The organism is uncultured Phascolarctobacterium sp., from assembly GCF_934190775.1.
In the GTDB taxonomy this organism is placed as follows: Bacteria; Bacillota; Negativicutes; order Acidaminococcales; family Acidaminococcaceae; genus Phascolarctobacterium_A.
The window spans coordinates 1-56315 of sequence record NZ_CAKPTG010000008.1 but is presented as its reverse complement, the minus strand read 5'-3'; the positions used below and the strand labels follow the sequence as shown (position 1 = coordinate 56315).

Below are 56315 nucleotides of genomic sequence, written 5' to 3'. Positions count from 1 at the left end.
ACGCTTATGATTCTTTTTATGCTTCTTCGATTGCTGCGGCAATGGCTGCAACAGCCTTGTCTTTAAGGCCGGTTGCTTCGATGCAAGGCTTGAAGGTTGCGTTTTTGCAAACTTTAGTCATAGCCTTTTCGCTGCTGCCCTTGCCGCTGCTGCCGTAGGTGCAGACAGGGATAACCGTTTTGTCGCTCAGATCGTTTTCCCCCAGGAAGGTGAGGATGATATTGGGGCAGGTGAACCACCAGATAGGGAACATCACAACAATGGTGTCATAGTCCTGCAGGTTCTGCGGCTTAGCCTTAATCGCAGGACGGGCGTTCTGCAGGTTTTCGATTTTAGCCTGGCCTACGCAGATAAGATAAGAGGAGGAATATTCTTTTACCGGCTCGATGGCGAAAAGGTCGGCACCGGTGTGCTTAGCGGTGTCTTCAGCCAGCTTTTTGGTGATGCCTGTGCGTGTAAAATAGGCGATGAGAGTTTTCTTCATAATGGGAACCTCGCTTTCATATAGTAATATTATAACACAATTTTGGACAAAGGCTGAATTTTCTTTACAGTTTTACTCTTAGCTTGTATATTTAGCTGATTTCATGTATAATAGAGTTAGTTTTTTCAAATGGAGGGATATCGATGAAAAAATACTTTCTGCCTATAGGCAAACGACAGGAAGAGGTACTGCTCCCCGAGGAGCGCGTTATATATGATATACACGGCAATGAATCCAGCGTCTGCGAGGACGTTGTTGCCGCTACTACCGAAGCAATCCGTAACCCGATCGGTACCAAGCCTCTGCGCGAAATTGTGCATGCAGGCGAAACTGTAACCATTGTCATCAGCGATATCACCCGTCTGTGCGGCACGTCCGAATTTCTGCCGGTTATTGTGGCCGAGCTGAACAGTGTGGGCGTAAAGGACGAGGACATCACTGTTATTGTTGCTACCGGTACCCACCGCGGTCATACACATGAAGAGGATATCACCGTTTGCGGCGAGGAGATGGTGCGCCGTCTGAAAATTGTTCAGCATGACTCCCGCAAGAGCGAGGATATGGTGCTGCTGGGCAAAACCTCCTTCGGCAACGATGTTGCTATCAGCAAATATGTTGCCAACGCTGACAGAGTTATTCTGACCGGTGCCGTAACACTGCATCCTTTTGCCGGCTTCGGCGGCGGACGCAAGGCTGTTATGCCGGGCGTAGCGGCATATGACAGCATTATGAAGAACCATTGCATGACTATGTCTCCGGTAGAAGGCGCAGGCTGCAACAAGTCCTGTGATGCAAGTCTGCTCGAGGGCAATCCTATTCATCAGGATATGTATGAATCCTGCAAGCTGCTGGAGCCGGATTTTCTGGTGAACACTGTGTTTACTCCGGACGGAGAAATTAGCGAGGTTGTTGCAGGCCATTGGTACGAGGCATGGCAGAAGGGCTGCAAGGATTTGCTGGCTATGGCAGGCGTACACATCAAACAGCTTGCTGATGTAGTAATTGCTTCCGCCGGCGGTTATCCCAAGGACCTTAATCTGTATCAGGCTACCAAGTGCCACATGAACGCACAGTTTGCGGTTAAGCACGGCGGCATCATGATTTTCACTTTGGACTGCCCGGATATTAAGGAGCCTGCTATTTTTACGGACTGCTTCAGCCGTAACGATATGGAGCAGTTTGAAAAGGATATTCGTGCCAATTTCACTATTCCGGCCTTTGTTGCCTTCAAGGCGCGCTGCATTGTCAACGATGTAACCGCTTATCTGGTAACACGTCCGGAGAACTTCGATTTTGTCCGCAAGACCGGTCATATTCCCTGCGCATCCTTGCAGGAGGCCTGGGATCTGGCTCAGGAAAAACTTGCAGAGCAGGGCAAAAAGGATTACAATATTACCATTATGGGCCATGCTTCGGCTACGCTGCCTATTTTGGACAAATAAAATATTAAAGAAAAATTTGGGGGGAACTTAATTATGAAAACAAGAAAAGTTGGTATTATCGGTTTAGGTCACGTTGGTGCTCACGTTGCGTACAGCCTGGCTATTCAGGGCATTGCTGCCGAGCTGGTACTGGTGGACCCGAAAGAATCCAAGCTGGCTGCCGAGGTACAGGACCTGCGCGACGCAATTCTGTATTGCCCGCATGATGTAAAAATCAACGGCGGTACCTACGCTGACTTGGGCGACTGCGACGCTATCGTAAACTGCATCGGCGATATCGACCTGGTTGCCAGCGGTGACCGTTTGGACGAGCTTACCTTTACCGCAGCACAGGTTAAAGGTTATATCCACAAGGTTATGGCCAGCGGCTTCAACGGCTTCATTGTTAACATCACCAATCCTTGCGATGTTATCACCAACATCCTTTATCGCGAAAGCGGCCTGCCGAAAGGCCATGTAATCGGCACCGGTACCGGTCTGGATACCTCCCGTCTGGTATCTGCTTTATCCCTGCAGACCGGCATTTCTCCGCAATCCATCAGCGCTTACATGATTGGCGAGCACGGTGCTTCCCAAATGGCTGCATGGTCCTGCGTAAACTTCAACGGCATTCCCTTAAGCTCTCTGGAGCACGAGGATCCTAAATTCGCTTTTGACAAACCGGAGCTGCAAAAACGCGCTATCGGCGGCGGCTGGGTAACCTACAGCGGCAAGCACTGCACCGAATACGGCATCTGTTCTACCGCAGCACGTATGGTACGCTGCATTTTCAACGACGAGCAACGCATTATGCCTGCTTCCATGCTGCTTGACGGCGAATACGGCGAAAAGGATGTCTTTGTAGGCGTTCCTGTACTGCTGGGCAAAAACGGCGCAGAGCGTGTGCTGGAGCTGCCTCTGACTGCCGAGGAGCTGGCAAACTTCCACAAATGCTGCGACGATGTACGCAAGAACATCAAAACCGCAGAAGGCATTGCTGCTGCAGAATGTAAATAATTTTAACGTATGTCTTTGAAAGGGCAGGCCGACAACGCTGGGGGCGGTGTTAACGGCCTGCTTTTTTGCTGGTTATGCTACAAAGTTAACAAAAAAAGTGCCTTAGCAAAGATAATAGTTGAAAGTTTTGCAAATGAGTGGTAAAATATTTAGGTGATTCATAGCTATCATCAGTTTTATGGAAAGAGGGTAATATCATGACGCGTATCAATAGAGTTTTGGAGCATATGGCCAAGCTGCAGGTAGACAGTGTCATTATTAAGGATGTTACCACAATCCGTTATCTGACCGGCTTTACAGGAGATTCCAGTCTGCTGTATCTGGACAGACAACAGGGCGTGCTGATTACGGATGGCCGTTATACAGAGCAGGCCAGAAACGAAATGAAGTTCTTCAAGGTGTTGGAGTATACTCCGACAGGTGCGCACAGCATCTGGGCTGCCGCCGCAGATTTGGCAAAGAATGCCCAAGCGCAGGTAGTAGGCTTTGACGGAGCGTATTACAGCTATGATGATTATACTGTGCTGCACGAGCTTTTGGGCGAAACATATATGCAGAGCATTGATTTCAGCGATATCCGCATGATTAAGGATAAGAAAGAGCTGGACATCCTGCTGAAGGCTGCCAGCATTGCTGACGAAGCCTTTATCCATCTGCTGGAGGATATCAAGCCCGGCTGTACCGAGCGCAGTCTGGCAGGCCGCTTGGAATACTATATGCGTGCCTTGGGAAGCGAAAAGACTTCCTTTGATACGATTGTAGCTTCCGGCGTACGCAGTGCTTTGCCGCATGGCATGGCATCCGACAAGGTTATCGAGGTCGGTGATTTTATTACATTTGACTTCGGCGCCGTCTATAAGGGATATCATTCCGATATGACGCGTACATTAGTAGTTGGCCTGGCAAATTCCTGGCAGCAGGAAATTTATACTATAGTTGAAGAAGCACAGCGCAAGGGCCTGAAGGCTGCCGAAGCAGGCATGACCGGCAGAGAGCTTGACGCTATCGTGCGTGACAGCATTACCGCCTGCGGCTACGGCGATTATTATGTGCATGGAACAGGTCACGGTGTAGGCCTGGAAATCCACGAAATGCCTATGATCAACAAGCGTGGCGCTACGGTGCTGCAGACAGGCATGATCTTCACTATTGAACCCGGTATATACATTCCCGGTAAAGGCGGGGTACGTATAGAAGATACTGTTGTTTTGACAGAGGATGGGGCAAGAGCCTTGAACGGTGTCAAAAAGCAGCTTATTGAAATTGTCTAATATTTAAATTTATAGGAGGGCTTCCAATGATTTCCACAAACGAATTTAAAACCAACGTAACTGTTACCATCGATGGCGACGCTTGGCAGGTTGTTGAATTCCAACACGTAAAACCTGGTAAGGGTGCTGCTTTCGTACGTGCAAAAATGCGTAACCTGTGCACCGGTGCTGTAGTTGAGCGTACCTTCAACGCAGGCGAGCGTCTGCCGAAGGCTCACATCGACCGTCGCGAAATGCAATATCTGTATGAATCCGACGGCATGTATGTATTCATGGACAATGAAACCTACGAACAAACCGAGCTGAGCAAAGAAACTCTGGGCAGCGCACTGAACTTCCTGAAAGAGAACATGGATGTTAAAATCATGATTTATGACAACCGTGTACTGGGCGTTGACCTGCCGAACACTGTAGAACTGACCGTAGTTGAAACCGAACCCGGCATCAAAGGCGATACCGCTACCGGCGGCAGCAAGAATGCTACCATGGATACCGGCTATGTTGTTAAGGTTCCTCTGTTCATCAACGAGGGCGACGTTCTGGCTATCGATACCAGAACCGGCGACTACATTTCCCGCGCTTAATTTTAATTAAGAATTACGCAGCAGCTGCTGCAGGCTTGTTCTGTTACTTATGGTGACGGAACCTGCCTGCGGCAGCTTTTTTGGTTCTATAATAAGTGTTGGGGTCTTGACCTAATCAAGGACAAGGTTTCTGGCACTTATTTTTTTGTTTGAATTGTGACGTTAAAAGCGTTACAATTATCTTGGGAGGCGATAATAATGGAAAAAACTGCAACTTTAAATTTACGCGTTAATCCTGATGTTAAGGAAAAGGCTGAAGAAGTATTAAGCAAACTTGGCGTACCAATGTCGACTGCTATAACGATGTACTTGAATCAGATTGTTCTTACGGGCGGAATACCGTTTTCTGTTACGCTGCCTAAAGCACCTGTGGCAGTTAATGCTGATATGATGACTAATGCGCAGCTACATGACAAGTTGGCAAAGGGTTATGCTGATATAGAAGCTGGCAGAGTTTATAAAGCTGCGGAAACGTTTGCTGGCAAGAATTAGATAATATGTTATAATATAGTGTCAAGAAAAATTATGGAGACGTAAGCACAATGAATTATACAGAGAGCCTGGCGTATTTAGACAGCCGGGCAAGTTTGCTATTAAATTAGGTATGGAGCGCATTGAAGGTCTTTTGCGCTAGCTGGGCAATCCTAAGCAAAAAATCAAAACCGTACATGTTACGGGTGCGCATGGTCTGCTGGCGTTTCTTGTTGTCTGGTGGGGAATTTTCCTGCCTGCCGCCTGGAGGCTTGCTTATCACGGTCGCAGCCTTTGGCTGAAGGCGATGGGACGCGGCTATGTGCTGGCGACGGTGGGCATTATCGTCGGCGGCCTGACTGACCACGTGTATTTTAATACGCAGATGGGCTTGTGCTTCTGGACGCTGGGCGGACTGACGATGCTATGCAAAAAGCTGAATGAAGAATATGATTAAAGAATTTAGAGGAGAAAGATGAGTTTTTTAAGAGCGCATGGAGAAAAAGAGAAACAGGAAAGAGTGCAGCAGATAATAGATGCCACGATAAAACTGTATGATGAGATTGGCTATGATAAGATTACTTTTAGTAAAATTGCCTTAAATCTCAATTTCAGCAGAATAAATTTATATAATTACTTTTCTTGTAAAGAGGATATTTTTTTACTGATTCTCATGCAGGAAATCAGGCAGATGGTGGCAGATGCAGAGGTAAGCTTTACAGCTCCTATTGATGATCTGGATGCTTTTTGTCAAAAATGGGCGGCTATGCTGCTAAGGCATGAGCGCCTGCTGTCTATTTTTTCTATTACGAATACGATAATTTTAGCAGGAGCGAGCGATGAACAGCATAAGGAATTTAGGCAGCAAATGCATGTTGATTATTGTCGCTTGGCGGCTGTAGCAAGGGTTGCTTTACCACAGCTTGATGCAGAGCAAGCCATTCTCTTTATAAATTTAGAGAACAGCTTTGCTTTGGTACTCTATCCTGCAAGTTGTGAATATAAAAAAGCTAATAACATAACTATTTTCTATGAAATTGGCTATGGTACAAGAGAATTTATACCGCAGTTTGTTGCCTATCTCAAGGTTGTTTTGGCAGGTCTTTTGACTTGAAAGATTTTATAGCAGCATTCTTCAGCTGCTATATTTTTTTGGCAAAAATCTAAATTACACCTTGAAATTTAGAATCGCAAGTGCTATAATGTTAGTGCAATAAAAGTTCTAATAGCATAGATTGTTATTTTTATATCTATCTTAGAATGAATGTTTGAAAGGAGTATGTGTATGAAGTTAACTTGGAAAAATTTTTCAGCAACGGCTCTTGCTGCTGTTATGGCGTTGTCTTTAGCTGGTTGCGGAGGCAGTAAGTCTGATGATGCTAAGGCGTCTGGTAATAAGGTTTTAAAATTTGGTGTGGTAAACTTTGCCGATAATCTTGAGCCTACGAACCATGCTGTTGGCTGGGCGCTGACGCGTTATGGCTTAGGCGAGACTTTGATTAAATTTGATGAAAAAATGAATGTGAAGCCTTGGATTGCCGAAAGCTGGTCGGTTGCCGACGACAAGCTTACCTGGACCTTCAAAATTAATGATAAAGCAAAATTTTCGAATGGTAACAAGGTTACTGCTGAAGCCTGCATGTCTTCCATTCAAAGAACTATTGATAAATCTTTAGAAGCAAAAACCTGGGCGCAGATTGCTTCTATGAAGGCAGAAGGACAGAATCTGATTATTAAAACCACGAAGCCGACTCCTGGTCTGCCTGGAGTTTTAGGTGATCCTTATTTTGTTATCGTTGATACGAGCGTTAAGGATAGAGACATTTTGCGCATGGGACCTATCTGCACAGGTCCATATATAGTGGAATCTTTCAACCAGAATAAGGCTGTCATGAAGGCTAATCCTAATTACTGGGATGGCAAGGTACCCTATGATACTGTGGAGATTCCTTCTGTTAATGATCCCAATACCAGGGCTATGGCGCTGCAAAAGGGAGAGATAGATGTTGCTGTTAATGTAGCTTATGGTGATATGCCGCTCTTTAGAGATAAAAAAGGTTATCATGTAAGTGAAATGGCGTCTATTCGTGATTGCTTGGCTAGAATGAATGTTAATGAGGGCAGGCCTTTAGCAGATCTGCGTGTAAGACAAGCTCTGTTATCTGCACTGGACCGCCCTACTTACTGCAAGACTTTGCTGCATAATACCTTTGTTCCTGGTGGGCCTGCTATGCCGCCGACTTTGGATTTTGGTTATAATGAACTAAAAGATCCGAACACTTATAATGTTGAGCGTGCAAAACAGTTGCTTGCTGAGGCTGGTTGGAAAGATAGTGATGGAGATGGTTTTGTAGATAAGGATGGCAAAAACTTAGAGCTTGAGTATGTTATCTATACCAGCCGTGCCGAATTGCCTATTTTTGCAGAGGCAACTCAGGCTGATGCGAAGAAGGTTGGTATTAAAATCAATATTAAGGCTGTAGACTATAATGTGCTTGATAGCATTGGTACAAGTGGCAAATATGATTTGCTTATTTCTAATATTTTGTCTGAGCAGGCTGGCTCACCCATAAACTTTATGAATATGTATTGGCGTACTAATGTGAATGGTTCCAATCCACAAAATGGCTCTGGCTATAGTAATGCTAAATATGATGCCTTGGGTGATCAATATATTAGTGAATTTGATGAAAGCAAGCGCCGCCAGTATATCATTGATATGCAAAAGATTTTGCTCGATGATGCGGCAACGATTATCTATGGACATCCGCAGACTAATATTGTAAGCTCTAGCAAGGTTGCTAATGCCAACATTCAGGCTTGCGATTTCTATTGGCTCACGAAAGACTGGCAGCCTGCAAATTAATATGAAGTGCAGATTTTTAGGAAGCAACAGGCTATGTTCTCCATGTCGATTTTATGATAGTGAAAAGAACTGCACCAATTAAGCGCATTACTAAGGGTGAATATCTTGATGCAGATGCTTCCTGGCGATGGTATGCCTTTGTGTCGCGTGAGGACAAAGTGCATAAGGGGCAGAAGCTGGGCAAAATCCGCGATTTGTTTGGCAACGTGTTGCATGAGTATTATGCTAAATTAGACGGCGTAGTGCTCATGGTAGTGGCGACATTAGATATAAAAAAAGAAAATCCAATTCTAGCCTATGGCGATTAATTTTTCTACGGAAAGCACGCTGCTGCTTTCCGTATTTTTGTAATATCATTTACAAAAATCTTGGTACTTTCTTTTCCCACGAGAAATATAACAATTTTTGTTGACAACTGAGTATGTATGTTGTATCATTTTGCACATAACTTAATAACGGGCGAGAAGAGTAAATGTACGAGCCTGGCGAAGAGAGCCTTCATTCTGGTGCGAGAGGGAGCAGGTGGTGACATTGAAGATGGTCTTGGAGCCGATGGGCTGAGATGCATGCATTTAGGCCGTCCGGGTGCACCCGTTACAGTGCTGGAGTATTAAAGGGTAAACAATCCCTGCGTACTTGATGAGGTCCGTGTGGTGACATATGGATGAATTAGGGTGGTATCACGAAGCAACGCTTTCGTCCCTGTATTTTTACAGGAACGGAAGCTTTTTTGTATATTTGCATGCGTGTATTGTGCACTGAATTTGTTCAGAATTTACAAAAATAACAAGTGTACTTTTCAAGAGAACAGTGGTATAATATTAAAAGAACTTTGTATGAAGAAAGGGGACACTAGTATGTCTGAAAAATCCACATTCTATTTGGTTCGCGAAGAAATTCTTCCGGAAGCAATTAAAAAAACTATAAAGGTTAAAGAAATCCTCAAACGCGGCGAAATCAAAACTATCAACGAAGCAGTTGAAAAAATGGGTCTGAGCCGCAGTGCTTATTACAAATACAAGGATTTCGTTTTTCCGTTCTATGAAGCAAGCAAGGAAAAAATCATTACTCTGTCCTTACTGCTGGAGCACAAATCCGGCGTGCTGTCCAAGGTTTTGAATACTGTTGCCGACGATTCCGGCAGCATCATGACCATCAACCAGGGCATTCCTTTGCAGGGCGTTGCCAACACCACTATTTCTATCGAAACCAAGCATCTGACGGTAGATCTGGAGGCTTTGCTGGACAAGCTGCGCATGATTGACGGCGTAAAACGTCTGGAAGTTTTAGGTCAGGTATAACCGATTACTTATTTAGGTATTGGAGGGGTACTAAATGAAGGATTTTGTAAATGTTGGTCTGTTGGGCGCCGGCACTGTCGGTGGCGGCGTGCTGAAGGTTTTAGAGAAAAATGCTGAGAAAATAGCCAAAGAGGTAGGCAAGCCTGTAAGAATTACCAAGGTGCTTGACCGCCATGTAGACCGCTTGAAACAGGAATACGGTGATAAATATATTTTCACCGATAACGCCGATGAGGTGCTTGAGGATAAGGATATTGATATCATCGTTGAGCTGCTGGGCCGCGAGCATCCTGCCAAGGAATTTATCGCCAGAGCCTTTGCCAACGGCAAGCATGTTGTTACTGCCAACAAGGACGTTCTGGCTAAATTCGGCTCCGAGCTGTTCCCACTGGCACATGAGCACAACTGTGACTTTATGTTTGAAGCCAGCGTTTGCGGCGGTATTCCTATCATCGGACCTTTGAAAACCAGTATGGCAGCCAATCAGATTACCTCTATCATGGGTATCGTGAACGGCACCACCAACTATATGCTGTCCAAGATGGCTAACGAACACCTTGATTACGATGAGGTGCTGAAAGAAGCGCAGGCCAAGGGCTATGCAGAGTCCGATCCTACTGCCGATGTAGGCGGTCTGGATGCTGCGCGTAAAATCGTTATTCTGGCATCTATTGCCTTCAATACACGCTTCAATCTGGACGATGTACAGGTTGAAGGCATTGAAAGCATTGAGGCCTGCGATATCAAATATGCAACTAATCTGGGTTACGCAGTAAAGCTTCTGGCAATCGCCAAGAACGATCCGGAAAACGGTGTAAGCCTGCGTGTTAACCCGACGATGATTCCGCTTTCCCATCCGCTGGCAGGCGTAAACGGCGTTTATAACGCTGTATTCGTCAACGGTGACGCTATCGGTGAGGCCATGTTCCTGGGCCTCGGTGCAGGCCGTCTGCCGACTGCAAGCTCTGTCTGCGGCGATATTATTGATGTTGCCCGCAATATGCAGCATCAGTCTACCGGACGCATCAGCTGCACCTGCTTTGAGGAAAAACGCCTCTGCCCGCCTGATAAGATGTCCGCACCGGCATATATCCGCCTGCAGGTAGCAGATAAACCGGGCGCACTCGCAGCCATCGCTGCGGCCTTCGGCGCACAGAACGTGAGCCTGCGCAATGTTGTACAGACTAATGATGTTAAGAGCAACAAGGCGGAAATTGTTGTAATTACTCACAGTGTTTCGGAGGCTAATCTGCAGATGGCGCTGCAAATTTTGCGCGTACTGCCGGTAGTAGAAGCAATCAGCTGTGTGATTCGTGTAGAAGACAGCCATTTGGCATAAAGAGGCGGCAGCATGAAAAAAGTATTTATTCAGGTTCCCGCAACCTCAGCTAACTGCGGCCCCGGCTTTGATACCCTCGGCCTGGCCTGCAATCTGTATAACGAAGTAAGCTATGAAATAACCGATAAGAAGGGCTTCCAGCTGGAGGTAGAAGGCGAGGGCGCAGATTATCTGAAGCCGTTTGGCCGTAATTTGGCTTTCGCCAGCTTTCTGCGCGTGTGGAACGCCGTAACCGACGGCCAGCGCATCGGTCTGAAGGTGAAGATGCTCAACCGCATTCCTATGTCCCGCGGTCTGGGCAGCAGCTCCAGTGCGATTGTTGCCGGTCTGTTCGCAGCTAACGCTTTGTGTGATGACCATTATACAAAGGACGAGCTTCTCGGTATCGCTACGGAAATCGAAGGCCATCCCGATAATGTGGCGCCGGCGCTGTACGGCGGCTTCACCATCAGCTATATGGAGCAGGAGAAGGCACATTCCCTGCGTCTGTTGCCTGCCAAGCCATTGAAGTTCATCGCCGTCGTTCCCGACAGCAAGCTGCCAACGTCGCTTGCACGTCAGGCTATTCCCAAGACTGTACCGCACAAGGACGCAGTATATAACACCTCCAGAGCTTCGCTTTTGGTCGGTGCGCTGCTGAGCGGCAATTATGAGTATCTGGGCATGGCGCTGGAGGACAAGCTGCATCAGCCGTACCGTGCGCATCTGATTCCTGGCTTGCCAGATGTTTTTGCGGCTGCCAAAGAGGCAAGCGCATATAACGCTATTATCAGCGGTGCAGGCTCTACGGTGATGGCCTACGCTTCGCCTGAGGCAGACTGTGAGCGCATTGCCAAGGCTATGGTAGACGTGTTTGCGGCCAATAATGAGCATGCCTGCTACCATATTCTGGACCTGGATACAGACGGGGTAAAAAAAGTTTAAAATAATTTATAAAATAGTGTTGACAAAATCCAAATAAACCTGTATAATACTCCTTGTGATTCGGGGCGTGGCTCAGCTTGGTAGAGCGCTTCCTTGGGGTGGAAGAGGTCGTGGGTTCGAATCCCGCCGCTCCGACCAATGTCGGACTTATAGCCTTTACGTTTTAACGTAAAGGCTTTTTTCATGTTTAAAAGGAAGTTGGGACACGCGGGAAAATATTATTACGTCCCAAACAACCCTCATTTTAAAGAAAAATTGTTAGGGAAAAACAATCTGATATGTTATAATATAGAACGTGTAAATATATTTTACGCAGCTGTCGGGTAGCAGAGCTGAAATCAAACTGCCGCTGACGGCATAATAAAGCAATTTGAACAGTAATTGACAGCAAAAGCTGCAAAACATCAGGCCGAAGGCTCACAGCTTGGGAATATAGCTTCCCGACAGCCACGGCATTACTGATTACTGTTATAGCAGAGCGCCTTGCATTCGAAGTAAGGGCTTTTTCATATTATATTGGGAGGTTTTGACCGATGATTCGTACATTGGAATTCGTCTGCAGTGAATGCGGCGAACATTTTGTGCCCGGAGAAAAATTGTATTATCGTGATAATTACATGAACAACAGCATTCGCGATACCAAATTTATCTGCCCAGACTGCATTGCCCGCTGGCAGCAGAAATGGCAGATTAAAACAGCCAGTTTTCATGAGGTTGACTATGTGCTGACAGTTGATCTGGAGCTGGAGGACGGCACAGTCTACAATAACATGGACTGCACGCCGATAGATGAAACCGAAACCGTTGTCCTGGGCGAGGACGTGCCGGTGGAGGCACAGCAAGAGCTGTATAAAATCTATGCAGCCTGGGATAAGGAGCGCAAGGCGCATATCCTTAAGGACTGCACCTTCAAGGATGAATTCATGCGTACTTCCTTCACCTGCGAAACCTACAGCGGTGAACGCTATGAGAACGTTGCCTTCCGTGTAACCATGCGCGGTGAGCTGCAGACGGAAATCCCTGTTCCCGACTACATCAAAATGCAGATTCTTGATGCCTACAAGCTGTACGAGGAGCAGAACGCCGATTATCCGGCAGTAGACGAGCTGGTTTCCGATGAGGACGAAATTGCCAGGATTACCAAAAATTTAAAGAAATAGGAGAGCATATACATAATGACAGAATTGATGGATAAAATTAAGAAACGCCGTACCTTCGCTATTATTTCTCACCCTGACGCAGGTAAAACAACCCTTACCGAAAAGCTGCTGCTTTACGGCGGAGCTATTCACCTGGCAGGCTCTGTAAAGGCTAGAAAGAGCAATAAGCACGCTGTATCCGATTGGATGGAGATTGAAAAGCAGCGTGGTATTTCCGTTACTTCTTCCGTACTGCAATTTGATTACGACGGCTTCCGCGTAAACATTCTGGATACCCCCGGTCACCAGGATTTCTCCGAGGATACCTACCGTACTTTGATGGCTGCTGACAGCGCTGTCATGCTGATTGACGCTGCTAAAGGCGTAGAGCCGCAGACCAAAAAGCTGTTCTGGGTTTGCCACCGCCGCCGTCTGCCTATCTTTACCTTTATCAACAAGCTGGACCGCTACGGCCGTAATCCCTTCGACCTGATGGACGAGCTGGAAAAGGTGCTGAATATCCGCGCATATCCGATTAACTGGCCTATCGGTATCGACGGCCATTATAAGGGCGTATACAATCGTCTGGAAAACACTATCGAGCTGTTTGAGGACGACACCAGCCACGGTGCCAACAAGCTGAAATCTACTACCGGTTCTTTGGACGATCCCAAAATCAGAGAGCTGCTGGGCGATGACCTCTACGAAAACCTGTGCAACGACATCGAGCTGCTGGATATGGCAGGCGATGAGTTTGACATGGAAAAGGTTAACACCGGCGAGCTGACTCCGATGTTCTTCGGCAGTGCTATGACCAACTTCGGCGTACAGAGCTTCCTGGAAAAATTCCTGGAAATGTCTCCCATGCCACAGCCGAGAATGCTGCAGGATGGTACAATATTGTCACCGGAGAACGAAAAATTCTCTGCTTTTGTTTTTAAAATCCAGGCTAATATGAATCCTGCTCACCGTGACAGAATTTCCTTCATGCGTATTTGTTCCGGCGTCTTTGACAAGGGAATGAGCGTTTACCATAAGCAATCCGGTAAGATGGTTAAGCTGGCACAGCCGCAGCAGTTCCTGGCTCAGGAGCGCACAATAGTGGAAAAAGCATATCCAGGTGACATTATCGGCGTTTTTGATCCGGGTATCTTCGGTATCGGTGATTCCCTGAGCGACAGCAGCCTGAAGCTGCAATTTGAAGACTTCCCCGTATTCCCACCGGAAATTTTTGCCCGCGTACAGCCTAAGGACTCCCTCAAACGCAAGCAGTTTGAAAAGGGCATCATCCAGCTGTCGCAGGAGGGTGCTATTCAGGTATTCCGTCAGGAGGGCGTAGGTCTTGAAAGCTACATCGTCGGCGTAGTCGGTGTACTGCAGCTGGAGGTTCTGGAATACCGTCTGCTTAACGAGTACAGCTCTAAGCTGCTGATGAACCAGCTGCCGTACTCCGTTGCACGTTGGGTATATGCAGAGGATAAGAAGCTGATTGAGAACATTAAAGGCTTGGATAACGGAATGCTTGTTTATGATAAAAAGGACAGACCTGTTATTCTTGTAAATAACGAGTGGTCCCTGAATTGGATTCTGGAACGAAATCCTGGTATTCAGTTCCTGACGGTACCTGCTGATGTGGAGAAAATCTAAAGATAATTACAATTACAAATCAGGAAAAACGCTTTCACTTTTACAGAAAATAGTAGTACTTATTACGCTCGTAGTGGGTATTGCACTGTTGCCGACATCCTTGTTTACGACGCAGAAGGTGGCACGGGTAATTTATGACCGCGTCAGTATCAATGCCGTAAGCATCAACAACATTCTCTGTAACTCTCCGGAAATAAGGGAGAGCCTGGAGAAGCAGAACAAGAGGCCGGAGGATTCCGTAGACAGCTTTATGGCTGCCTTCGTTAACGATGTTGACCATTCGGATGAAGCGGGCGTAGCGATTTACGACAAGAACCGCCATCTGCGCGTGTTGTATAATCCCGGCAAGCTACCGGACTTCGAGCATAGCGCACGAAATCTGGTAGACAAATATGCTGGACGCAACAATATTTCCTATAAGGAAAACTATGCGATTCCCAATAAGGCCATAGGCTTTGTCAAAGATGACAATAAAAAAACCATCGGTTATGTTGTTACCGGTTATTCCGACGAAATTGTCAATAACTCAACAATCGATGCTGTTTTATTCTTGCTGTCTATGACGCTGCTTGGTCTGATTGTCGGCATCTGGGGCGCAATTTATCTGGCGCAGAGGATTAAACGTGTTCTTTTCGGCTATGAGCCGGAAGAAATCGCCAGAATGCTGCAGGAGCGCGATGTTATTCTTAACTCTGTACGTGAAGGTATTATCAATATCAACAGCAACGGCTGCATTACGCTTGTTAATTCCGAGGCCCAATTGCTTTTAAAGCAAGCAGGTATTGAAGGAGTTAATGAACTATTTGGAAAATCTGCAAAAGATGTCTTGAAACGTGTGCCGTGGGATGATATTATAAAAGAAGGTAAAACTTTAGTTGATGCCAGTGTCAAGATGGGCAATACCGTCTTTATTATTACTGCAGTACCGCTGCTGGATGGCAAGAACATTATCGGTGCCGTGATTACCTTCCGCAAAAAATCTGTAGTAGAAGAGATGGCTAACCAGCTGACAGGCTTCAAAAATTATGCTACTGCTTTAAGAGCGCAGACACATGAGTTTATGAACAAAATGCATGTGATTATGGGCCTGATAGATATGAAGGCCTATGACGAGCTGAAGAATTTTACGCAGGAAATTGCCTATAACAGACAATCTGAGGTTTCTTATGTAGTAACCCGCCTGAAGGATATAACTTTATCAGGCTTTATCCTCGGTAAAATAAGCCGTAGCCGTGAACTTGATATCGACTTTTCTTTGACAGAGGAAAGCGAGCTGCACAGCGAGCTGGATGTGCCTTCGGTACATGATATTGTACTGATTGCCGGCAATATTATCGAAAACGCCTTTGATGCGTTGAAAAATTTTGACGGTGAACGCATTGTAAATCTTTCCATTCTGGACTTTGACCGTGAGATTGTTATCGTCGTGGAGGATTCCGGACCCGGTATGAGTGACGAGATACGCGAGCGTATCTTCCAGCGTGGCTTCAGCAGCAAATGCGAAAGCGGTCATGGCTTTGGCTTATATCTGGTTAAGCAAAGCATCAATAACCTTAATGGCACCATTACCGTGGAGTCTGCTCCGGGTGAAGGCACTACCTTTACCGTAAGGCTTCCGACCAGGAAAGAGGGGGATTAAGATGATTAACGTGTTAGTTGTAGAAGATGACCCGATGGTTGCCCAATTGCATGAGCACTATCTTAGCCAGATCAAGGGGTTTCAGTTGTGTGATATCGCCGGTAACGGAGATACTGCACTGAAGCTGCTGCGTCAGAACAAATATGACTTAATCATTCTTGATGTCTTTATGCCTACTATGGATGGTTTGCAGCTTTTGGCTAAAATACGCGAGAGTGGTTATGATGTAGATGTCATCATCGTTTCGGCAGCAAACGATAAGGATAAAATTAAGCTGGCGCTGCGTTTGGGCGCTGTCGATTATATTATCAAGCCTTTTGAGTTTGAACGCTTTAACCTTGCGCTGAACAATTATCTGAAGCGTTATCAGATTGTTGAGGAGCAGGGCATCATTAAGCAGGCTGACCTTGACACTACTATTATGCGTCAGGAAAATCAGGTTGCGGTAACTCTGCCCAAGGGCCTTGATAAAAACACCTTAGGCACTGTTTGGGATTGCATTTGCAGTATTGACGGCATGTTTACTACCGAAGAAGTGGCAGGCATGGTGGGAATCTCCCGCGTTTCTATCCGTAAATATCTGGAGTTTTTGAAATCCCTGCACCTGCTGAAGCTGGATCTGCACCGCGGCAGCGTGGGCAGACCGGTATATAAGTATCTGTGCCTTGACAAGCAGAGCGATGTGCTGAAGGCATATATACAGTAAAGCAATTCGGGTGAACCCTCGGCAGCAAATGCCGCAGGGTTCACTTTTTCTTGTATACGGATTTGAAATAATTGTCAGAGTAGTGTACAATAGTAGTATTATTATGCAGAAAAGAGGGGGCAAAACATATGCAAGACCCGATTAAAATATTAGGCGTGCCTGTACATGCTATGACGATGCAGGAGGCAGTGAAAACGCTTGAAGAAAGAATGCTCGCCAAGGAGCAGACCTTCGTTGTTACCGCGAATGCCGAAATCATAATGATGTGCCAGGAGAACGCAGAATACAAGAAAATCATCTGCGAGGATGCGGAGCTGGTGCTGCCCGACGGCGCCGGTGCCGTGTGGGCAGGCAGGCACCTGGGCTACAAGGTGCCGGAGCGTGTAGCAGGCTTTGACCTGTACAACGAGCTGTTGGATTTATCGGCGGACAAGGGCTACAAGGCGTACTTCTTCGGCGGCAGCCCCGGCGTGGCTGAAGCTGCGAAGGCGAAGGCTGAGGAGCTTTATCCGGGAGTAAAGGTAGTTGGCTGCCATAACGGTTACTTTAAGGATGAGGATGTGCCGCAGATTATTGCGGATATCAACGCCAGCGGTGCAGACATGCTTTTCGTTGCTTTGGGCGCACCGAAGCAGGAGAAATGGCTTGTAGCACATCGCGCGGAGCTGAACGCAAAAATTCTGATGGGCATCGGCGGCAGCTTTGATGTGCTTGCTGGCAAAATGGAGCGCGCACCGAAATGGATGCAGGACGCTTCTTTGGAATGGGCGTTCCGCCTGTACAAGCAGCCCAGCCGTTTTATGCGCATGATGGCGCTGCCTAAGTTTGTAATCAAGGTAATGGCATCTAAGTTCTGATATAGACTGAAAAATACTGTGCTTGTCAAAAGTGCTAAGAATTTTACACTTATATAGACAAAAGCAGGTTGGTGTATTATAATAAAGTGATGGAAGTAGCATTCCATCACTTTTTATGTCTGCAAAAAAACAGACTGCACAGTCAGTTCAAGGTTGTTTGCTGATATGAAATTTTAGATTAAAAGAAATATTCGCAGGAAAGCGAGGCTTTATATGTTTATTGTAAAAGATGGTTATATTTATGTTGGTGTTTCTCTGTTGTTGGCTGCAATAGTATATTATATCTTCGGCGCTGTGTGGGCCGTAATCCCTGTAGTGCTGGCGTTATACTTTGCCTACTTCTTCCGCGATTTTCACCGCGTTACGCCTTATGATCCCAACATCCTGTATTCGCCTGCAGACGGTACGGTAATGGGCGTAGATGAAATTTTTGATGATGAATATCTCAACGAGCCTGCAATTAAGGTGACTATTTTCCTTTCTGTCTTCAACGTGCACACCAACCGTGCGCCGCTCGATGGCGAAATCAAATATCAGCGCTATACCTGCGGTCAGTTCGTACCTGCGTATGAGAAAAACGCTTCTTTTGAAAACGAGCGTCATGCTATCGGTATGGATAACGGCCGTATGCGCTTCCTAGTAATACAGATTGCCGGTCTGCTGGCACGCCGCATCGTTTCCTGGGTAACTGTAGGCTCCAAGCTCCAACAGGGCGAAACCTACGGCATGATTAAATTCGGCTCCAGCACGGAGCTGGTTGTGCCCAGAAATGTTGAAATCACCGTTAAGAAGGGTGATAAGGTTGTTGGCGGTATTACCGTAGTGGGGAGGGTTAAAGAACAATGAACTGGCGTCGTCTGATTCCGAACAGCATCAGCTCTGCGAGCCTTATTTTCGGTGTGCTGTCTATCTTTAAAACTATCGAGGGGGATTTCTTCCTTGCCCCCGTTTTCATCGTAATCGCTGTACTTTTTGACTCTATGGATGGCCGTGCTGCCCGCGCTCTCGGCGTTGGCGGCGGTGACTTTGGCAAGGAGATGGATTCTCTTTGTGATATGTGCTCCTTCGGCGTTGCGCCTGCCATCATGATTTATATGTATGGTCTGCAGGATTTGGGCCTTGCAGGTCAGGTTATCGCTGCACTCTTCGCTGTGGGCGGCTGCCTGCGTCTGGCACGCTTCAACTGCAACACCGGTGTTGTACATGGTTATTTCCAGGGCATGCCTATTCCGGCTGGTGCCTGCTTCTTGGCAACCTATGTTGTTTCCGGCTATCAATTCGCTCCGGCTGTGCTGGCAGCAGTTACTCTGGTAATTGCCTGCATCATGTACAGCGAGGTTAAGTTCCCGGATTTCAAGGGCAAGGGCAATCCTATGTACCGTCTGCCTGTAATTATTGCCGTAATCGTCGGTGCCGTAATGTTGTACGAGCGTCCCGGTGCGTGGCCGTTTGTAGCAATGTTCACCTATACGCTGGCAGGCATTGTAAACCATGTTTACCGTGCTCTTACAGGTAAGAACAAATAATTTGCCGTTAGGGGAGTAAAGGAGATTTTTGATGTATACAGCTTTTGATATAATCATGATACCTTTGCAGCTATTGATTATATTTTTTACGCTCTACTACTTTTTTGTTTCTTGGTTCGGCCTGTTCGGCAAGAAGAAGGAAGTTAAGATATATAATGAAAGCAAAACCTTTGCCTTGATTGCCTGTGCGCATAACGAGGAACGTGTTATTGCTCAATTAGTAGATAACCTGCGCCGTCTGAATTACAATGACGCTTTATATGATATCTATGTTGTTGCGGACAACTGCTCGGATAAAACTGCGGAGGTTGCACGCAAGGCCGGCGCGCTGGTGCATGAGCGCTTCAGCGAAACCGGTAAGGGCAAGGGCTTTGCTCTCGCATGGATGTTTGACAGACTGTTCAAGCTGGATAAGAAATATGATGCAGTTTGCGTTTTCGATGCCGATAACCTGGTGCATCCCAACTTCCTGCAGGAGATGAACAGCCGTCTGTGCAACGGCGAACGCATTATCCAAGGCTATATGGATGCAAAAAACCCGACTGATACCTGGGTAAGCGGCGTATTTGCAATTTCCTTCTGGATTGTTAACCATGTATGGAGCCTGGCAAAGTACAACATGGGCCTGTCCTGCTGTCTTGGTGGCACCGGCATGTGCTTTGATACCGAGGTGCTGAAGCGTTACGGTTGGCGTGCAACCTGCCTGACCGAGGATATGGAGTTCACCATTCAGGCGATGATGGAAGGCATTCCTACAACCTGGGCGCATGACGCAATCATTTACGATGAAAAGCCGCTGACCTTCAAGCAGACCTGGAACCAGCGTAAGCGTTGGTCACAGGGTCACTTTGATGTAGCGGACCGCTATCTCATTCCGATGATCAAAAAAGCAATCAAGACACGTAATATCGTCATGCTGGACTGCTCTGTGAACCTCATTCAGCCGTACTTCCTGATGATTTCCACGTTCTTCGTGCTTTGCAGCTATGTTTATAACTTCTATCCGTTCTACACCAATATCCTGTATACTATTATTCCGGTAGAGGTTTGGACCTTGGTTGGTATCGGCCAGTATATTTTCCCGGTAGCTGTACTGTGGAAAATCCGTGCTTCCTTCAAGTCCTGGATGTATCTGTTGCTGTATCCGCTGTTTATTTACAGCTGGATTCCTATTACAGCCCTTGGCTGGTGGCACCGCCATGATCATGAGTGGAGCCACACGCTGCACACCCGTGGCATCAGCTTCGACGATGTAATTATTCCTGAGGATGCAGTAAATGATGGTCCTAAGGAAGTAGTCTTTGCGAAAAAAGACGAAAAATAACGTTTATAAGCACTTCTGCGTAAGCGGGAGTGCTTTTTTAGTGCGCAAAGGCAGGTAAACATGATATAATAAATTTATTGTGCTTATGCAAATGTTATGAAGATGAGCAAAAAGAGCGGAGAGGATATGAAGATGCAGATTAAGGGAATACTTTTTGATTTTGACGGCACTATTGCCAATACCATAGATTTGATTATTGCCACCTTTGAGCACACCTGTCAGGAGGTGCTGGGCTTTACGCCGGAGCGCGAGAAGATTGTCGCTACCTTCGGCCTGCCGCTGCCGGAGGCGATGATTGCGCTTTCCGGTAAGCCGGAGCTGGTGGAAACAATGCGCGACGCTTACAGAGAATATAATAACGCACATCACGATGATATGATCCGTCCTATCCCCGGCGTGCAGGAAACGCTGGAGCAGCTGAAGGCACAGGGCATTAAGCTGGCGGTGGTCACCTCCAAAAAGCCGCCGATGCTGCGCCGCGGGCTTGACTGCCTGCAGCTGACGCAGTATTTTGATGCGACTGTTGCCTTGGGCGATACGAAGGAGAGCAAACCGCATCCTGCGCCGATGCTGGCGGCGTGTGCCAAGCTGGGAGTGAAGCCGGATGAGTGCCTGTGCGTCGGCGACAGTCCCTTCGATTTGCAGAGCGGACGTAGTGCGGGGGCGAAAACCGTTGCCGTGCGCTATACGGCCTTTGGTTGGGAGAAGCTGCTGGAGGAGGGCAGGCCGGATTTTGTGATTGCAAGGCCGCAGGAGTTGTTGGAGATTGTGGGGAAGATTTGTTAGTGTCCTAATAAAAATACTAATGAAGGTTCTAATGTCCTTTTAAATGAGTCGACAGTGCCGGATACTGAGCAAGTAGTGCCAGATACTAAGGATATAGTGCCGGATAATCTGCAAAAGTGCCGGATACTAGGCCGATAGTGCCAGATACTCAGAAAACAGTGCCGGATACTCCACACCCACTTCGCACTCTCACACCTGCTGAGAGTGCTTTTTCTTTGCTCTTTAAATTATGCCTTATTTATGGTATTATATAATAGAAAAAGTGTGGAGAATCTGCATAGATATTATGCGTAATAACATACTTTGGTAAACAGTTTTCATTATCACATTTACCCATAAAGGAGGCAAAGCATATGCGTAAAATTGCTATCATTGGCGGAACCGGTATTGATAATCCCGATACCCTGAAGGGATTTGAAAAAAAGATTATAGAAACACCGTTTGGTAAGGCATTGTGCAACATCGGCACAATGAGCGGTAATCAGGTGGTTTTCGTGAGCCGTCACGGCGTTGACCATTCCGTACCGCCCCACAAGGTAAACTATCGCGCCAACATCTGGGCGATGAAGAGCCTGGGAACGGAGGAGATTTTTGCTACTACCGCAGTTGGTTCCCTCAACCCGGAGATGAAGGCAGGTCACTTCGTAGTTTGCGACAACGTGCTGGACTTCACCAAGAGCCGCATCAACACCTTCTATGATTCACCTGAGCGTGGTGTAGCACACTGCGATTTTACCTATCCGTATTGCCCGACTCTGCGCGAGAAGGTTATCAAATGCCTTGAGAAAACGGATATTACCTTCCATAAGCACGGTGTTTATGTTTGCACCGAAGGCCCGCGCTTTGAAAGTGCTGCCGAAATCAAGATGTTCGCTATGCTGGGCGGTGACCTGGTTGGCATGACCAATATGCCTGAGTCTATTCTGGCGCGTGAGGCAGAGATGTGCTACACCAACTGCTCCATTGTTACCAATATGGCTGCCGGCATTTCCCCGACACCGCTTTCTCATAAAGAGGTTTGCGACGCAATGGCACTGAGCATTAAGAATATGGAAAAGCTGATTCTGTCCTTTATCGCTTATGAAGAGCCGACTGAGGCGAAATGCAACTGCCATCACGCTATGCAGGAGTTCGGCGGCTTTAAGCTGTAAGAGGTTGTTATGGTAGAAACTATGCGTTGGGAGCAGGGGAGCCTGGTGCTGTTGGACCAGACTCTGCTGCCGCAAAAGATAGAATGGATTACCTGCGTAGATTACAAGCGCGTGAAAGTGGCGATTGAACGCTTGGAGGTGCGCGGTGCTCCGGCAATCGGCGCTGCCGCTGCCTTCGCTATGGTGCTGGGTGCGCGCGAGGTTGAGAATAAGCCTGACTTTTTGGGTGCGCTGGATGTTGTGCGTGCGGATCTGATTACTGCGCGTCCGACGGCGGTCAACCTGGCGTGGGCGGCAAATCTGCAGTACGCGCTGGCTGTGCGCCTAAACGGCGGGGACAAGTCACCTGCGGCAATTATCAAGGCGCTGGAGGAGAAGGCCAAGCAGATTTATGCGGACGATATCACTATGAATAAGCGTATGGGCGAATACGGCGCTGCTGTGCTGCCTGACGCTGCCGTAGTGCTGACGCACTGCAACGCAGGCGCATTGGCAACCTGCGGTTGGGGCACGGCGCTGGGCGTTATCCGCAGTGCCTATGCGCAGGGCAAGCTGAAGATGGTTTATGCAGACGAAACGCGTCCGCTGCTGCAGGGTGCACGACTGACGGCGTTTGAGCTGTTTGAGGACGGCATTCCGGTGACGCTGATTACCGATAATATGGCAGCGTGGACCATGCGCACGCAAGGCGTTAACGCTGTTGTTGTCGGTGCCGACAGAATTGCGGCCAACGGCGATACGGCGAACAAAATCGGCACCTATGGCGTGGCACTGGCGGCGAAGGCACACGGGATTCCGTTTTATATCGCCGCGCCGACGAGCACCTTTGATTTTTCCATTGCCACAGGTGCGCAGATTCCTATTGAGGAGCGCAAGGCCGACGAGGTACGTCATTTCCGCAGCGAGCAGACTGCACCTGAGGGCGTAGCAGTGTTTAACCCTGCGTTTGACGTGACACCGGCAGAGCTTATTACCGGTATTATTACCGAGCATGGCGTACTTAAAGCGCCGTATACAGAAAGCATTATGAAATTGCAGGCTCTTTTACAAGATTAAAGAGCTTATTTTAAGGAGGATTTTCAGATTTATGCAAAGCATTATTAAAGACATCAAATTGGCACCGTTAGGTCATCAACGTATCGCGTGGGCAAAGGAATATATGCCCTTGCTGAACCATCTGAACGATGAATACAGCAAAACTAAGCCTTTCCAGGGCATCAACATGGTTGTAACCATTCACCTGGAAGCAAAAACTGCTTATCTGGCACTCGTGCTGAAGAACGCAGGCGCTAATGTTGTTGTTACCGGCAGCAACCCGCTTTCCACTCAGGACGAAATTGCCGCAGCACTGGTTGACAGCGGCGTAACTGTTTTCGCAACCCATGGCTGCACCAACGAAGAATATGATATGTATTTGCGCGAAGCTTTGAAGAGCGAACCGCAGCTGATTATTGATGACGGCGGCGATTTGGTTAATATGCTGCACGGCGAACGTCGTGACCTGATTCCTAACCTGATGGGCGGCAGCGAAGAAACCACCACCGGCGTACATCGTCTGAAGGCTTTGGCTGCGGCAGGTCATCTGGCATTCCCGATGATTGCCGTTAATGATGCTTACTGCAAGTATCTGTTTGATAACCGTTACGGTACCGGCCAATCCTCCTGGGATGGCATCATGCGTACCACCAACATGTCCGTAGCAGGCAGAACCGTTGTTGTTGCAGGCTATGGCTGGTGCGGTAAGGGCGTTGCAATGCGTGCCAAAGGCTTGGGCGCTAACGTTATCGTTACCGAGGTTGATCCTATTAAGGGTATTGAAGCAGTATTTGACGGCTTCCGCGTTATGCCGATGCAGGAGGCTGCTAAGCACGGCGATATCTTTGTAACCGTAACCGGCTGCAAGGACGTAATCACCAAACCGCATATGGAGGTTATGAAGAACGGCGCTGTTATGTGCAACGCAGGCCACTTCGACGTAGAAATCAACAAACATCATCTGGAGGAGCTTTCCGTAGTTGCTCCGTATGAAGTACGCAAAAATATTATGACCTACACCATGGCTGACGGACGTAAGCTGAACCTGCTGGGCGAAGGCCGTCTGGTTAACCTGGCATGCGGCGACGGTCACCCGATTGAAATCATGGACCTGTCCTTCGCTATGCAGTTCCTGGCTATGAAATACCTGCTCGACCATAAGGGAGCAATGGAAAACAAACTGTATGTACTGCCGGAAGAGCTGAACACCGAAATTGCTGCTCTGAAGCTGCAGGCTATGGGCGCAGGCATCGACACCCTGAGCGATGAGCAGAAGGCATATCTGGCTGCCGAATAATCATGGAAACGCAGTTATTTGCTAAAGAAAGTGCGTGTGCTGCCATTGTGGAAACAGGCCATGCGCTGATTGAAAAAAAGCTCGTTGCAGGCTCCTGGGGCAACATCAGCTGCCGCATTGACGCGCAGAATATTGCTATCACACCCTCCGGTCACGGTTATGAAACACTGACGCCTGAGGACGTTGTCATTATCAACCGTGATGGCGAAGTTGTCGAAGGCAAGCGCATTCCTTCTTCCGAACTGAAGGTGCATACCGCCATTTACAACGCCTATCCAGAGGCAGGTGCCGTAATCCATACGCACAGCATTTATGCCAGTGCGCTTGCGGCTATGCATCAGGGAGTGCCGGCGATTATCGAGGATATCGTGCAGATTATCGGCGGCAGGGTGGAGTGCGCTCAGTACGCTCTCTGCGGTACGCAGGAGCTGGCGGAGAACACCGTGCGTGCGCTGAACGGCAAAAAGGCTGTGCTGCTGGCCAACCATGGCGCTGTCTGCTGGGGCAAGAACCTGGCGGAGGCACTGCTTGCTGCCGAAATTCTGGAAAAAGCGGCGCAGATTGCCGTAATCTGTGCAGGCACCGGCAACAAGGTGTACGAGCTGAGCTGTGAGGACGTGGACGTGATGCATGATTTTTATGAAAAGCATTACTCCAAACGTCAGCAGGGCGAGGAGTAGAAAACAATAATATCACTGTCATCTGCCTCCCTAAGCATTAAACAGGGAGGCAGGACTTAATTTGTACCAAGGAAGTGAAATCTTTTGGCTAAGCTACTGATTAAAAATATCGAGCTTCTGCATACTCCGAACGGTGAAATGCAGAACATCGCCGTTGAAGATAATAAGATTGTCTATGTAGGCAAGGACGTGCCTGCAGACTTTGCTGCCGACGAAATCGTTGACGGCAAGGGCAAGCTGGCTACCGCCGGCATGGTTAACACTCACGGCCACGTTTCTATGACGCTGCTGCGCAGCTATGCCGATGATATGGCGCTCATGGACTGGCTGCAAAACAAAATCTGGCCGATTGAGGACAAGATGGATGCCAACGACATCTATTGGGGCGCAATGCTGGGCATCGTAGAAATGCTGAAGGGCGGTACTACCTGCTTTGCCGATATGTACGCCTTCATGGAGGATGTTGCGCGTGCCTGCGCTGAAACTGGTATCCGCGCTAACCTCAGCCGCGGTCTGATCGGCGTAGCGCCGGACAAGGATGTAAAGCTGGCAGAAAACACTGTGCTGGCGAAGAACTGGCAGGGCTATGACAACGGCCGTATCCGCATCACCTACGGTCCGCACGCTCCTTATACTTGTCCTGTTGATTATCTGGAAAAGGTCATTGCCGAGGCTGCTGCCAACAAGGCAGAAATCCAGATGCATCTGTGCGAAACTAAATTTGAGGTTGATACCGTTGTTAAAGAGCATGGCATGACGCCGATTCAGCTGATGGATAAGCTGGGCATGTTTGATCTGGGAACCATTGCTGCGCACTGCGTACACTTGACCGACGAGGATATGGATATCATGGCTGCCAAAAACGTGCGTGTAGCCCACAACCCGCAGAGCAACCTGAAGCTGGCAAGCGGTATCGCACCGGTAGCGGCAATGCTGAACAAGGGCATTTGCGTTGGCCTGGGCACGGACGGCGCATCCAGCAACAACAATCTGGATATGCTGGAGGAATGCCGCGCTGCCGCAATGCTGCATAAGGCAACCACCTTTGATCCTCTCGTTGTTCCTGCTAAAAAGGCGTGGGAGATGGCAACTGTTGACGGCGCCAAGACTTTGGGCTTTGCCGATACTGGACTTCTGGAAGCAGGTCAGCAGGCAGATATCGTACTGTGGGATATGCACAAGCCTTACTGGTATCCGCGTCACAATAAGCTGTCCCAGCTGGTTTATGCAGCAAGCAGCACTGACGCCGACACTGTTTTCGTAGCAGGCAAAAAGGTTGTGGAAGCAGGAAAACTGCTGACCTTTGACGAAGAAAAGATTTATGCGGAAGCTGAGGCTTGCACCAGAAAGCTCTTGAATGAATAGCAATTAGCAGCAAAAGGAGAAATGCAAGAAAATGGCTAAAATCATTACCAAAGCAAATTTAGCACCTGCAGTTTACGAGTTCGTCGTAGACGCGCCGCTGGTGGCACACAAATGCCATCCGGGACAGTTTGTAATCATCCGCACAGACGAATACAGCGAACGTATTCCTCTGACTATTGCGGATTTTGACCGTGAAAAAGGCTATATCACCTTAATCGTGCAGGCTGTGGGCAACACCACCAAGCATCTGTGCGACACCTTTAACGAGGGTGATGATATTCTCGACGTAGTAGGTCCTTTGGGACATCCTTCCGAGATGGGCAAGTTCGGTACTGTTGTAGTAGTTGGCGGCGGCATCGGCGTTGCGCCTGTTTATCCTATCGCACGTGCATATCACGAGCTGGGCAACAAGGTTATCTCCATCATCGGTGCACGCGACAAGGATCTGGTAATCTGGCAGGATAAAATGGCTGCTATCAGCGATGAGCTGATTTTGACCACAGATAACGGCAGTGCAGGCCGCAAGGGCTTTGTAACTGACCCGCTGCGTGAAATGCTGGAAGCAGGCGAGAAGATTGACCTGGTATTGGCCATCGGCCCTGTTATCATGATGAAAAACGTGGCAGCAACCACTAAACCCTTCGGCGTAAAAACTACGGCCAGCCTCAACACCATCATGGTAGACGGCACCGGCATGTGCGGCGGCTGCCGTGTAATGGTTGGCGGCGAGAACAAATTTGCCTGTGTAGACGGACCGGAGTTTGATGCTCACGAGGTAGATTTTGCAAACCTGGTAATGCGTCAGCAGATGTACAAGGACCAGGAAGCACTGGAATATAGCTGTGGAGGTCATTGCAAATGCGTGGAGGAATGAGAAATGCTATGCCGGAACAGCCGGCTGATGTGCGTAACAAAAACTTTCAGGAGGTAGCACTTGGCTACACTAAGGAAATGGCGGTAGACGAGGCACAGCGCTGCCTAAACTGCCCCAAACCGCGTTGTGTAGGCAGCTGCCCGGTTAATATTGATATTCCTAAGTTTATCCATGAGGTTGCACAGGAAAACTTTGCCGATGCTTATAAAATCCTTAAGCAAAAGAGCACCCTGCCTGCTGTCTGCGGCCGTGTCTGCCCGCAGGAAAACCAGTGCGAAGGCAAATGCGTGCTGGGCATTAAGGGCGAGCCTGTAGCTATCGGCCGCCTAGAGCGCTTTGTTGCCGACTATGCGCGTGAACATGGTTTGGATAACGATGTAGAAGCTCCAGCAGAACGCAAAGGCAAGAAGGTTGCCGTTGTAGGCAGCGGCCCCAGCGGTCTGACCTGCGCCGGCGATTTGGCAAAAATGGGCTATGATGTAACCATGTACGAAGCACTGCATGCTGCCGGCGGCGTGCTGATGTACGGCATTCCGCAGTTCCGTCTGCCAAAGGAAATCGTACAGCATGAAATCTCCGCACTGAAAAAGCTGGGCGTAAAGATTGTAGTTGACGCTGTTATCGGCCGCACCTTCACCATCAAGGAGCTGATGGAAGAGGAAGGCTTCAGCGCTGTTTATGTGGGTACCGGCGCCGGTCTGCCGCACTTTATGCATATTGACGGCGAAAACCTCAACGGCGTATATTCCGCCAACGAATTTTTGACGCGTGTAAACCTGATGAAGGCTTACGAATTCCCAAACTACGCTACACCTGTATACGTTGGTAAGAAGGCTGCTATCGTTGGCGCAGGCAACGTAGCAATGGACGCAGCGCGTACCGCGAAGCGCCTTGGCGCGGAGCAGGTATATATCGTGTACCGCCGCAGCGAGGAAGAAATGCCTGCGCGTAAGGAAGAAATCGGCCATGCTAAGGAAGAAGGCATTGAGCTGCGCCTGCTGAACAATCCGGTTGCAATCATGGGCGATGAAAAGGGCTGGGTTAACGGCCTGAAGTGCATTAAGATGGAGCTGGGCGAAGCGGATGCCAGCGGCCGTCGCTCTCCTGTAGCTATCGCAGGCAGCGAATATGTGCTCGACGTTGACATGGTAGTTATGGCTATCGGCCAGGGTCCTAACCCGCTGATTAAGCAGACTACCCCTGATCTGGAGATCAACAAGCGCGGTAACATCGTTGCCGACGAGGCAGGTGCTACCTCTATTCCGGGCGTGTTCGCCGGTGGCGACATCGTAACCGGTGCTGCAACCGTAATCAGCGCTATGGGCGCAGGCAAGAAGGCTGCAGCTGCTATTGACGAGTACCTGAGCAAGTAAACTGCTGAGAGCTTGTAAAAGTGTAATTTAACTTGTAACAAGCGTAATTTAATACGGACACGTTTAAAAGTCCTGTTGTGGATTGAGTAATTTAATCTGCAACAGGATTTTTTTATGCTTATATATTCTTTGAATTATGAAATATACTTTCAAAAGTGCAGGCGCTTTACACACTATTGAATATTATATTAAATTCATATAAAATCATAAGATATTATTTGACTTATATATACTTACCAGTATTGATTTTTTAATTGCGGTATGTGTATAATATAAATATAGAAGAGTAGTGAGAGAGCATTTTTTGACTGTAGGCAAGGACAAAAGAATGCTTCGCGAACGGAAAAACTATGCAGCAGCGTCGTTTACGCCGGCAAAGCGAATCTTATAACATCAACTGATAAGGTTCATAAAAATATTCATTAACATATCACAAAGGAGGTTGTAAGTTATGCGTTTTTTAGCAATGGTCTTATTATTACTGTTTAGTTGTTCAACAGGTTTTGCTTTTCAAAATGAACCGGATGGTTTTCAAGGACTTAAATTAAATTCGTCGTTTGAGGAAGTTAAATCAACGGAGCTTCTGTGTGATAAATATTACGCAGGAGACGAAAAAGAAGTAGACGCCTATGACCTTGATTTAGATTTAAGTAATGAATATAGTGTACGTTTAGATGAGTATTATTTTGATTTAGATGAACCAACACAAAGCTTACACGGAGTGCCTTTTAAGGTATTATATGCTAATTTTTATAAAGATAGATTATATAGCGTAATTGTATGTTTGGGGCAAGCTGTTGTTCGCACTGAAGATGATAAAAAATTGAATATGTTTTATTTCCGTGAACTGCAAAGAAATTTTACAGAATTATATGGACTACCTACAAGTACATATCCGGAACAATTAGAAGCTAATGATTCGTATACGAGACTTCAGTGGGAAGGAGATAAAGCTATTATAAGTTTAAGATGGATTCATGATTTCCCGCAATTAACCATCACATCAGTATCGTTACAAAATGAAATAAAAGATGATATTTATAAACAAGCTTCAACAGAAGTGAATTGAATGCTTTACTTATAGGCTTTTATGGCTGGGGCAGATTGCTCCAGCCATTTTTTAAATATGCTTAAAATAAAAAATACACCTTTAGAGGTGTATTTTAAAAATATCAATATTATGTTATAATACATTTTGAGGCAACTGGTAGTCGGTTTTTCTACTCCCTAGCGAGTGGGGGTGATGTTATGACTGTTTTCGAAGCGTTATATCTGATGATTGCTTTCGCAACTCTGGTCGTGCTGATCCTTACGTATCGTAAGTAATTACGGCATGAAAAAAACCGCCTAGCGGTAAGACGGTTTCTTTCTAACTTCTAAACAATGAGGAGAACCGGCTTTCCACAACCAGTTGTCTCTTTATGTTTATTATACGTTTTATCTTGTTTTTTGTCAAACCTGAAGGGTTTGCAGGGGTGGTTTTGGGAGGGCTGTGGGGTAGTGGTTATTTAATACCTTAAAATAAACTTACTTCTCTTCTTCCTCAAACTGGAAAATATATTCCACCGGCTTGCCAAACACCTTGGCGATATCCATTGCCAGCTTGAGCGAGGGATTGTATTTTCCGTTTTCCAGATTGCCGATGGTTTCTCTTCTGACACCGACAAGCTCTGCAAGGTCGTTTTGCTGCATTTTTCTTTCCTTGCGCAGTTCGTGGATTCTAGTTTTTAATATAGGCATTTTGCACCATCCTCATTATTCACGTTCAAATTGTAGGAAAAAGTACCCATAAAGTGTTAAGCTGATGCCAAGAATAATTCTAAGTATGGTATCAGTATCAACGGTAATATTGATTAAAACCATAATGAAGAGAAGGGCGCTGATTAAGCTCAATGTCAGCATTAAAGAACGGTAAGCAGCCCGGTGAAGGTTATCAAGAGCACGTTCATCATCAATGTCAGATTTAAGAAAAAATGTCAGCAGAAGTCCTAATACTGCTACTAAATTTAATAATGTGCTGCTCATGCTTAAATATATGTTGCCGGATTTGATAAATAGTGCCATAAGGACAAAGCTGGCTCCGAAAAAAATATTGGCATAACCATATTTTTGCTTGAGTGTTAATCTGAAATTCTTCATTTTCTAATGCCTCCAATGTGATATATTTCTAACTTATGCTGAAATAATATCACATAATTTACTCGTAGTCAAGAAAAATGTGAGAAATATATCACGTGCGGATGCTCGGATTAACATGCAGGATTTTCATATATTCTGATGAAGTTACGACTTTACTGTCCTGGTAACTGCAAAAAGTTTTCAAAATAAAAAGTTTCTGCACTTGAGTGCAAAAAATCTCAAAAAAATAAAGTTTTTGCATTTCAAAGTATGAAGTGCAACATGAAGCATAAAGAAAACCCCTCTGCAGGCCAAGCCTTTAGAGGGGGGAATACTACTTATAATTCTAATCTTATTTTTTTACTTTACCTTCGCCAAAGATGTATACCCTAAGAAACCTGCTAATATTTTAGGCAATTTGCTTACTCTCCTTTGCCATTTCCCACATAAGTAAAAGATTATCCGCTGCGAAGCTCTCAATCCAATAAAGCTCGTCCTCACTAAAGCCAAAAGCCTTGATAAACTTTTTGTCAGGCATAATGATTTCAGCAAAATCAAAACCATTATTATCATTGGGGCGCTCAAATCTTACGCAAATATATTCCTTGTATTCTTCATTTATAACGTCGCTAGTAGTGACTGTAATGCCGTTGAACATGCAGTAGTAATGCTTATTGGTACACATAGGCGTACAACTCCTTTCAATGAGCTTATTTAATTATATTATAGCGTAGCAGGGGTGAATAGTAAATAGAAGAATATCCCCACACATCACCTCCACTCTTAATTCACAATAGTTTTATATTTTCTTTTAGGAACCTATGCTATAATATGTTTAGAAAGTGAAAATGAGGTGATTATCATGCGTAAAGTTACAGCCTTACTATTAGCTGCCTTAGTGCTTGTAGGCGCCAACACAGCTCTTGCTGATAAAACCATAACCTTAGACAAGGATACCAAGCTGGTGCCGCAGGGCTGGACGGTAGCGGACGATATCAAGTTCAAGAAGAATACTGTTGTAAAGCTAAACGATGACGGTCAGGTAATCGAGGGCGTGCTGGCGAGTGACACCTATCTGCGTCCTACCGGCTGGAAGAGCCTGGCGAGCAATTATTATTATGTGGAGCAGAGTGCGCCGTTCTTCCCGCCGCGCTTCTTCTACCATCCGTATCGCCCGGGGATGGTGATTCCTGCCGACGGTCATGTGCGCTACATGGGCAACAAAACTGTGACCTTTGCCAAGGACGGCACGGTGCTCAGCGGCATGATTGATAATGATGTTATCCTGCAGCTGAGCGATAATGGTTATGGCTTTGTGCGCTTTAAAAATGACACCCAGCTGACATTTGATGCAGATGGCAGAGTTAAGAGCGGCACGCTGGCGGAGGCAACAAAGCTGCGTCCGCTTGGCTGGCAGCATAACCTGCAGGATGAAAGTGCCGGCTTTGTAGAGTTCAAGAGCGGTACAGGCGTTAGCTTTGATGCGACTGGCCTTGTGACCAACGGCTCGCTGAGTAAGAAAACCCTGTGGCATAATGCCGACGGCAGCACGAAGGAGCTGGAGGCTAAGGCACCGGTTGCCTTTACTGCGGACGGAGCAGAGCAGGGATAAGCTGATAATTTCAAAACGTGTAATACCGTACAGGCTTCTGTGGCTATGACGCTGAGGTCTGCACGGTATTTTTTTATAGGTGGGTATGCCTAAGGATAAAATAGATTTTTTGACATAAGCGTTTGTAATAGGCGCGAAGTGTAGCCGTAAAAGCAATACTGTACAATTATGGAGTAATGAGGTATACTATATGTAGTGCGAAAGCAATATTATTATGAATTGAAAAAATTTTCTTCAAGGAGGAAACAGCATGGAAGAAACAAGACCCTTTGTAAGCTGGGACTTAGTCCACGATTTTATGGTAGACGTATTTGTTAAATACGGCGTTCCAGAAGAGGATGCACGCATTTGTACAGACGTTCTGCTGGAAAGCGACAGACGCGGTATCGAAAGCCACGGCTGCAACCGCTTCAAGCCTATTTACCTGGATCGAATTAAAAACGGCACCCTGCTGCCGAAAACCGAAATTGAAATTGTCAAGGATACTCCTTGTACTGTAGTTATGGATGCTCATAACGGCATGGGCATGGTTGCTTCCCATAAGATGATGGAAATGCTGATTGAAAAGGCTTCCAAGTACGGTATGGCCGGCGGCACCATCTTTAATTCTACTCACTACGGCATTGCAGGCTACTGGACCACTATGGCTGAAAAGGCAGGCATGATCGGTATTTCCGGTACTAACGCAAGACCTTCCGTTGCTCCTACTTTTGGCGTTGAGCCGATGATGGGCACTAACCCGCTGACCTTTACTATGCCTACCGATGAGGAGTTCCCGTTCAACTTTGACTGCGCAACCAGCATTATCCAAAACGGTAAGATAGAGTTCTATGCTAGACAGGGCAAGGATACTCCGGCTGGTCTGGTAGTTGCTAAGGACGGCGGCACTATGACCGAATCCGCTACCATCCTGAAGGAAATGCGTGCAGGCAACGTTGCGCTGCTGCCGTTGGGCGGTCTGGGCGAAGAAACCGGCGGCTACAAGGGCTACGGCTTCACTACTATCGTAGAGATTCTTTCTTCCGCATTAGCAGGCGGTCCTTTCATGAAGGCACTGTCCGGTAAGGATGAAAACGGCAACAACGCTATGTATCATTTGGGCCATTTCTTCTTCGTTATCAACCCGGCATTCTTCATGGGCGTTGACACCTTCAAGAAAACTGCCGGCGACATCTGCCGCGGTCTGCGCAATTCCACCAAGGCTCCCGGTCAGGAACGCATCTATACTGCCGGCGAGAAGGAATACATGGCTTGGCTGGACAGAAAAGACAAGGGTGTACCGGTTGGCGAATCCATTCAGAAGGAATTCATTCAGCTTAGAGATGAGCTGGGCCTGACTCAGTACAAATTCCCGTTTGAAAAATAATAAGCTATAACAAAAGCCTGGGCATTTGCTCAGGCTTTTTGTGTGGGGAGATGTAGTTGTTAAAGCATGAAAAAAGCCGTACGGCTTGATTTTTACTATTACAGTAAATTTATAGCAGTACGGCTTGTTTTTAGTCTTTATTTTTGATGAAGATGAAGATTAGTCCGCTGATACCCATCAGCAGCGGATAGAAGCAGTAGGGGATTATGGCGAAGGGGTTGAGTCCCGTGAGGCTTGCTGCAGCCAAAAGCTGTGCGCCGTAGGGGATAAGTCCCTGGCCCATGGAGCTGAACATATCCAGCAGAGAGGCGCTGCGACGAGGCGTTACGCCGAACTCTTCGCTGATATCCTTGGCAATAGGGCCTGCCATAACAATCGCCACAGTGTTGTTCGCGGTGCAGATATCAACAAGCAGAGCGAGAGCAGCAATACCCAGCTCACCGCCTTTGGTGCTGCTGATGCGGCTCTTGATGAAGTTCAGAACGAATTCAATACCGCCGTATTCCTTAATCAGCGTGATGATGCAGGCCACGATGATAGAGATAACAGTGATGTCATACATAGACATAATGCCGTTGCCAACGTGGGTGAACATTTTGGTAGCGGTAAACATGCCTGTTCCCAGGCCTACGAGCATACTGAGCACAGTACCGATAATAAGAATCACGAAAACGTTGACACCGCTTACGGCACCGATTAAAACAACCAGATATGGGATAACCTTGATCAGACTGTAATCGAGGTTGCCGTTAACCTGGTATTCATTGGTGTTGCCCAAGAAGTAGAACAGGCCAAGAGTGATGATTGCTGCCGGCAGAACGATTTTGAAGTTTTCGCGGAACTTGTCGCGCATATCGCAGCCCTGTGTTTTAACAGCAGCAATAGTGGTATCGGAAATAATAGAAAGGTTGTCACCGAACATTGCACCGCAGACTACGGCACCGGCGCAGATAGCCATCGGGAAGCCGGTTTTATCGCTGATGCCCGCAGCAATCGGAGCAAGCGCAGTAATTGTGCCTACGGAAGTACCCATAGAAATGGAAATGAAGCAGCCGATGGCAAAGAGGCCTGCAACCGCCATGTTGCCCGGCAGAATGGAAAGGCCAAGGTTAACGGTGCTTTCTACACCGCCGGCAGCGCGTACAGCGCCGGAAAAGGCACCTGCGGCGAGGAAGATGAGGCACATGGTGAGAATGTTTTCGTCACCTACGCCGGTAGAAGCAAGGCGCAGCTTCTGTACAAAGCTGAGCTTTTGGTTTTGCAGGAAGGCTATGATTAAAGCAATTAAAAAGCCTACAATCGCAGGCATGCTGTAAAAATCCCCGGTAATCAGGCCTGAGCCTATAAAAAACAGCAAAAAGACTGCGATAGGCAGCAGAGCGATGGCACGCCCTTTGGAATGGTTGTTGGTCATAAACAGAATCTCCTTTTATATAATTTTCAGCTTTTTCTATTATATCAATTAAATTTTTAGTATGCAAGGAAGATTGATGAAGGATTGTTAAAAGAATAACAAAAAACCTCAGCTGCATTGCTGCAACTGAGGCAAACTTCTTGGCTCCCCGAGTAGGACTCGAACCTACGACGCCCTGATTAACAGTCAGGTGTTCTACCGGCTGAACTATCGGGGAATTAAGGTTGGTAAGTCAACCAACGAAGATTATTATACTCGCATGGCAATTATTTGTCAACAGGTTTTTTAGAAAAAATTATAAGTATTTTGGGAAGGCGATAAATGAGAGGGATTTAACAGATGAAATGCTTATATAGAATGAGGGCAAGTGATATGAAAGGCGAGGTAAAGATGGTCTTGATGTGTTGTCCAAGGACACTCCCTTCACCTTTACTTAATGCAGAAATTGCCGGCAGCAGGAAGATCTAAAATCTTTAGATAATATAGTAGGCTTGTTTGAGGTTTTATGCTATAATATCCTTAATGATATAAACTACATGTGTAAAGGAGTGTTCCCCATGGAAGAAGCTGTATTATACGCTGTGGAAAACAATATTGCGACGATTACTATGAACCGTCCGAAGAGCCTGAATTCAATGAATGACGCGCTGATTGACGGCCTGCATGCTGCTATTACCAAGGCTGCTGCCGACGCTGAGGTGCGTGCTATCGTACTTACCGGTAACGGCAAAGCATTTTGTGCTGGCGGAGACCTGAGCTATCTGAACGGCTTAGAAGGCGTTGCTGCCAAGAAGGACTTTATCGCTAAGGTAGGCGACGTTGCGAAACGCCTGACTACTATTCCTAAACCTGTTATTGCTTATATCAACGGCGTTACTGCCGGTGCAGGCGTTAACCTTATGTTGGCCTGCGACCTGGTGTATGCATCTGCCAAGGCACGCTTTGGCGAAAGCTTTGCCAAGGTTGGCCTGATTCCCGACTGCGGCGGCTTGTACTTCCTGCCGAAGGCTATCGGTGTGCTGAAGGCTAAAGAGCTGATGTTTACCGGCGACCTGATTGACGCTGCAACTGCCAAGGAGCTTGGCATGCTGAACGATGTATATGAAGATGAAGAGCTGAAGGATAAGGTTTATGCTATGGCTGCACGCCTGGCAGCAAGCGCTCCGCTGTCTATCAGCCTGACGAAGAAATATCTCAATGACCATGACCTGACCTTGGACGAGGTGCTGGCAATCGAAGAAACTACCCAGGCGCTGCTGATGGGTACTGATGACTGCAAGGAAGGCATTGCTGCTTTCTATGAGAAGCGTGCACCGCAATTCACCGGTAAATAAGAAAAAAATTAGCAGAAAAAAGTAAATGTTTACGGAACTGTCACATAATTTATCCTGATGGTTCCGTTTTCTTTTTGACGTAGGAATACAAGATGTTGTATAATAAATCTATTGATAAATTTTTCTCGGAGGAAAGTATGCTCGATTTCAGTACAATGATCTATCGCATTCCTGCACTGTTGTTTGCGATTACGATACACGAATATGCCCATGCGCAATGTGCGGACAGCATGGGTGACCCGACTGCGCGTTATATGGGACGCATGACCTTCAACCCGATGGCGCATCTGGATCCGTTGGGCGTGATTCTGCTGGTGGTAGCAGGTTTCGGTTGGGCTAAGCCCGTAGAAATTAACCCCAGCAATTTCCGCAACCGCCGCGAGGGTATTCTGAAGGTATCCTTTGCCGGCCCCGCAGCTAATCTGTTCTTGTGCTTTCTTGCAGCATTCTTCATGGCATTTCTGAAGCGCTTTGGCCTTATAAGCGAGGGCGTTTACATGTTTTTGCTGTGGATGCAGTTATATAATGTATGGTTTGCTTTTTTTAACCTGATCCCGGTTCCGCCGCTGGACGGCTCCAAGATTCTTTCGGAGCTTCTGTCGCCGTCTATGGCCTGGAAGTTTGACAATCTGGTGGGACGCTATGGTTTTTACATCCTGATTGCCCTGGTGTTCACCGGTATCACAGGTGCGATTATCAGACCGCTGGCTACAGGCTACATGCTGCTGGTTAACAGTATCCTGGGTTTAGTGTTCTAAGCCATGGCCGATTTAGCGTTGAAGCTTACTGCGTTCGAGGGACCGCTGGATTTGCTTTTGCATCTCATCGAACGTGATAAGGTAGATATTTATGATATTCCCATTGCGGCGGTTACGGAGCAGTATATAAGCTACCTGCGCAGCATGAGTGAATTTGATATGGAGGTCGCCAGTGATTTTCTGGTGATGGCTGCAACACTGCTGCAGATTAAATCGCGTATGCTGCTGCCCAAACAGCCTGTTGAGGGCGAAGAGGAGGAGGCAGATCCGCGCCAGCAGCTGGTGGAGATGCTGGTGGAATACCGCCGCATTAAGCGTGCCGCTGCTGCTTTGGCAGATATGAAGCAGAGCGCTGAGCTGTACTGGCAGCGTGAGCCGATGTTCGGCAACTTGGTGGAGCGCACTGTTGCTCCCTGCACGGTGCAGCAGTTATTGAAGGCTTTGGCAGGCATGACGACTGCGCCCGATGGCAAGCCGGCAGCCTTTATTGAGCCGCAGGCCTACAGCGTGCAGGATAAAATGGCAGATATTCTGCAAAGACTGCAACGTCAGCCGCAGGGCTTTATGCTGAATGAGATTTTTACCGCAGGCAGTGCTGCTGAAAAGGTGGCCTGCTTTTTGGGTGTGTTGGAGCTGCTGAAGCTGGGGTTGATTACCATCAGCCAGGCGCAGCGCTTTGCACCGATTTACATCTTTGGCAAGCAGGGACAGGAGGGAGCAGGCAATGTATCTTGATAAAATGACAGGAGCACTGGAAGCGTTGCTGTTTGCTGCCGGAGAGCCTGTTTCTGTGGCAGAGCTCGCAGATCTTATGCAGCTGGAAAAGCCGCAGGTGTGGGAGCTTATTTCAGAGCTGAAGCAGTCCTATGAGGCCGAAAGCAGGGGATTGATGCTGCGTGAGACAGCAGGCTGCTTTCAGCTGGTGACCAAGCCTGTTTACTACAGCTTATTGCTTGGCCTGGGGCGCAAAAAGGAAGTAAAGCTGACGAATGCGTCGTTGGAGACATTGGCGATTGTTGCTTTTAAGCAGCCGGTAACGCGTGCAGAGATGGAAGCTATCCGCGGCGTAAAGGTTGACGGCGTACTCAATACATTGCTGGACCTTGGTCTGGTGGTAGAGGCAGGACGCAAGAAGGCACTGGGTAACCCTATTTTATATGCGACAACGGATAAATTCCTGACGGTGTTCGGCCTGAACTCGTTAGAGGAGCTGCCGCCGCTGGAGGCAAGGCCGGAAGACGAGGCAGAGGCTGCGCAGCAGGTGCTGCAGCTTGATAATACAATTGAAGCAAAGGAAAACTGAGATAGATGGAAGAACGTTTACAAAAAATCCTGGCGGCAGCAGGCGTTGCCTCCCGCCGCGAAGCAGAAAAAATTATTACGGCAGGTCGCGTCCGCGTGAACGGTAAGGTGGTTACCGAGCTGGGCTGCAAGTTTGATGCGTCCAAGGTACGCATCAGCGTTGACGGCAAGCCGATTGCCCAGGAAGCCAAGGCTTATTACATGTTCTATAAGCCGAGGGGAGTAGTCACCACGATGTCCGACCCGCAGAACCGCCGCAGCATTGCCGATTTCGTGCAGAACCTGCCGGAGCGAGTTTTCCCGGTAGGTCGCCTGGACTTCAATACCGAAGGACTGCTGCTGCTGACGAATGACGGTGCACTGGCACAGGCCCTGATGCATCCGAGCCATGAGGTAAACAAAACCTACCTCGTTAAGGTTCCGGGCATTGTGCCGCAGGAAAAGCTGGACCAGCTGCGCTTGGGCGTAAAGCTGGAGGACGGTCCGACCGCTCCGGCGATTGTCAACCTGCGTGATTATGACCATGAGCGTGGCTTTACGCTTTTTGATATCACCATCCATGAGGGACGTAACCGCCAGATTCGCCGCATGTGTGACGCTATCGGTTTCCCAGTGCGTGATCTGAAGCGCATCAAGCTGGGACCGCTGCAGCTGAGTAATCTGGGACGCGGCAAGTTCCGCAGCCTAAGTGAGCAGGAATTATCCCAGCTCAGAAAGGCGGCTAAGCTATGACGCGAGTTGCGATTGTAGGCGGCGGCGCGGCAGGCCTTTTGGCAGGTATTGCTGCAGCCTGGGGCGGAGCGCAGGTAACGATTTATGAAAAAATGCGTGTGCCGGGCAAGAAAATGCTCATTACCGGCAAGGGACGCTGCAACATTACCAACGCCTGTGAAATCCCCGATTTCATAAAAAATCTGCCCGGAAACGGAAGATTTTTAAATAGTGCTTTACATAGGTTCACAAATGATGATATAGTATTGCTGTTGGAGAGTAACGGATTGCCGACGAAGGTTGAACGCGGCGGCCGTATTTTTCCGGTAAGCGACAAGGCGAAGGATGTAGTTGATACGCTGGTGAGTATTTATACCGAGGCCGGCGGCAAGCTGCAGACCGACACCAAGGTTATTGATATCATGGTCAAGGAAGGCCATGTGTACGGCGTGCGCACGGTCAACGGCGTGTACGAGGCAGACAGAGTTATTCTGGCTGCGGGCGGTGCGTCCTATCCGGGCACAGGCAGCGACGGCGGCGGCGCTAAGCTGGCGCAGAAGCTGGGGCACACGATTGTACCGCTGAAGCCTTCTCTGATTCCGCTGGAAAGCGATTATCCTTATGTTGATGACCTGCAGGGACTTTCCCTGCGCAATGTGCAGGCAACGCTTTTTGCTGAAGGCGTGAAGCTTGGCAGCGAATTTGGCGAGATGCTGTTTACGCATTTCGGCGTTTCCGGTCCCATTGTGCTTTCGCTGAGCAATCTTGCCGCAGACGCTTTGGCTGCGGGCAAGGATGTAGAGCTGGAGGTTGACCTGAAGCCTGCGCTGAGCGAGGAAAAGCTGGATGCGCGTATCCAACGTGACTTTGTGCAGTATAGCCGTAAGCAGGTGCTTAACGGCATGAAGGATCTGCTGCCGCAGCGACTGATTCCCGTTGTGCTGGATATGTCCTACGTTGATGAGAACAAATTCATTAACCAGGTTTCGCGCGAGGAGCGTCACAGACTGCTGCAGACGCTGAAGCATTTTGTGATTACTATTTCCGCAACACGTCCGATTGCAGAGGCTATCGTTACCGCAGGCGGCGTGAGCGTGAAGGAGATTGACCCCAAGACCATGGAATCCAAGCGCATCAAGGGCCTGTACTTTGCAGGCGAGGTTATGGATGTCGACGGTTATACCGGCGGCTATAATCTGCAGGCAGCGTTCAGCAGCGGTCATGCTGCGGGCGAAGCGGCGGCTGCGGAAGAATAATTCATAAATTTGACTAAAATTAGGCTATCCATATACATGTAAAACATGGTATTATATAGATAGCTAATACATTATAAAGTGTGGTTATGTAGAATGAAGAAAATTGTTGTGGCAATTGATGGTCCCGCAGGTGCAGGCAAAAGCACTATTGCGAAGCTGGCTGCCGAAAAATTAGGCTATGCCTATATTGATACCGGTGCCATGTACAGAAGCGTAGCCTGGAAGTTTTTGCAGACAGGCAAACCTTTTGACGAGGACTTTATCAGCGGCTTATCCAAGACTATGCTGATTGACTTCAAGCCGGAGGCAAAAATCAATCGTGTTTTTGTGGACGGTACCGAGGTTACCGATGCTATCCGTACTCCCGAAGTAACGGCGATCGTATCGCGTGTTGCTGCTATCGGAGCAGTGCGTGAGGCGATGGTAGACCAGCAGCGCCGTATGGGCGAGGCAGGCGGTGTCCTGATGGACGGTCGTGATATCGGTACGGTTGTCTTCCCGAACGCACAGCTGAAAATTTTTCTTACTGCTTCCGTTGAGGAAAGAGCGCGCCGCCGCTATGCGGAAATGGTAGCGAAAGGTCAGCAGGTTGATTTGCAGCAGCTGCAGGCAGATATCGCTGAGCGCGACAAGCAGGATAGCGAGCGTGCAATCAGTCCGCTGCGTCAGGCAGAGGATGCCTTGCTCCTGGATACATCTGATATGGGCATCAGCGAGGTTACTGATAAAATTCTACAGCTGGTGCAGGAGCGCGCACAATGATTTATACTATAGTAAAAGGGCTTTTAAAGCTTATTTTTACAGTCGTATTGCGACTGAAGATAGAGGGAAGAGAAAATATTCCCAAGGATGGTCCGCTGGTAATAGCGAGCAACCATCTGAGTCTGCTTGATCCGCCTGTACTTGGTACAGCAGCAACCCGTAAGGTCCATTTCATGGCCAAGGAAGAGCTGTTTGTGCCGGTTCTGGGCACAATCTATAAAATTCTGGGCGCTTTCCCGGTGCGCCGTGGTGGTGCAGACCGTGCTGCCATCAAGCATGGTATTGAAATCCTGGAAAGTGGTAATGTGCTGGCGATTTTCCCCGAGGGAACACGCAGCAAGACCGGTGAGCTTGGTAAGGCTCAGCCCGGAGCACTGATGATGGCGAGCAAGGTGAAGGCAACTATTGTGCCGGCCTGCATCATCGGTACCGATTACAAGCGTCATGGCCGCATCTGGCCGAAGGTGACGGTGCGCTTTGGCAAGCCGATGCCTTTTCCTGAAGGCGCTGAAGTGAACAAAGAATTCTTGCATGCAATGACTGAAGAGATGATGCAGCACATTGCAAGGCTGCAGGCAGGTGAAGATGCATAATGGAAATTAAGGTAGCAGAACACTGTGGCTTTTGCTATGGTGTGAAGCGCGCGGTGGCGTTGGCCCAGAAGGCTGCGAACGACCATGTGCAGGGTGCAACGCTGGGACCTTTGATACACAATCCCCAGCTGATTGCCGAGCTTGCATCGAAGGGCATTGCCTGTAAGGATAGCCTGGAGCAGTTCGCTCCCGGTGAAACGGTTATCTTCCGTTCACACGGCGAGGGGCCTGAAACCTACGCGCAGGCAGAAAAACAAGGGCTGACAATTCTGGACGCAACCTGTCCGAATGTACGCCTGGCACAGCAAAAGGCTGCTCAGGCAGCAGCTGATGGCTATTTTCCTGTAATAGTCGGAGAAAAAAATCATCCGGAAGTAAAAAGTATTTTAAAATGGGCAGGAAAAAACGCTATCTGTGTAGAATGTATAAAAGATATCTCTTATGTACCGCGCCAGGAGCGTTATGGAGTAATCATCCAGACGACTTTTGAGCTGCAGAAATTTAATGATATATTGCAGGCACTGCAGGAGCAGCGACCGGGAGAATACCGTGTGGAGCGCACCATCTGTCTGGCGACAGCGCAAAGACAGCAGGCGGCTGTAAAGCTGGCTGCAGAGTCGGATGCCGTTATCGTTATCGGCGGACGCAACAGCGCCAACACAAGGCATCTTTTCGAGCTGGTGCAAGAGCATTGCAGGCAGGCATATCATATAGAGACTGCAAGCGAGCTGAGCAGCGATATGCTAAGGGGTTGCAATAAAATAGGAATCACGGCAGGAGCATCGACTCCGGACCGTTTAATTAAGGAGGCTATTTTAGTAATGGAAAACATGGATTTTGAAAGAATGCTCAACGAAAGTATGGAGGTAGAGGTATATCCTGGCAAAGTTGTCAATGGTACCGTTATTCAATTGGATAAAGACGGCGTATATGTATCTTTCGGATATAGACATGATGGTCTGATTCCTTATTCCGAATGGTCCCAGACCGAAACTGCTGAAGAACTGCAAAACACTATCAAAGTTGGCGACGAAGTAGAAGCTAAGGTTGTTCCTGGCAGCACCAAGAGTGATTTCGTTCGTCTGTCCAAAATCAAAGCTGAGCGCGACGCTGCATGGAAAAATGTTGCTGAGCTGCCCGAAGGCGAAAAACGCCCGGCAACCGTTAAGGTTCTGCGCATCATCAAAAACAAAGCTAAAAACATCGTTGGTCTGGGTGTTGCAGTTGAAGGTGTTGAAGGCTTCATGCCCGCATCTCATGTTGAACTGCGCCGCGTAGAAGACTTCAGCGGTTACATCGGCAAAGAGCTGGAAGCTGAAATCATCGAAGTTGACCTGGAGAAAAAACGCATTGTTGTTTCCCGCCGCGACCTGCTGAGAACTGAAGCTGATGCTAAACGCAAAGCTTACAAGGAAGCTAAAGAAGCTCGTATTGCTGCTAATAAAGCAGCACGCGCTGCTGCTGAAGAAGCTGCTTACAACTCTGTTGAAGAAGGCGAAGTTTACACCGGTAAGGTTGTAAAGGTTGCTGAATTCGGCCTGTTCGTTGAAATCGGCGAAGGCCTGGTTGGTCTGGTTCACAACACCGAGCTGTCCTGGGATCGTAGCGTAAAAGCTGCTGACGTTGCTAAAGAAGGCGACGAAGTAACCGTTCTGGTTAAGAGCATTGACCGCGAAAACAGACGTGTTGCTCTGAGCATCAAAGCTACTCAGGAAAACCCCTGGAAGGTAGAAGCTTCTCAATTCCATATCGGTGATATCCTGGACGTAGAAGTTGTTCGTCTGCTGGCTTTCGGCGCTATCGTTAAACTGAGCGACAAGGTTGAAGGTCTGGTTCACATTTCCGAAATCGCTCCTGAGCGCATCGAAGCTCCTAGCGATGTTCTGGAAGTTGGCCAAGTTGTTAAAGCTGAAATCATTAAAATGGATCTGGACAGCAGAAAAATTGGCCTGAGCATTTCCAAGGTTAAACGCGACGCTGAAAAGAACGAATATCGTTCCTACATGGGCGGCAAAAAATCTCACCTGAGCCAAAACCTGTCCGAACAGCTGGAAAACCTCGAAAAATAATTGGAGAAGGATATGCAACGTGCAAAGCGTAAGCTAGAACATATTCAATATGCCCTGGAGCTGGGCGATGGCCCGGCGGCAACGCACCTTGCTGATCTCCGCTTCTTACACAATTGTCTGCCGGAGATTAATCCGGCAGACATTGTTTTATCTGTAGAAATTTTAGGCAAACGTCTGCGTTTGCCTTTTTTCATTGATGCTATAACAGGCAGTACAGATGCGGTGACGGAGATCAACAGGAAGCTGGCGCAGGTGGCAGCACGTACCGGTATCGGTATGGCTGTAGGCTCGCAGTTCGGCGCTGTGCGTGATGGCAGCGGCATTGCCAGCTATACTGTGGTGCGTGAGGAGCTTGCTGACGGTCTGGTAATTGGCAACATCAGCGCACTGGCTACGCCTGCGCAGGCGCAGGCTGCCATCGACATGCTGCACGCTGACGCGCTGGAGGTGCACCTGAACGCCGCGCAGGAGCTGTGGATGGCCGAAGGCGATAAGGATACCTGCGGACTTTTGGCGAACATGCTGCAGATGCGTGATGCTGTAAGCGTGCCTGTGATTGTTAAAGAAACAGGCTGCGGTATTGCGGCAGAGCAGTACGAGCTTTTGCTGGAAGAAGGCTTTACAGCCTTTGACTGTGCCGGCGCAGGGGGGACGAACTTCCCGGCGATTGAGGCGAAGCGTCAGGGCGTGGAGCTGACGGAGGAGTTTGCTGCCTGGGGCGTATCAACCTGCTGGAGCCTGCTGGACGCGCAGCAGGTGCTGCCGCAGGAGGCATTGCTGTTGGCCAGCGGCGGCATCCGCAGCGCAGGCGATGTTGCGCGTGCCTTTGCTCTGGGTGCGGACGCAGTGGGCATTACCGCACCGCTTTTGCAGCTTGTCATGAAGCAGGGGGTTGACGCTGCCGCAGATTATGTGGAAGCGCTGGCGGAAGGACTGCAGAAGTACATGCTGCTTTTGGGCTGCCTGACGCCGAAGGAGCTGCGTAACGTTCCGCTCGTTGTGATGGGAGAAACGCGTGACTTTATTGCCAGTCGCGGCTACGAGCTGGCGAAGCTGTGCAGATGGCGCAGAGGGTAAGATAAAAGTAGATATTTTTGTATGTTGGGGTCGCAGCATTGCGACCCCCTTTTTGTATTCTTTAAGCTTATATGATATAATTATCAAATGACTAGTCTTTTTTCGGTTGATTATCTGCATTGATATATTAATTGTTCGTTTGGGAGTTTAAGCTAACCTTTCTTGCCTGCCACTTTGGTAAGGTGTCAGTGAGCGTAGCGAACTGACGGAAGGGGGATTCCCCCGCAATATACAAAAAATTTATTATGATGAAGGAGATTTGATTATGGTTAAACCGATAGTTACTATAGATGGACGTCCTAACGTGGGCGAATCCTCCATATGGGACCAGACCGAAAGTGCTGAAGAACTGCAAAACTCCATCAAAGTTGGCGACGAAGTAGAAGCTAAGGTTGTTCCCGGCAGCACCAAGAGCGATTTCGTTCGTCTGTCCAAAATCAAAGCTGAGCGCGACGCAGCATGGAAAAATGTTGCTGAGCTGGCTGAAGGCGAAAAGCGTCCGGCAACCGTTAAGGTTCTGCGCATCATCAAAAATAAAGCTAAAAACATCGCTGGTCTGGGTGTTGCAGTTGAAGGTGTTGAAGGCTTTATGCCCGCATCTCATGTTGAACTGCGCCGCGTAGAAGACTTCAGCGGTTACATCGGCAAAGAGCTGGAAGCTGAAATCATCGAAGTTGACCTGGAGAAAAAACGCATCGTTGTTTCCCGCCGCGACCTGCTGAGAGCTGAAGCTGACGCTAAACGCAAAGCTTACAAAGAAGGTAAAGAAGCTCGTATTGCTGCTGCTAAAGCAGCACGCGCTGCTGCTGAAGAGGCTGCTTACAATTCCGTTGAAGAAGGCGAAGTTTACACTGGGAAGGTTGTAAAGGTTGTTGAATACGGTCTGTTCGTTGAAATCGGCGAAGGCCTGGTTGGTCTGGTTCACAACACTGAACTGTCCTGGGATCGTAGCGTAAAAGCTACTGACGTTGCTAAAAAAGGCGACGAAGTAACAGTTCTGGTTAAGAGCATTGACCGCGAAAAAAAACGTGTTGCTCTGAGCATCAAAGCTACTCAGGAAGACCCCTGGAAGGTAGAAGCTTCTCAATTCCACATCGGTGATATCCTGGACGTTGAAGTTGTTCGTCTGCTGCCTTTCGGCGCTATCGTTAAACTGAGCAACAAAGTTGAAGGTCTGGTTCACATTTCCGAAATCGCTCCTGAGAACATCAAAGCTCCTGGCGATGTTCTGGAAGTTGGCCAAGTTGTTAAAGCTGAAATCATTAAAATGGATCTGGACAACAGAAAAATCGGCCTGAGCATTTCCAATGTTAAACGCGAGACTGAAAATAACGAATATCGTTCCTACATGGGCGGCAAAAAATCTCATCAGAGCCAAAACCTGTCCGAACAGATAGAAAACTTTCTGGCGAAGCTGTGCAGATGGCACAGAGAGTAAGATAAAAGTAAATATTTAAAGATAGAAAAACACCTGAGTTTAGAAAAGTCTAAGCTCAGGTGTTCTGACTTATGGGATTTTTATCGTAGCATTGCTGACGTTCATTTTTAAGAACCGAAAGTAAAAGCATACGGACATAGAAAAACCGCCCCTAAACTTTGACGAGGACGGGGCGGCTTTTCCGCAACTTTAATCGGCAACCCACCTGGTTGGGCGGTTGTCTTATCACTTATAATATAAAGCCATGCTTTGTGCAAGTTGCGCTTTGTGAACTTTTGCAGGCTGCAGCTGCCAAGAGCGTGATTATTGTAAGTAAAAAAGCTTTCATCCTGCAAGCTATATAATAAATAAGGTGATATTTTAGGGGCCACAGCAGTGCGTCCCCTTTTTGCATTCTTCAAGCTAATATGATATAATAATTTGACGACTAATCTTTTCACGGTTTATTATCTGCATTTTTTTAAGGAGTTGTAATGGTAGGACTTATTAGTGGTGTACGCAAGAACAGTTTGGCAGCGGACGCAGGCATTAAGGCCGGCGAAAAGCTGTGCAGCGTGGACGGCGTACAGGTTAAGGATATAATTGAATTGAGCTTCTATACCTCCGATTACGAGGTTGATCTGGAGATAGAGGCCACCGATGGCACACGCCGTCAGGTACATATAGAAAAATATCCGGATGAGGATCTTGGTCTGGAGTTTGATTCCGCAGTTTTTGACAGAGTTGCGACCTGCTACAATAACTGTGTTTTCTGCTTTGTGGACCAGATGATTCCAGGTATGCGTCCGGGTCTGTATGTGCGTGATGACGATTACCGTCTGTCCTTCTTATATGGTAACTTCATTACACTCACCAACATGAAGGATGAGGATTTTGAGCGGATTATCCGCACACATCTGACGCCGCTGTATGTTTCTGTACACGCTACCGACCCGCAGGTGCGTTGCCAGATGATGCATAACCGTTTCGCCGGTCAGTTGATGGAGCGCTTGCAGCTTTTGTTCGATGCTGGCATTCAGGTGCATACGCAGATTGTGTGCTGCCCCGGTTATAACGATGGCGAGATTCTTGCCAAGAGCTTCCATGATTTGTACGCGCAGTATCCCAATGTACTGACGATGGCTGTTGTTCCCGTAGGCACTACTAAGCACCGCGAGCACCTGACGCAGCTTGCCACCTTTACGAAGGAGCAGGCCGCAGAGGTTGTGGAGCAGGTGACCGCATGGCAGGAGCGCTGCCGTAAGGAAACAGGCAAGACGTTTATCTACTTGGGCGACGAGTTTTATCTGCTGGCGGAAAAGCCTTTTCCTCCTACCGAATGGTACGACGGCTTCCCGCAGCTGGAAAACGGCATCGGCCTGACTGCCAACTTTATGCTGGAGTGGGACGAGGCCCTGGCGCAGATGCAGAGCTTTCATCCGGCAGAGCCTGCGGTGATTCCCGTGGGTGAGGGCGCTTACCGTGTGCTGGAGCCTTTGATGGCGAAGCTGAACAGCCAGTTCGGTTCGGAGCACCGTTTTGTGCCTGTGCCTAACAGCTTTTTCGGCGGTAAGGTGAATGTTACCGGTCTTTTGACGGGCACTGATATCTTAGCGAACGTGCAGGAAAAGAAGATTATTCTGCCGGATGTGGTTTTGAATAACGATAGGCTGTTTTTGGATGATATGTCGCTGGCGCAGTTCAAGGAGCGCTACCCCGGTAAGGTGGAAATTGCCAAGGGTGCGAAGGAGCTGCTGCATTTATTATTGGAAAGATAGGTGAAGCGTATGCTGCAGGTTTATACAGGTACAGGCAAGGGTAAGACTACTGCCGCTTTGGGCGTAGCGCTGCGTGCCTCCGGTTATGGTATGAAGACGCTGATGCTTTCGTTTTTGAAGGATGATCCTGAGTACGGCGAGGCGCGGGCTGCGAAGAATCTGCCCTGGTTTACGCTGCGGCAGGTGGGACGCGACGCCTTTGTTAATTTCCATAATCCCGATCCTGTGGATTTGAAGATGTGCCGTGACGGCTGGGAAGAAGCGAAAGAGGCTATCAGCTCCCACGCTGCGGATATTATTATCCTTGATGAGCTGAATATTGTGCTTGCTACCCGGATGCTGCCGATGCAGGAGGTTGTGGACTTTTTGCGTGAGCATAAAAATAACGTTGAGGTTATTACTACTGGTAGAGGTGCACCGGAAGAGCTTATTAAAATTGCCGACCTTGTTACTGATATGAGCGAGGTTAAGCATTATTTTCATAAAGGAGTCTCTTCGCGCAACGGCATTGATCACTAGAGGCGCGCGTTATACCACTCCATCTGCGTTACCCCCTTTAGTCGCTGACGCGACAGTTCCCCCAAGGGGGAACCAAGAACATACTAATGAAGGCTAATTGAAAGCTATTAGTCTTGCCTTCCCCTTGGGGAAGGTGTCAGTGAGCGTAGCGAACTGACGGAAGGGGGATGCGTGCTCTGCGATATGTGAATTGCTCGTTTAGGAGTTTAAGCTTATAATGGGGCTTTCCCCCTAAATATACAAAAAATTTTACATTTCTATGATAGACACATTTTAAAAAATTTATTATGATGAAGGAGATTTGATTATGGCTAAACCGATAGTTGCTATAGTTGGACGTCCTAACGTAGGCAAATCTACTCTTTTTAATATTTTTGCCAACAGCAGGATTTCCATTGTTGAGGATACACCGGGCGTTACCCGCGACCGTCTGTATGCTACCGCCGAATGGCTGGACCACGAGTTTATGATGGTTGATACCGGCGGTATCGAAATCATGAATGCCGATGCTATTGCTGTTTCTATCCGTCAGCAGGCACAGATTGCGATTAAGGAGGCGGACGTTATTCTGTTCGTCTGCGATGCGCGTGCAGGCATTACTACCGAGGATGCTGACGTTGCCCGTCTGCTGCGTCAGTCCAAGAAGCCGATTGTTCTGGCTGTTAATAAGGCGGATTCTCCGAAGCAGGAGATGAATACCTTTGAATTCTATAACCTGGGCATTGGTGATCCGATTGCTGTTTCCGCTTCCAACCATTTGGGCTTGGGCGATTTGCTGGATGCCGTTGTTGCCAAGTTCCCGTCCGATAAGATGGCAGGCGACCTGGAGGAGGAGGACGAAATCAAGGTTGCTCTGATCGGCCGTCCTAACGTGGGCAAGTCCTCTATTTTCAACGCACTGGTAGGCGAGGAGCGTTCTATCGTAAGTAATGTTGCAGGCACTACCCGTGATGCGATTGATACTCCGGTAGTACGCAACGGTCAGAAATACCTGTTCATTGATACCGCAGGTATGCGCCGTAAGGCTAAGGTTGACGAACCGATTGAAAAATACAGCGTTATGCGTTCTCTGCGTGCGGTTGACCGCAGTGACGTTGTGCTGATGGTTTTTGATGCTGTCGAGGGTGTTACCGAGCAGGATAAACGTATCGTTGGCTATGCTCATGAGGCAGGCAAGGCTGTTATTCTGGTTGTCAACAAATGGGATTTGTACGAGAAGGACAATTCCTCCACTTTGCGTTATACCGAAACTCTGCGCAAGGAACTTGTTTTCCTGCAGTATGCGCCAGTAGTTTTCGTTTCTGCTGTTACCAAGCAGCGTATTCACCGTCTGCCGGAGGTTATTTCCTATGTTGCCGAGCAGAATGCTATGCGTATCGCTACCAGTATTCTCAATCAGGTTATCGAGGACGCTGTGGCTATCAATCCGCCGCCGACCGAAAAGGGCAAGCGTCTTAAGATTCTTTATGTTACACAGGTCAAAATCAAACCGCCAACCTTTGTTATCTTTGTCAACGAACCGGAAATCATGCATTTCTCCTATCAGCGTTATCTGGAGAACAAGTTGCGTGAGGCCTTTGGCTTTGAAGGCACACCGATTCAGATGATTATCCGTGGTAAGAACGAGGATGAATAAATAAAAGTCAGGTGATTTGTTATGTTCAATGAGGTGGGTATATTACATTTTCTGCTGGGCTTTGTGCTCGGTCATGTCTGCGGCTCTGTTCCCAGCGGCTTATGGCTGGTGCAGGCCTTTCACGGTATTGATATCCGTAACTACGGCAGCAAAAATATCGGCACGACGAACGTTTTCCGTACTGTCGGTCCCAAAACTGCGGTGCTGGTGCTGATTGCCGATGCCTTCAAGGGTATTCTTGCCGTTGGTATTATGAGCTATTTTTTCCACAATCCGCTGCTGGATGTGGTTACTGCTTTGGGCGCGCTTTTGGGCCACAATTATTCGCTCTTTTTGGGCTTTAAGGGTGGCAAGGGCGTTGCGACCGCACTGGGCCTGTTGATTTTTATGATGCCTAAGGTTGCGGTGGCCAGCTTCGGTATCTGGCTGGTGTGCGTGCTTTTGACGCGCTATGTATCGCTTGGCTCCATTATGGCTGCCATCTTTACGCCGCCGCTGGCGTGGTATCTGGGTTATCCCTCTGCCTATGTGATTTTCTCGGTGGTTGCCGCTTTCTTTGTAGTTTTGCGCCACAAGGAAAATATTCACCGCCTGCTTACAGGCACCGAAAGCAAAATCAAACCGGGCAATGCCAAGGATCTGCAGAAATAAAATATCGCTTCTACGCTGATGTAGGCCAACGCTTACATCAGCTTTTTTCATATATTAAAGCAGGATTTTTGTTCTGCCTAAAGAATATAATAATATTACAAGTATTTTAGGTGATTTGCAGTAGACTTAATACTGCAGGAGGGAGGAACGAAATTGCGATTAGCAAAGCTTTTATATACAGCTGCCGTTGTTTGCGGACTGCTGCTGCCTTTAGGTGCTTCAGCTGCAGGCATTACCAATTATCCGCCGCTGGTGAACCCGTCGCACTGGACGGAGCAGAACAAGAACGGCGACAAGCTTATCCTTGATGCGAAGGGTGTTGCTGCCTTCAATGCCAAGGTGCGTGCTGCTTCCCGCAGTATGCCTGACCTGGCCAATTATCCGGCGACGATGAGCAGTGACGCGCTCAAAACTAAGATCATGGATTATTCCATTCTGGATGATGACCTGTATCTGCATGGTAATAAGGTGAGCGAAAACTATAAGAATATCCTGCGCAAGCAGAGCAATGTCAGCGCTATTCCCAAAAGCGTGAGCGTGCGCTATGCAGTGACGGTGCGTCGCACCGCAGTGCGCGCACTGCCTACGGGCGAGGGCCTGTACTATTACGCTGCGGACAAGGATTTTGATGCGCTGCAGAATACGATGCTGGACCCGGGCGAGCCGGTGGTTGTGCTGCACACCAGTGCCAATGGTTATTTTTACTATGTGCAGGCAGTCAATTATAGCGGCTGGGTGAGCAAGTATAATGTAGCTATGACCGACAAGAATTCCTGGAGTAGCTTTGTGAAGCCGCAGAAGTTTCTGGTTGTTACCGATGCGGAATATAATCTGAAGACTGACGGTGAGCAGGTGCTGTACCAGCAGGGAGCACGTCTGCCGGTGGACAGCGTGCAAAGCAGTACCTATACGGTAATTGCGCCGGTGCGCACTAAAGCAGGCCAACTGCAGAAACAGAAGCTGCTGGTGCCGAAGACTGCCTCTGCCGTGCATTACGGTTATCTGCCCTATACTAGTAACAATCTGCTGAATTCCGCCTTCAAATTTTACGGCAAGCCTTATGGCTGGGGCGGTTTGAAGAACAGCGTGGACTGCTCAAGCCTGATCTTCAATGCTTATCGTACTGTGGGTATTATCCTGCCGCGCGATGCCGATTTGCAGGAGCAGACCGCAGGCACAAAGAAGACCTTGAGCGGCACTCCCCAGGAGCGCGCTGCTGTCATCAGCAAGCTGATGCCCGGCGCAGCGCTTTATATGGACGGTCATTGCCTGATGTACATCGGTAATATCGACAAAACACCTTATACCATTCATGCGCTGGGTTCTTATTTCCCCAGAGGCCAGAGGATGCGTGAGATGAAGGTGCTGGTGAGCGATTTGTCGTTGCAGCGCTCCAGCGGTAATACCATGCTTAACGAATTGCAGACTGCAATAGAATATAAATAATGATAGGAGAGTTCAGGATATGTTAAACCAATTTCAATGTACCGCAGCGGAGTTCAACGCTGCAGCTTATAATGACGCGGACAGTATTGTCCTCTTTCTGTGCAAGGAATGTGCGGCGGCTATCGACAAGCTGGAGCTGCCGGAGGCAGCAGCCAAGGCGGCAATGGCGTACACCGCACAGCACGACGATATTTATGACACAGGCAGCGTAACCACACTGGTGTTGCCGCAGGGTGAAGGCCTGCTGACACTGCTTTTGGCAGGCTGCGGCGAGGGCAAGGACTGCAAGCCGAACAATTTCCGTAAGGCTGCCGGCGCTGCTGCCCGCGCTTTGCACAAGGCTAAGGCGCAAAAGGCTGTACTGGCGGCGCCTATTCTACTGAACGCCGAACGCAGCAAAAACCTGCAGGCGCTCGTCGAAGGCCTGTACCTCGGCGCGTACACCTTCAACCGCTTCAAGAGCGAAGCTAAGCAGGCACCGCTGTGCGAGGCTGCCGTGCTGAGCGCTGTGCCGGAGGCAGCGGCAATCATTACCGCTGCGGAAATCTCTGCGGAAGCAGTGTGCTATGCGCGTGATCTCGTGAATAACCCTGGCAATGTGGTTACACCGCTGACTATGGCCGACGATGCCCTGAAGCTGGGGCAGGAGCTGCCGCTGGAAATCACTGTTATGGACGAGGCGCTGATGGAAGCAAGAGGCATGCATGCTTTGCTGGCAGTAGGCCAGGGCAGTCATAACCCTTCGTGCCTTGTTGCCTTGCGCTACAATGGCAATGGTGATGCGCCCTATACAGCCTTTGTAGGTAAGGGCATCACCTTCGACAGCGGCGGTATTTCCATTAAGCCTGACGACAACATGGGCGAGATGAAGGACGATATGACAGGTGCGGGTGCTGTACTCGGCGCTATGCGCGCCATCGCACGCTTGGGTCTGAAATGTAACGTTATCGGCGTGCTGGCCTGCGCGGAAAATATGCCTGATGGCAAGGCGCAACGCCCCGGCGACATCGTGCGTGCAGCCAACGGCAAAACCATTGAAGTGGTTTCTACCGATGCGGAAGGACGCATGGTGTTGGCAGACGCAGTCTGGTATGCCTGCCAAATGGGTGCCAAGAAGGTTATCGATATCGCAACGCTGACGGGTGCGGTAATCATCGCCTTAGGCAACGAAACCAGCGGTATTGTGGCCAATGATGACGAGCTGGTGGAGCAGATTAAGCTGGCAGGACGCATGGCCGGTGAAAACTATTGGCAGCTGCCTTCCCTGCCCGAATGCAAGGAGGCCATCAAGAGCGACGTTGCGGACCTGCTGAACAGTGCAGGACGTGCCGGTGGCTGCATCACCGGCGGTCTGTTCATCGGCGAATTCGTTGACAAGGATATCCCTTGGGCGCATCTTGATATCGGCGGCACCTCCACCGCTACCAAGACGGAGGGCTTCAAGGTTAAAGGCGGTACTGCCTTTGGCACCATGACGCTGATTAAGCTGGCAGGTATGCTGTAATGGCTGCGCAGCTTGTAGATTTACATTTGCACAGCACCTTTAGCGACGGACGCTACACGCCGACCATGCTGGTGGACGAGGCTGTTGCTAAAGGCATCAGCGTAATCGCTATCACCGACCATGATTCGTGGAATGGTATGGCAGAGGCGCGCGAGGCGGCGAAGCACTACGGCGGACGCATCCGCGTCCTCACCGGCGTGGAGCTGGGAACGCAGTACGAGGATGATGCCGTGCATATTTTAGGCTATCACGTTTCCATGGAATGTGAAGCGCTGCATAAGAAAATGGACGAAATGCGCCATGCGCGCGAGCACCGTTTATATGCCATGCTGGAAAAGCTGGATAAATTAGGCTACCATGTGGAGGTAGATGCCTGCGACCCCAAGAACAGGGCAGTGGGCCGCCCGCATGTGGCCAAGGCGCTGGTGGCGAAGGGCTATTTTGCTACCGTGCAGGAGGTTTTCGACGCACTGCTGCACCGCGGCGGACCGGCGTATGTGCCGCAGCCCAAGCTTTCACCGCACGAGGCAGTGGCGCTGATTCACGAGGCAGGCGGCATTGCTGTGCTGGCGCATCCCTCGGAGCTGGTGGATAAAACCTTGCCCGAGCGCTTGCTTGCTGCCGAACCGTTTGACGGCATCGAGGTGTGGCACCCCAGCGCGGATGTGCAGGCGCAAGCCCATTGGCTGGCGCTGGCCAAGGAGCGCGGCCTGCTGGTGAGCGGCGGCAGTGACTTTCACGGAATCCCTGACCGCTTTCCCACGAAGCTGGGAATCTGGCAGGTGCAATATGATGATGTTAAGGGTGTAATAGAATGGAAGTAGTTGCTTTTGTAGGACCTAGCGGTACAGGCAAGAGCCACCATGCCATCGGCGTGGCCTTTGACAACCGCTGTGATGCTATTATTGACGACGGCCTGCTGATTAAGGGTACTAAAATCCTTGCAGGAACCTCCGCCAAGAACGAAGACAACAGAATACAGGCCGTTAAGCGTGCCATCTTCACAGATGAAGGGCACGCGCAGGCGGTGCGTGAGGCGCTGGCAACCAGTAACATTCATCGTCTGCTGATTATTGCTACCTCCGACAATATGATCAACAAAATTATCGGCAGACTGCAGCTGGATAAGCCAATCAAGACGGTGTATATCAACCAGATTGCCAGCAAGGCCGAAATCAAGAAGGCCCGTCATGCACGTCTGCAGGAGGGCAAGCATATCGTGCCGGTGCCGACGGTGGAGCTGAAGCCGCATTTTACAGGCTATTTTGCTGATTTGCCGTATAATCTTTTTTCCAGCAAGCGTAAGCAGGAGAAGGACGCGGACCGTTCGATTGTGCGTCCATCGTTCAGCTTTTACGGCAAGCTGCTGATTTCCGACAGTGCGTTGGAGGATATTATCCAGATCATCGGGCGCAAGCTGGAGGGAATCGAGCGCGTGACATCGATTAAGGTGCGCCGCCGCAGTGACAACAGCAAAGGTATTGTCATCAGCGTGGAGGTTGTGCTGTATTACGGCGTCAAGCTTTTTGCTGTTACCAAGCAGTTCCAGGCGAAGATTAAGGAAAAGGTTGAGTATATGACAGCGATGAAGGTGAAGAACGTGAATGTTTCCATCCGCAGTCTGGCTGTGAAGAAGTGAATAGAGAACACTAAAGGCGTTCTACCTGACTGCGGTAGAACGCCTTTAATTTGGGTGCGTGAGCTTATCAAGCCTGTTCAGCCTTCAAAGCTTCAACCTGTTCAATTGGGAGAGAAGTAGCTTTGGCAATATCCTGCACAGTAAGTCCCATGCTTAACAGACGTTTAGCAGTAGCAGTATTGGCATTTGTTGCGCCCATAGTAAACTGTACCCTTTGTCAAGGACAAATTAAGAAGAAGGGATTGTGATTTTCTAGCCAGCAGATGGCTATATCAT

Annotated in this window: 58 protein-coding genes and 2 tRNA genes; 52 read left to right on the top strand and 8 right to left on the bottom strand. The window is 48.5% G+C overall.

The annotated features are described in order from the left end of the window. Positions 1-16: 16 nt before the first annotated feature. Complete coding sequence (locus tag Q0G26_RS06005; protein WP_293829167.1) at positions 17-484, bottom strand: flavodoxin; 468 nt, start codon at positions 482-484, stop codon at positions 17-19. A 143-nt stretch (positions 485-627) separates the two neighbouring features. On the opposite strand from Q0G26_RS06005, the gene larA reads away from it, so the two are divergent. The 31 genes from larA (at position 628) to Q0G26_RS11465 (ending at position 30403) form a co-directional block, all read left to right on the top strand. Further along, positions 628-1926, top strand: coding sequence for a nickel-dependent lactate racemase (gene larA / locus Q0G26_RS06000; RefSeq protein WP_293829166.1), 1299 nt, complete (start codon positions 628-630; stop codon positions 1924-1926). Positions 1927-1959: 33 nt separating this feature from the next. Next, the gene (locus Q0G26_RS05995) at positions 1960-2922 is read left to right on the top strand and encodes an L-lactate dehydrogenase (protein WP_293829165.1); all 963 of its coding nucleotides are present in this window, start codon (positions 1960-1962) and stop codon (positions 2920-2922) included. A 197-nt stretch (positions 2923-3119) separates the two neighbouring features. Then, positions 3120-4193, top strand: a complete 1074-nt coding sequence (locus Q0G26_RS05990; RefSeq protein ID WP_293829164.1) for an aminopeptidase P family protein — start codon at positions 3120-3122, stop codon at positions 4191-4193. Positions 4194-4219: 26 nt separating this feature from the next. Further along, positions 4220-4777: an elongation factor P gene (efp, locus tag Q0G26_RS05985; RefSeq protein ID WP_009145091.1), complete on the top strand. Its 558-nt coding sequence runs from the start codon at positions 4220-4222 to the stop codon at positions 4775-4777. 198 nt (positions 4778-4975) lie between these two features. Beyond that, positions 4976-5269, top strand: coding sequence for a type II toxin-antitoxin system RelB/DinJ family antitoxin (locus tag Q0G26_RS05980; protein WP_293690245.1), 294 nt, complete (start codon positions 4976-4978; stop codon positions 5267-5269). 286 nt (positions 5270-5555) lie between these two features. After that, complete coding sequence (locus tag Q0G26_RS05975) at positions 5556-5705, top strand: hypothetical protein (RefSeq protein ID WP_293829163.1); 150 nt, start codon at positions 5556-5558, stop codon at positions 5703-5705. Positions 5706-5723: 18 nt separating this feature from the next. Further along, positions 5724-6362: a TetR family transcriptional regulator gene (locus Q0G26_RS05970; RefSeq protein ID WP_293554122.1), complete on the top strand. Its 639-nt coding sequence runs from the start codon at positions 5724-5726 to the stop codon at positions 6360-6362. Between the two features lie 171 nt (positions 6363-6533). Next, positions 6534-8114: an ABC transporter substrate-binding protein gene (locus Q0G26_RS05965; RefSeq protein ID WP_293829162.1), complete on the top strand. Its 1581-nt coding sequence runs from the start codon at positions 6534-6536 to the stop codon at positions 8112-8114. A gap of 59 nt (positions 8115-8173) precedes the next feature. Then, on the top strand, positions 8174-8422 hold the full coding sequence (locus Q0G26_RS05960; protein ID WP_293829161.1) for a hypothetical protein: 249 nt from the start codon (positions 8174-8176) through the stop codon (positions 8420-8422). 549 nt (positions 8423-8971) lie between these two features. After that, positions 8972-9415: an ACT domain-containing protein gene (locus Q0G26_RS05955; protein WP_040564968.1), complete on the top strand. Its 444-nt coding sequence runs from the start codon at positions 8972-8974 to the stop codon at positions 9413-9415. A gap of 34 nt (positions 9416-9449) precedes the next feature. Then, positions 9450-10754 carry a homoserine dehydrogenase gene (locus Q0G26_RS05950; protein WP_293829160.1) on the top strand — a complete coding sequence of 435 codons (1305 nt, stop codon included), beginning with the start codon at positions 9450-9452 and terminating at the stop codon, positions 10752-10754. Between the two features lie 12 nt (positions 10755-10766). Next, on the top strand, positions 10767-11678 hold the full coding sequence (gene thrB, locus Q0G26_RS05945; RefSeq protein ID WP_293829159.1) for a homoserine kinase: 912 nt from the start codon (positions 10767-10769) through the stop codon (positions 11676-11678). 61 nt (positions 11679-11739) lie between these two features. After that, positions 11740-11816 (top strand) — tRNA-Pro (locus tag Q0G26_RS05940). Between the two features lie 395 nt (positions 11817-12211). Beyond that, entirely contained in the window at positions 12212-12838 is a 627-nt protein-coding gene (locus tag Q0G26_RS05935) for a hypothetical protein (RefSeq protein WP_210684468.1), read from the top strand. Between the two features lie 15 nt (positions 12839-12853). Further along, positions 12854-14464 (top strand): peptide chain release factor 3, encoded by a 1611-nt coding sequence (locus tag Q0G26_RS05930; RefSeq protein WP_293829158.1) that lies wholly within the window; start codon positions 12854-12856, stop codon positions 14462-14464. Further along, a complete protein-coding gene (locus Q0G26_RS05925) occupies positions 14448-16103 on the top strand; it encodes a sensor histidine kinase (RefSeq protein WP_293829157.1) in 1656 nt (551 codons plus the stop codon). The genes Q0G26_RS05930 and Q0G26_RS05925 overlap by 17 nt, the downstream gene beginning before the upstream one ends. A 1-nt stretch (position 16104) precedes the next feature. Further along, positions 16105-16809, top strand: a complete 705-nt coding sequence (locus Q0G26_RS05920; protein ID WP_293690275.1) for a response regulator — start codon at positions 16105-16107, stop codon at positions 16807-16809. Between the two features lie 128 nt (positions 16810-16937). Next, complete coding sequence (locus Q0G26_RS05915; protein ID WP_293829156.1) at positions 16938-17666, top strand: WecB/TagA/CpsF family glycosyltransferase; 729 nt, start codon at positions 16938-16940, stop codon at positions 17664-17666. Positions 17667-17879: 213 nt separating this feature from the next. Next, the gene (locus tag Q0G26_RS05910; RefSeq protein ID WP_293829155.1) at positions 17880-18512 is read left to right on the top strand and encodes a phosphatidylserine decarboxylase family protein; all 633 of its coding nucleotides are present in this window, start codon (positions 17880-17882) and stop codon (positions 18510-18512) included. Then, on the top strand, positions 18509-19192 hold the full coding sequence (pssA, locus tag Q0G26_RS05905) for a CDP-diacylglycerol--serine O-phosphatidyltransferase (protein ID WP_293829154.1): 684 nt from the start codon (positions 18509-18511) through the stop codon (positions 19190-19192). Before Q0G26_RS05910 ends, pssA begins: the two co-directional genes overlap by 4 nt. A 31-nt stretch (positions 19193-19223) precedes the next feature. Next, positions 19224-20516, top strand: coding sequence for a glycosyltransferase family 2 protein (locus Q0G26_RS05900; protein ID WP_293690286.1), 1293 nt, complete (start codon positions 19224-19226; stop codon positions 20514-20516). A 126-nt stretch (positions 20517-20642) separates the two neighbouring features. After that, the gene (locus tag Q0G26_RS05895) at positions 20643-21302 is read left to right on the top strand and encodes an HAD-IA family hydrolase (RefSeq protein ID WP_293829153.1); all 660 of its coding nucleotides are present in this window, start codon (positions 20643-20645) and stop codon (positions 21300-21302) included. A gap of 353 nt (positions 21303-21655) precedes the next feature. Continuing rightward, positions 21656-22453 carry an S-methyl-5'-thioadenosine phosphorylase gene (gene mtnP, locus Q0G26_RS05890; RefSeq protein ID WP_009145105.1) on the top strand — a complete coding sequence of 266 codons (798 nt, stop codon included), beginning with the start codon at positions 21656-21658 and terminating at the stop codon, positions 22451-22453. Positions 22454-22462: 9 nt separating this feature from the next. Continuing rightward, positions 22463-23509 (top strand): S-methyl-5-thioribose-1-phosphate isomerase, encoded by a 1047-nt coding sequence (gene mtnA, locus Q0G26_RS05885; RefSeq protein WP_293829152.1) that lies wholly within the window; start codon positions 22463-22465, stop codon positions 23507-23509. A gap of 31 nt (positions 23510-23540) precedes the next feature. Continuing rightward, positions 23541-24785 carry an adenosylhomocysteinase gene (locus tag Q0G26_RS05880; protein ID WP_021721118.1) on the top strand — a complete coding sequence of 415 codons (1245 nt, stop codon included), beginning with the start codon at positions 23541-23543 and terminating at the stop codon, positions 24783-24785. A gap of 2 nt (positions 24786-24787) precedes the next feature. After that, a complete protein-coding gene (locus Q0G26_RS05875) occupies positions 24788-25465 on the top strand; it encodes a class II aldolase/adducin family protein (RefSeq protein ID WP_293829151.1) in 678 nt (225 codons plus the stop codon). Between the two features lie 84 nt (positions 25466-25549). Continuing rightward, a complete protein-coding gene (locus tag Q0G26_RS05870) occupies positions 25550-26830 on the top strand; it encodes an amidohydrolase (protein WP_293829150.1) in 1281 nt (426 codons plus the stop codon). A 31-nt stretch (positions 26831-26861) separates the two neighbouring features. Next, entirely contained in the window at positions 26862-27704 is an 843-nt protein-coding gene (locus Q0G26_RS05865) for a sulfide/dihydroorotate dehydrogenase-like FAD/NAD-binding protein (protein WP_293391578.1), read from the top strand. Next, positions 27689-29077 carry an NADPH-dependent glutamate synthase gene (gltA, locus tag Q0G26_RS05860; protein WP_293829149.1) on the top strand — a complete coding sequence of 463 codons (1389 nt, stop codon included), beginning with the start codon at positions 27689-27691 and terminating at the stop codon, positions 29075-29077. The genes Q0G26_RS05865 and gltA overlap by 16 nt, the downstream gene beginning before the upstream one ends. 451 nt (positions 29078-29528) lie before the next feature. After that, the gene (locus Q0G26_RS05855) at positions 29529-30146 is read left to right on the top strand and encodes a hypothetical protein (protein ID WP_293829148.1); all 618 of its coding nucleotides are present in this window, start codon (positions 29529-29531) and stop codon (positions 30144-30146) included. Between the two features lie 179 nt (positions 30147-30325). After that, complete coding sequence (locus Q0G26_RS11465; RefSeq protein ID WP_366517749.1) at positions 30326-30403, top strand: putative holin-like toxin; 78 nt, start codon at positions 30326-30328, stop codon at positions 30401-30403. 201 nt (positions 30404-30604) lie between these two features. Here Q0G26_RS11465 and Q0G26_RS05850 read toward each other — a convergent pair whose 3' ends face one another. The 3 genes from Q0G26_RS05850 to Q0G26_RS05840 form a co-directional block, all read right to left on the bottom strand. Further along, entirely contained in the window at positions 30605-30817 is a 213-nt protein-coding gene (locus Q0G26_RS05850; RefSeq protein WP_293829147.1) for a helix-turn-helix transcriptional regulator, read from the bottom strand. 15 nt (positions 30818-30832) lie between these two features. Continuing rightward, positions 30833-31216 carry a hypothetical protein gene (locus Q0G26_RS05845; protein WP_293692236.1) on the bottom strand — a complete coding sequence of 128 codons (384 nt, stop codon included), beginning with the start codon at positions 31214-31216 and terminating at the stop codon, positions 30833-30835. 388 nt (positions 31217-31604) lie between these two features. After that, positions 31605-31880 (bottom strand): hypothetical protein, encoded by a 276-nt coding sequence (locus Q0G26_RS05840; protein ID WP_293829146.1) that lies wholly within the window; start codon positions 31878-31880, stop codon positions 31605-31607. A gap of 177 nt (positions 31881-32057) precedes the next feature. Here Q0G26_RS05840 and Q0G26_RS05835 point away from each other — a divergent pair, with 177 nt between their 5' ends. Next, positions 32058-32807, top strand: coding sequence for a hypothetical protein (locus Q0G26_RS05835; protein ID WP_293829145.1), 750 nt, complete (start codon positions 32058-32060; stop codon positions 32805-32807). Between the two features lie 250 nt (positions 32808-33057). Next, positions 33058-34173 (top strand): Ldh family oxidoreductase, encoded by a 1116-nt coding sequence (locus Q0G26_RS05830; protein ID WP_009145784.1) that lies wholly within the window; start codon positions 33058-33060, stop codon positions 34171-34173. A 130-nt stretch (positions 34174-34303) separates the two neighbouring features. On the opposite strand, the gene Q0G26_RS05825 is transcribed toward Q0G26_RS05830, so the two are convergent. Continuing rightward, positions 34304-35587, bottom strand: coding sequence for a Na+/H+ antiporter NhaC family protein (locus tag Q0G26_RS05825; protein ID WP_293829144.1), 1284 nt, complete (start codon positions 35585-35587; stop codon positions 34304-34306). A 141-nt stretch (positions 35588-35728) separates the two neighbouring features. Next, positions 35729-35804, bottom strand: a tRNA-Asn gene (locus tag Q0G26_RS05820). 340 nt (positions 35805-36144) lie between these two features. Between Q0G26_RS05820 and Q0G26_RS05815 the strand changes: the two genes are divergently transcribed. The 11 genes from Q0G26_RS05815 (at position 36145) to Q0G26_RS05765 (ending at position 46887) form a co-directional block, all read left to right on the top strand. Then, the gene (locus Q0G26_RS05815) at positions 36145-36921 is read left to right on the top strand and encodes an enoyl-CoA hydratase-related protein (RefSeq protein ID WP_040565195.1); all 777 of its coding nucleotides are present in this window, start codon (positions 36145-36147) and stop codon (positions 36919-36921) included. Positions 36922-37058: 137 nt separating this feature from the next. Continuing rightward, the gene (locus tag Q0G26_RS05810) at positions 37059-37679 is read left to right on the top strand and encodes a site-2 protease family protein (protein ID WP_293829143.1); all 621 of its coding nucleotides are present in this window, start codon (positions 37059-37061) and stop codon (positions 37677-37679) included. A gap of 3 nt (positions 37680-37682) precedes the next feature. Beyond that, positions 37683-38414: a segregation/condensation protein A gene (locus Q0G26_RS05805; RefSeq protein ID WP_293829142.1), complete on the top strand. Its 732-nt coding sequence runs from the start codon at positions 37683-37685 to the stop codon at positions 38412-38414. Then, on the top strand, positions 38404-38982 hold the full coding sequence (gene scpB, locus Q0G26_RS05800) for an SMC-Scp complex subunit ScpB (protein WP_293829141.1): 579 nt from the start codon (positions 38404-38406) through the stop codon (positions 38980-38982). The genes Q0G26_RS05805 and scpB overlap by 11 nt, the downstream gene beginning before the upstream one ends. 5 nt (positions 38983-38987) lie before the next feature. Continuing rightward, positions 38988-39713 carry a pseudouridine synthase gene (locus Q0G26_RS05795; RefSeq protein ID WP_021721015.1) on the top strand — a complete coding sequence of 242 codons (726 nt, stop codon included), beginning with the start codon at positions 38988-38990 and terminating at the stop codon, positions 39711-39713. After that, positions 39710-40948: an NAD(P)/FAD-dependent oxidoreductase gene (locus tag Q0G26_RS05790; protein ID WP_293829140.1), complete on the top strand. Its 1239-nt coding sequence runs from the start codon at positions 39710-39712 to the stop codon at positions 40946-40948. Before Q0G26_RS05795 ends, Q0G26_RS05790 begins: the two co-directional genes overlap by 4 nt. A gap of 93 nt (positions 40949-41041) precedes the next feature. After that, a complete protein-coding gene (gene cmk, locus Q0G26_RS05785; RefSeq protein WP_293829139.1) occupies positions 41042-41710 on the top strand; it encodes a (d)CMP kinase in 669 nt (222 codons plus the stop codon). Next, positions 41707-42303, top strand: coding sequence for a lysophospholipid acyltransferase family protein (locus tag Q0G26_RS05780; protein ID WP_293829138.1), 597 nt, complete (start codon positions 41707-41709; stop codon positions 42301-42303). The genes cmk and Q0G26_RS05780 overlap by 4 nt, the downstream gene beginning before the upstream one ends. Beyond that, a complete protein-coding gene (gene ispH, locus Q0G26_RS05775; protein WP_293829137.1) occupies positions 42303-44372 on the top strand; it encodes a 4-hydroxy-3-methylbut-2-enyl diphosphate reductase in 2070 nt (689 codons plus the stop codon). Before Q0G26_RS05780 ends, ispH begins: the two co-directional genes overlap by 1 nt. 12 nt (positions 44373-44384) lie before the next feature. Continuing rightward, positions 44385-45449 (top strand): type 2 isopentenyl-diphosphate Delta-isomerase, encoded by a 1065-nt coding sequence (gene fni / locus Q0G26_RS05770; protein WP_293829136.1) that lies wholly within the window; start codon positions 44385-44387, stop codon positions 45447-45449. 265 nt (positions 45450-45714) lie between these two features. Beyond that, positions 45715-46887 carry a S1 RNA-binding domain-containing protein gene (locus Q0G26_RS05765; protein WP_293829135.1) on the top strand — a complete coding sequence of 391 codons (1173 nt, stop codon included), beginning with the start codon at positions 45715-45717 and terminating at the stop codon, positions 46885-46887. Positions 46888-46994: 107 nt separating this feature from the next. On the opposite strand, the gene Q0G26_RS05760 is transcribed toward Q0G26_RS05765, so the two are convergent. Then, a complete protein-coding gene (locus Q0G26_RS05760; RefSeq protein WP_293829134.1) occupies positions 46995-47327 on the bottom strand; it encodes a hypothetical protein in 333 nt (110 codons plus the stop codon). A gap of 33 nt (positions 47328-47360) precedes the next feature. Between Q0G26_RS05760 and Q0G26_RS05755 the strand changes: the two genes are divergently transcribed. The 8 genes from Q0G26_RS05755 (at position 47361) to Q0G26_RS05720 (ending at position 56039) form a co-directional block, all read left to right on the top strand. Further along, positions 47361-48644, top strand: a complete 1284-nt coding sequence (locus Q0G26_RS05755) for a DUF512 domain-containing protein (RefSeq protein WP_293829133.1) — start codon at positions 47361-47363, stop codon at positions 48642-48644. Positions 48645-48653: 9 nt separating this feature from the next. Next, entirely contained in the window at positions 48654-49163 is a 510-nt protein-coding gene (locus Q0G26_RS05750; protein WP_293829132.1) for a cob(I)yrinic acid a,c-diamide adenosyltransferase, read from the top strand. Positions 49164-49470: 307 nt separating this feature from the next. Further along, the gene (gene der, locus Q0G26_RS05745; RefSeq protein WP_293829131.1) at positions 49471-50799 is read left to right on the top strand and encodes a ribosome biogenesis GTPase Der; all 1329 of its coding nucleotides are present in this window, start codon (positions 49471-49473) and stop codon (positions 50797-50799) included. A 21-nt stretch (positions 50800-50820) separates the two neighbouring features. After that, positions 50821-51450 (top strand): glycerol-3-phosphate 1-O-acyltransferase PlsY, encoded by a 630-nt coding sequence (gene plsY / locus Q0G26_RS05740; RefSeq protein WP_210684437.1) that lies wholly within the window; start codon positions 50821-50823, stop codon positions 51448-51450. Positions 51451-51603: 153 nt separating this feature from the next. Then, the gene (locus tag Q0G26_RS05735) at positions 51604-52896 is read left to right on the top strand and encodes an SH3 domain-containing protein (RefSeq protein WP_293829130.1); all 1293 of its coding nucleotides are present in this window, start codon (positions 51604-51606) and stop codon (positions 52894-52896) included. Positions 52897-52915: 19 nt separating this feature from the next. Continuing rightward, positions 52916-54400, top strand: a complete 1485-nt coding sequence (locus tag Q0G26_RS05730; RefSeq protein ID WP_293829129.1) for a leucyl aminopeptidase — start codon at positions 52916-52918, stop codon at positions 54398-54400. Then, on the top strand, positions 54400-55224 hold the full coding sequence (locus Q0G26_RS05725; RefSeq protein ID WP_293829128.1) for a PHP domain-containing protein: 825 nt from the start codon (positions 54400-54402) through the stop codon (positions 55222-55224). The genes Q0G26_RS05730 and Q0G26_RS05725 overlap by 1 nt, the downstream gene beginning before the upstream one ends. Further along, complete coding sequence (locus Q0G26_RS05720; RefSeq protein ID WP_293829127.1) at positions 55215-56039, top strand: Asp23/Gls24 family envelope stress response protein; 825 nt, start codon at positions 55215-55217, stop codon at positions 56037-56039. The genes Q0G26_RS05725 and Q0G26_RS05720 overlap by 10 nt, the downstream gene beginning before the upstream one ends. Positions 56040-56106: 67 nt before the next feature. Here the strand turns inward: Q0G26_RS05720 and Q0G26_RS05715 are convergent, their stop codons facing one another. After that, on the bottom strand, positions 56107-56238 hold the full coding sequence (locus Q0G26_RS05715) for a hypothetical protein (protein ID WP_293829126.1): 132 nt from the start codon (positions 56236-56238) through the stop codon (positions 56107-56109). Between the last annotated feature and the right edge of the window lie 77 nt (positions 56239-56315).

What these genes read in the sequence shown, in the direction of transcription:
- Q0G26_RS05990 (WP_293829164.1), top strand. Translation starts at nt 3,120, where the DNA reads ATGACGCGTATCAATAGAGTTTTGGAGCATATGGCCAAGCTGCAGGTA.
- Q0G26_RS06005 (WP_293829167.1), bottom strand. Translation starts at nt 484, where the DNA reads ATGAAGAAAACTCTCATCGCCTATTTTACACGCACAGGCATCACCAAA.
- Q0G26_RS05750 (WP_293829132.1), top strand. Translation starts at nt 48,654, where the DNA reads ATGCTGCAGGTTTATACAGGTACAGGCAAGGGTAAGACTACTGCCGCT.
- Q0G26_RS05935 (WP_210684468.1), top strand. Translation starts at nt 12,212, where the DNA reads ATGATTCGTACATTGGAATTCGTCTGCAGTGAATGCGGCGAACATTTT.
- Q0G26_RS05790 (WP_293829140.1), top strand. Translation starts at nt 39,710, where the DNA reads ATGACGCGAGTTGCGATTGTAGGCGGCGGCGCGGCAGGCCTTTTGGCA.
- efp (WP_009145091.1), top strand. Translation starts at nt 4,220, where the DNA reads ATGATTTCCACAAACGAATTTAAAACCAACGTAACTGTTACCATCGAT.
- Q0G26_RS05725 (WP_293829128.1), top strand. Translation starts at nt 54,400, where the DNA reads ATGGCTGCGCAGCTTGTAGATTTACATTTGCACAGCACCTTTAGCGAC.
- cmk (WP_293829139.1), top strand. Translation starts at nt 41,042, where the DNA reads ATGAAGAAAATTGTTGTGGCAATTGATGGTCCCGCAGGTGCAGGCAAA.
- Q0G26_RS05810 (WP_293829143.1), top strand. Translation starts at nt 37,059, where the DNA reads ATGCTCGATTTCAGTACAATGATCTATCGCATTCCTGCACTGTTGTTT.
- Q0G26_RS05825 (WP_293829144.1), bottom strand. Translation starts at nt 35,587, where the DNA reads ATGACCAACAACCATTCCAAAGGGCGTGCCATCGCTCTGCTGCCTATC.
- Q0G26_RS05975 (WP_293829163.1), top strand. Translation starts at nt 5,556, where the DNA reads ATGGGACGCGGCTATGTGCTGGCGACGGTGGGCATTATCGTCGGCGGC.
- Q0G26_RS05925 (WP_293829157.1), top strand. Translation starts at nt 14,448, where the DNA reads ATGTGGAGAAAATCTAAAGATAATTACAATTACAAATCAGGAAAAACG.
- Q0G26_RS05850 (WP_293829147.1), bottom strand. Translation starts at nt 30,817, where the DNA reads ATGCCTATATTAAAAACTAGAATCCACGAACTGCGCAAGGAAAGAAAA.
- Q0G26_RS05805 (WP_293829142.1), top strand. Translation starts at nt 37,683, where the DNA reads ATGGCCGATTTAGCGTTGAAGCTTACTGCGTTCGAGGGACCGCTGGAT.
- Q0G26_RS05835 (WP_293829145.1), top strand. Translation starts at nt 32,058, where the DNA reads ATGCGTAAAGTTACAGCCTTACTATTAGCTGCCTTAGTGCTTGTAGGC.
- pssA (WP_293829154.1), top strand. Translation starts at nt 18,509, where the DNA reads ATGAACTGGCGTCGTCTGATTCCGAACAGCATCAGCTCTGCGAGCCTT.
- Q0G26_RS05955 (WP_040564968.1), top strand. Translation starts at nt 8,972, where the DNA reads ATGTCTGAAAAATCCACATTCTATTTGGTTCGCGAAGAAATTCTTCCG.
- Q0G26_RS05950 (WP_293829160.1), top strand. Translation starts at nt 9,450, where the DNA reads ATGAAGGATTTTGTAAATGTTGGTCTGTTGGGCGCCGGCACTGTCGGT.
- scpB (WP_293829141.1), top strand. Translation starts at nt 38,404, where the DNA reads ATGTATCTTGATAAAATGACAGGAGCACTGGAAGCGTTGCTGTTTGCT.
- plsY (WP_210684437.1), top strand. Translation starts at nt 50,821, where the DNA reads ATGTTCAATGAGGTGGGTATATTACATTTTCTGCTGGGCTTTGTGCTC.
- Q0G26_RS05840 (WP_293829146.1), bottom strand. Translation starts at nt 31,880, where the DNA reads ATGTGTACCAATAAGCATTACTACTGCATGTTCAACGGCATTACAGTC.
- Q0G26_RS05880 (WP_021721118.1), top strand. Translation starts at nt 23,541, where the DNA reads ATGCAAAGCATTATTAAAGACATCAAATTGGCACCGTTAGGTCATCAA.
- Q0G26_RS05830 (WP_009145784.1), top strand. Translation starts at nt 33,058, where the DNA reads ATGGAAGAAACAAGACCCTTTGTAAGCTGGGACTTAGTCCACGATTTT.
- Q0G26_RS05780 (WP_293829138.1), top strand. Translation starts at nt 41,707, where the DNA reads ATGATTTATACTATAGTAAAAGGGCTTTTAAAGCTTATTTTTACAGTC.
- Q0G26_RS05730 (WP_293829129.1), top strand. Translation starts at nt 52,916, where the DNA reads ATGTTAAACCAATTTCAATGTACCGCAGCGGAGTTCAACGCTGCAGCT.
- Q0G26_RS11465 (WP_366517749.1), top strand. Translation starts at nt 30,326, where the DNA reads ATGACTGTTTTCGAAGCGTTATATCTGATGATTGCTTTCGCAACTCTG.
- Q0G26_RS05965 (WP_293829162.1), top strand. Translation starts at nt 6,534, where the DNA reads ATGAAGTTAACTTGGAAAAATTTTTCAGCAACGGCTCTTGCTGCTGTT.
- Q0G26_RS05815 (WP_040565195.1), top strand. Translation starts at nt 36,145, where the DNA reads ATGGAAGAAGCTGTATTATACGCTGTGGAAAACAATATTGCGACGATT.
- Q0G26_RS05875 (WP_293829151.1), top strand. Translation starts at nt 24,788, where the DNA reads ATGGAAACGCAGTTATTTGCTAAAGAAAGTGCGTGTGCTGCCATTGTG.
- gltA (WP_293829149.1), top strand. Translation starts at nt 27,689, where the DNA reads ATGCGTGGAGGAATGAGAAATGCTATGCCGGAACAGCCGGCTGATGTG.
- der (WP_293829131.1), top strand. Translation starts at nt 49,471, where the DNA reads ATGGCTAAACCGATAGTTGCTATAGTTGGACGTCCTAACGTAGGCAAA.
- Q0G26_RS05895 (WP_293829153.1), top strand. Translation starts at nt 20,643, where the DNA reads ATGAAGATGCAGATTAAGGGAATACTTTTTGATTTTGACGGCACTATT.
- Q0G26_RS05915 (WP_293829156.1), top strand. Translation starts at nt 16,938, where the DNA reads ATGCAAGACCCGATTAAAATATTAGGCGTGCCTGTACATGCTATGACG.
- Q0G26_RS05900 (WP_293690286.1), top strand. Translation starts at nt 19,224, where the DNA reads ATGTATACAGCTTTTGATATAATCATGATACCTTTGCAGCTATTGATT.
- Q0G26_RS05855 (WP_293829148.1), top strand. Translation starts at nt 29,529, where the DNA reads ATGCGTTTTTTAGCAATGGTCTTATTATTACTGTTTAGTTGTTCAACA.
- fni (WP_293829136.1), top strand. Translation starts at nt 44,385, where the DNA reads ATGCAACGTGCAAAGCGTAAGCTAGAACATATTCAATATGCCCTGGAG.
- Q0G26_RS05795 (WP_021721015.1), top strand. Translation starts at nt 38,988, where the DNA reads ATGGAAGAACGTTTACAAAAAATCCTGGCGGCAGCAGGCGTTGCCTCC.
- Q0G26_RS05715 (WP_293829126.1), bottom strand. Translation starts at nt 56,238, where the DNA reads ATGGGCGCAACAAATGCCAATACTGCTACTGCTAAACGTCTGTTAAGC.
- Q0G26_RS05920 (WP_293690275.1), top strand. Translation starts at nt 16,105, where the DNA reads ATGATTAACGTGTTAGTTGTAGAAGATGACCCGATGGTTGCCCAATTG.
- Q0G26_RS05755 (WP_293829133.1), top strand. Translation starts at nt 47,361, where the DNA reads ATGGTAGGACTTATTAGTGGTGTACGCAAGAACAGTTTGGCAGCGGAC.
- Q0G26_RS05970 (WP_293554122.1), top strand. Translation starts at nt 5,724, where the DNA reads ATGAGTTTTTTAAGAGCGCATGGAGAAAAAGAGAAACAGGAAAGAGTG.
- mtnA (WP_293829152.1), top strand. Translation starts at nt 22,463, where the DNA reads ATGGTAGAAACTATGCGTTGGGAGCAGGGGAGCCTGGTGCTGTTGGAC.
- thrB (WP_293829159.1), top strand. Translation starts at nt 10,767, where the DNA reads ATGAAAAAAGTATTTATTCAGGTTCCCGCAACCTCAGCTAACTGCGGC.
- Q0G26_RS05765 (WP_293829135.1), top strand. Translation starts at nt 45,715, where the DNA reads ATGGTTAAACCGATAGTTACTATAGATGGACGTCCTAACGTGGGCGAA.
- ispH (WP_293829137.1), top strand. Translation starts at nt 42,303, where the DNA reads ATGGAAATTAAGGTAGCAGAACACTGTGGCTTTTGCTATGGTGTGAAG.
- mtnP (WP_009145105.1), top strand. Translation starts at nt 21,656, where the DNA reads ATGCGTAAAATTGCTATCATTGGCGGAACCGGTATTGATAATCCCGAT.
- larA (WP_293829166.1), top strand. Translation starts at nt 628, where the DNA reads ATGAAAAAATACTTTCTGCCTATAGGCAAACGACAGGAAGAGGTACTG.
- Q0G26_RS05845 (WP_293692236.1), bottom strand. Translation starts at nt 31,216, where the DNA reads ATGAAGAATTTCAGATTAACACTCAAGCAAAAATATGGTTATGCCAAT.
- Q0G26_RS05865 (WP_293391578.1), top strand. Translation starts at nt 26,862, where the DNA reads ATGGCTAAAATCATTACCAAAGCAAATTTAGCACCTGCAGTTTACGAG.
- Q0G26_RS05910 (WP_293829155.1), top strand. Translation starts at nt 17,880, where the DNA reads ATGTTTATTGTAAAAGATGGTTATATTTATGTTGGTGTTTCTCTGTTG.
- Q0G26_RS05995 (WP_293829165.1), top strand. Translation starts at nt 1,960, where the DNA reads ATGAAAACAAGAAAAGTTGGTATTATCGGTTTAGGTCACGTTGGTGCT.
- Q0G26_RS05980 (WP_293690245.1), top strand. Translation starts at nt 4,976, where the DNA reads ATGGAAAAAACTGCAACTTTAAATTTACGCGTTAATCCTGATGTTAAG.
- Q0G26_RS05930 (WP_293829158.1), top strand. Translation starts at nt 12,854, where the DNA reads ATGACAGAATTGATGGATAAAATTAAGAAACGCCGTACCTTCGCTATT.
- Q0G26_RS05720 (WP_293829127.1), top strand. Translation starts at nt 55,215, where the DNA reads ATGGAAGTAGTTGCTTTTGTAGGACCTAGCGGTACAGGCAAGAGCCAC.